The following is a 57,671-nucleotide window of genomic DNA, read 5'->3' as shown; positions in this document are numbered from 1 at the left end:
TCTGTCCCGAAAATCTCTTCGATCCGTTCAAAGAAGGCGTCCCGGGGACCTTCCGTCCATTTGCCGGAAAGCGCGTTCTCAGCATCAGCAGGAACCTCCCAGTAGCTTTCCAGTCCGCGGAAATGATCGATGCGGACAATGTCACTCATGGTAAGCTGCGTCTCAATACGTTTCATCCACCATGCAAAATCAGTTTTTTTGTGATACTTCCAGTCGTAAAGGGGATTTCCCCAGAGCTGTCCGGTGGAACTGAAATAATCCGGCGGTACTCCGGCCACCACAACTGGGAAACCGTCTTTATCCAGCTGGAACAGTTTTGGCTGCGACCAAACGTCGGCGCTGTCTCCCGCAACAAAAATCGGGATATCTCCGATGAAAAGAATACCCTGTTCATTGGCATATTCCTTCAGAGCTGTCCACTGCCGGAAAAAAAGCCACTGCAGAAACTTCTCATAGCAGATTTCTTCATACAATTCTCTTTCAATGACCGCCTTCTGGGATTTGGTCGGTTTCCGGTATTTTTTCTCCCAGTTCAGCCAGTGGGCTCCCTTCTTGCTTTTTTTGATGGCCATGAACATAGCATAATCAGGAAGCCAGTCTGTATGCAGGCAGAAGGCGTCAAATTCTTTTTTCAGTGTGAGAATTCGCTCCTGCGAAGACATTTGGAACTTTGTAAATGCTTTGCGAAACAACGTGTCCTTATATTCCTTTACCAGCTCGTAATCCACCTGTTCCTCCGGAAAATCCGGTTTATCCCGCAGATCCTCCCCGGTCAAAAGACCGTCCTCCATCAGAAGCTCCGGGCTGATCAACAGCGGCTGGCCGGCAAAAGATGAATAGCACTGATACGGGCAGTTCGTTTCGCCGGTAGGACCGAGAGGCAATGTCTGCCAGATATGCTGACCGGCGTCTCTGAGAAAATCTACAAAACGGTAAGCCTCCGGGCCAAGGTCCCCGATGCCGTATTCCCCGGGAAGAGAAGTGGGGTGAACCAGAATGCCCGAGAGGCGGTGCATGTGTTTTATCGTGTCTAATTGCTCACGCATACTTTCCTCCTTTTTTATTTTTCTGATATTTCGTGATATCTTCGGCTGCAAAGCTTTTGATGTTTATATCACATACTTCGTTTATTATACAGAATTTTCTGAAAAATCGCAATCAAAAGAGCGATATAAAAAGGCTACAAATTATTTTAATAAATGTAAATGCCCATTGAAAAGAGCCTTCAAAAAAATTATAATGACTTTACTATATGGAAAAGGTCGAATTGACGGGAGGATATACAATGGTTAAAAGAGTTATTACGGTGTTGTTTATGGCTGTGGCGGTATCGATATCGGGTTGCGGAAAGGCCGACAGGCAGAAGACTTCCACAGAAGAAGTAACGACGGCGGAAAAAGAAGAAAATTCGGCGGAGCAAGTGACGGAAGATATTTTAAATGATAATGCGGAGCAAAAGCTGTTATACTGCATTACATCGTCTCCTGATGACTCTGACGCAGTTGTTATGCAAAATGCGTGTATAGAGGAAGGAGAGAAGGCTGGCTATACGGTAAAATGCGTTTATCATAACGGCGATACAGCAAAACAGGCAAAATTATTTGATGAAGCTGTTTCTGAAAAGGCATCGGCTGTTATCTGTAACAGTGCGGATGCAGATTCTGCCATCACAGATGTACAGAATGCCAGAAATGCCGGAATCCCTACCTTTCTGGTAAATAGTGAGATAAATCAGGAAGGCACTGCTGTAGCTCAGATTTTGTCAGATGACAGCCAGGGGGTTGCAGAAGCGGCCGGGTATCTGGCGGAAACTACAGGAGGGGAGGGACTCTATGTAGAGCTGTTGGAAAAAGAAAACCGAAAGTCTCAACTACGTTCTGAGGCTTTTCACGCTGTTATTGACCGGACTAATATGGAAATGGCGGTTAGGGAAATAGCCGGAGAAACCCGAGAGGAAGGAATGAAGAAAACAGAGACTCTGTTGAAACAATATCCGGCGATTCGAGCCGTGGTCTGTGAAAATGATGAGCTGGCCTGCGGCGCTGCTGACGCAGTTGCATCGGAAAATTTGGATCATGAAGTCTATATTATCGGTTTTGGTGGGACGGATGATATGAGGAATTATATTAAGGATGGTAAATGTTTGGTAACAGTATTGCAGCAGATAGACAACATGACAAGGGACGCTGTCGGTCAGGCTGAAGAATATCTTAAAACGGGATCTACTGGACTTGAGGAGAAACAGTTGACGGATTGTGTATTGATTACGACAGATACAGCAGATAATCTGAATAATTTTGCTTATCAGAATAAGTAAATGAGACGGCGTTAATAAACTCTTTTAAAAACCAGAAAATAGTGCTATAATAACACAATATATTCGCAGGTCTATTGAAGTTTGGCTGACAAGCCATATGTAAAATGATTTATCTGGTGAAGGAAATGAAACAAAATAAAAAAGTCTCAACACAGATCAAGTTTAGTTTATGGCTGTCTATTATCATGGTAGCAGCCTTTCTTATGGTCGGATTTTCTGTCATGACCATTCGTCCGTTTTTTGGATATATGACCATAGCGGGGGCTTTTGTTTTTTTGATAGCTGCGGTGGTTCATTACGAATACTTTGAGAAGCTGGCGACAGCGGAGCTTCTTGCCGCAGGATTTGAGCAGGGGCAGATACAGAAGGATCTTCTGAAGGAGCTGCCCGTCCCCTATATTCTGACGGATGATGAAGGACTGGTCATCTGGTATAATAACAGCTTTGCTGAGATGGCCGGAGAAAAAACTGAGAAAAAGAATATCACGCAGATGTTCGCTTCCCTTTATAAGAAAGTGTTTCCGAAGCCCGGCAGTACGAAAGAGTTCTGTATTACGATGGAAGACAGAAAGTTCCGGGTGGAATGCAAAAGCGTATGTATGACGGAAGAAGAAAAAGAAAAAGGGGAGACAGATCCTGATAATGTGCTTCTCGCCTTCTATTTCTTTGACGAGACTCAGCTGATGGAATACCGGGAAGAGTCCAAGAGCAAGCGAATGGTCGCCGGTCTCATTTACATTGACAACTATGAAGAAGTTCTCGAGAACATGGAAGAAGTGCGGCAGTCTCTTCTCCTTGCGCTGGTAGAGAGAAAGGTCATACGGTACATGCAGGGACTGGACGCCATTGTCAAGAAGTTCGAGAAGGATAAGTTCCTCTTCGTTTTTGAGGAGAAGAACCTTCAGAAGCTCATGGAATCGAAGTTTTCTCTGCTGGATGAGGTACGGATGATCAACATCGGTAATGAACTGTCCATGACTTTGAGTATCAGTGTGGGAGTCAACGCGCCCACCTATGTGGACACCTACGAGAGCGCCCGGATCGCCATGGATCTGGCGCTGGGAAGAGGCGGCGATCAGGCCGTTGTAAAAGACGGGGATTCCATCTCCTATTATGGAGGAAAGACTCAGAAAGTAGAGAAAAGTACGAGAGTCAAGGCGAGAGTGAAGGCTCATGCATTGCGGGAGATCATCATGACCCATGACAAGATTTTTATTATGGGTCATAAGCTGCCGGACGCCGACGCAGTGGGAGCTGCGCTGGGAATTTACCGGCTGGCACGTACATTTGATAAGAAGACTTATATCGTCATGGATAAGGATTGCGCGGCCATACGGCCCATTGTAGAAGGGATGATTAATGACAGCGGAGCAGAAGATTTTCCGTTTATCACCAATGAGCAGGCGTTGTCTCTGAGAGACGCTTCTTCCATGCTGATCATAGTGGATGTAAACCTACCGGCCATGACGGAGTGTCCGGAGCTGATTAAACAGATAGAAACCATTGTGGTGCTGGATCACCATCGGCAGAATAATGATACCATCAAAAAGGCGGTGGTTTCCTATGTGGAGCCGTATGCTTCTTCATCCTGCGAGATGGTGGCAGAGATTCTGCAGTACATCCCGGATAAGCCGAAGCTGCGCCCTATTGAGGCGGACGCACTGTATTCGGGTATTCTGGTAGATACCGATAATTTTGTTGTAAAAGCGGGAGTCCGGACCTTTGAGGCAGCGGCATATCTCCGCCGTGCCGGAGCAGATGTAACGAGAGTACGGAAAATGTTCCGCGAAGATATGGAGAACTGCAAGATACGTGCGGATATCATAAACCGTGCGGAGCTGTTTTATGATGAATTTGCGATTTCAACTTTTGATGGAAGAAATGTGGATGGAGCGACAGTGATCGGCGCCAAAGCGGCGAATGCGCTGCTGGATGTGCAGGGTATCCGGGGAAGCTTTGTTATCACGGAAATTTCCAGCTGTATTTATGTGAGCGCCCGTTCCATCGATGACTTAAATGTACAGATTATAATGGAGAAATTTGGCGGCGGCGGTCATCTCACAGTGGCTGCGGCACAGCTTAAAGATAAAACCATGGATGAAGTGGTCAATGATTTGAAAAATCTTCTTGCTTCAATGAAAAAAGAAGGAGATATTTAAGGAGGATTAATTTTATGAAAGTAATTTTATTAGAAGATGTGAAAGCATTAGGCAAAAAAGGAGATCTGGTAGAGGTCAACAACGGCTACGCAAGGAACTTTATCCTTCCGAAGAAGCTGGGTGTGGAAGCCACCGGCAAGAATATCAACGATCTGAAGCTGCAGAAAGCACATCAGGATAAGGTGGCTGCAGAGCAGCTTGCCGCAGCGAAAGCACTGGCAGAAGATCTTGCCGAGAAGTCTGTGGAAGTAAAAATGAAGGTGGGCGAAGGCGGAAAGACCTTTGGAGCCATCTCCACCAAGGAAATCGCGGCGGCAGCCAAAGAGCAGCTTGATATGGAGCTGGATAAAAAGAAGATTTCCGTTGACGAGCCGATTAAGAGCCTGGGAGTACACAATGTCAAGATTAAGCTTCATCCGAAGGTGACAGCGACTCTCAAGGTAAAAGTATCAGAGATGTAGGTCAGTCAGGAAATGGTTTCCTGTGGATGCGTGCGTATCCTGTAAATATGACAGATGATGATAGAGATGTGATGATATGCCGACAGTAGACGAGAATTTTATTAAACGAATACAGCCTCACAGTGAGGAGGCGGAAAAATCTGTGCTGGGTTCCATGCTCATGGACAGAGACGCCATTGTGGAGGCGGAGGATATCCTTGTTAAAGAGGATTTCTACCAGCGGCAGTATGGAATACTGTTTGAAGCCATGGTGGAGCTTTATCAGGAGGGCAAACCAGTGGATCTGATCACTCTCCAGGATAAGCTGAAGGAGAAAGATGTTCCGGAAGCTCTTTCCAGCCTGGATTTTTTCCGGGAACTGGTGGATATTGTTCCCACATCCACCAACGTGCGGCAGTACGCGCAGATTGTCCACGATAAGGCGACGCTCCGGTCTCTCATCAAGGTGACCGAGGATATCGGCAATGCCTGCTATCTGGGCAAAGAGGAGACGCCGGCTATTCTGGAGAAAACGGAGAAAGAGATTTTCGGTCTGCTGCAGAACCGGAACAGAATGTCAGATTTTGTACCTATCCAGGATATCGTGCTGAATTCCTTAAATGCCATAGAAGATGCGGCGAAGACCAGAGGACGGGTCACAGGTATAGCTACCGGGTTCACAGAGCTCGATTATAAGCTTACGGGTCTCCATCCGGCAGAACTCATACTGGTGGCGGCAAGACCGGCCATGGGTAAGACGGCATTTGTCCTGAACATTGCCCAGTATGCGGCGTTTAAGGATAATCACGCTATTGCCATGTTCAGTCTGGAGATGTCCAAAGAACAGCTTGTTACGAGATTGATGGCGTCGGAGTCAATGGTGGATTCTCAGCAGATTCGTACCGGAGATCTGAGGGATTCTGACTGGGAGAAGCTTCTGGAGGGAGCCGCTCTCATCGGCAATTCCAGACTGATCATCGATGATACGGCGTCTTCTCTGGCGGAGATTCGTTCTAAATGCCGGAAGTACAAGCAGACTTATGATATAGAAATGGTTGTCATCGACTATCTGCAGCTTATGAGCGGCAGTAATACAAGAAGGAATGAATCAAGGCAGCAGGAGATTTCTGAGATTTCCCGTGCTCTCAAGGTGCTTGCCAGAGAGCTGAATATTCCGATCATCGCTCTGTCTCAGCTTTCCCGTGCGGTGGAGGCAAGGCAGGATCACCGGCCGATGTTGTCGGATCTCCGTGAATCCGGAGCCATCGAGCAGGATGCCGATGTGGTGATGTTCCTGTACAGAGACGAGTATTATAATCCGGATACAGAAAAAAAGAATATAGCGGAAGTCATTGTGGCGAAGCAGAGAAATGGTGCCACCGGCAGTATTGAACTTGTCTGGCTGGGACAATATACGAAATTTGCAAACAAGGAGCGGATTCAGTAGAAATCCGCTCCTTTTGTCTTTTTTTAGAAGACGAATATCATTGAGAATGCAGCCTGAACCTTGCTATACTATGAATATGCCGATATTAAAAATTATAGTATGACAGGAGCGAATAAGAATATGAAGGAAAAAAGATATTCCATCTCGGAGGCGTCCAGACTTCTGGAGGTGGAGAACCACGTTCTCCGGTATTGGGAGGAGGAGCTGGGGCTTACCATTCCAAGAAACGAGCTGGGACACCGCTATTACAGAGAAGAGGAAATACAGCTTTTAAACTGTATTAAAGAATTAAAGAATAAAGGCTTTCAGCTGAAGGCAGTGAAGGAAGTGCTGCCGGATCTGGAACAGAAAAAACTCATTGACGTACATAAGCTGCTGGCCACCCAAGTGGAGCTTGAGAACATGGGCGTTGAGGAGGACAGGCCGGAGGCAGACGGCTTATCGGAAGACGGGACAGGACAGCAAAGCGTGGAAGTGTCCGATGAAGAATCAGAGAGCGAAGAGTTCCGGATAGATACTTTTCAAAAAGAAGACTCAAAGAAAACCGGACACAACGGAAAGGTGGTGGCCATGAGAAAAGGGAATGATTATACGGAAAGTCATCCTGCAGCGAGGGAAGCAGCATCGGGTTCTCTCAGGAGCAACGAGGAAAAAATGCGGGAGTTTGAGTCGATCATGGGACGGATCATCGGAAAAGCGCTGCGGGAACAGGCGGAGATGATGGGGGATGTCATGAGCGACCGCATCAGCAATCGGGTGATCAGAGAGCTGGATGATGTGCTTGAGGAGCAGGAGGAGCGGGAAGAGGCCCGCTATAAAAAATTAGATGAGGCGATTCGAAGTCATCAGAAAGCGAGACAGGAAATCGCGGTGTCCAAAGATGAGGGCGGACGGAAGAAAAGTCGTTTTTTCAGAAAGAACAAGAGAAAAATATAACTATCTTTAATATAAAATAAAAAACAAAAAGAGTGCCTGCAAAACAGACACTCTTTTCTATGCCCGAAGGCAACTTAATATTCCAGATTATTCCTGGCTGATAGCACCAGATGGGCAAGCACCTGCGCATGTTCCGCAGTCGATGCAGGAATCAGCGTCGATTTCGTATTTGCCGTCGCCTGCGCTGATAGCGCCAACTGGACATTCACCCTCACAAGTTCCACAGTTGATACATTCATCAGAAATTACGTATGCCATTAGTATATCCTCCTTTAGGTTTAGATTATTACAAAACTGTCTTGTTCTGTATTCCCTATTTTATACTAGATTTCCGCCAATATCAAGCGGATTTCCAAGAAAAATACTGGTAAAATTGTATTATTTTCAAACCAAAAACGAGTTCACTGCGTTTATCTCAATGCCTGTAAAAGGGAGAGAATCTTGTTGAGAAAAATTATTAATTACGATTGTGTTAAATTACAGTGAATAATTACCATAAAGGGTTGATTGAACCAGTATTATCCATTATAATAAAAAACAAGAGAAAAAATGTGTTATTAGAGATTAAAACACATTTTTTTGTTTTGTAGAAAAGCTGAGAAGAGTTTAGGCGATCGAGACGGAAAATAAAAATGAAGGGGGGATTTGATGTGGAACCCTGGGGATGATAAAAAAACAGCGGGAATGATGATCAGTGCAGTGGTGATCGTATGTCTTGCGCTTATTGCCGTGATTTTTGCTTTCGTGATGCTTCAGAGGAGACATGAGAGCGAGATCTCTGCCGCGTCGGATACGGAGGGGCAGACGGAGATTACCATTGAAATAGGCAAGGCAAAAAAAGAAGAGGAAACTGCCGGAGAGGACGGAGACGAAGCAGAGGAAGATGCTGAGGACAGTACGGGAGAGAGCGAGAGTGTGTATCTGGTTAAAGGAAAAGATACCGGATCTAATCCTTACGAAAAGGCTGACCATCTGGCATATACGGACAGTGTCCGCTATACCTGGGAAGAATTGTCCTGGCTGGACTCCTATGGCCTGTGCATTACAAGAAATGAGATTTATGCCCGCCATGGCAGGATGTTCAATGATCAGGATATTCAGGACTATTTTAACCGGCAGGATTGGTATGTGGCGCAGACATCCTCCGCAGATTTCGACGAATCTGTCCTCAATGATGTGGAGCTGTATAATGTGGAATTGATTCATTCTTATGAGCTGAAGCAGGGATATTAGATATGAGTGGTGGAAATGTGCGTGGAAGTCGAATGACCAGCGTGCCGGAAGAGAGGGGAATCTTAGATGGAAGAGAAAAAGAAAAAAGCAGCGGTCATATTTCCGGGCGTCGGTTATCACACGGATAAGCCGCTTCTTTATTACAGCAAGAAGCTGGCGGTGGCCGGCGGATATGAGATTCTGGAAGTCAGTTACGGAGAGCTGCCGTCCGGCATCAAAGGCAATGCAGCAAAAATGATGGAAGCCTTTGAGATGGCCAGTGCCCGGGTGGAAGAGCAGCTTCGCGACGCGGCTCTTGACAGCTTCGAGGATGTGCTGTTCATTTCCAAGAGTATCGGCACCGCCGTTGCGGCGGCTTTCGCCCGGAAGCATCAGATACCTGCCGGACAGATCTACTACACGCCGGTGGAAGAATCCTTCCTTGCCATCGGTACAACGGGCATTGTGTTCCACGGCACCAGTGATCCGTGGGCAAGAACAGAAGTGATCGAAACGGAATGTGCGAAAAGAAACCTGCCCCTTTATGAGACGGCGGGAGCCAATCACTCTCTTGAGACAGGAAATGTACAGGAGGATCTGAAGAATCTGACAGAGATTATGAAGAAGACGGAAGAATATATAAAAGCACGCCAATGACATGCATTTTTAGCGCATATCATTGGCGTGCTTATTTTAAAATATTTCTGAACTGCGGCGGATTATTTGCGGGATACAAAGGCCGGAAGACCGTCTTCTCCCAGAGGGACATCTACCTTGCCCTGAATCAGAGGGCGGGCGTAGGAGATAAATTCTTCTGTCACATCAGTACCGTCAGCAGTGATCCATGAGAGAGGTACTGCTTTCTCTTTGTTGCACACTTCAGTCACGTCAACAAGACCGCATTCCATCTGATAGGAACCGTCGGCGGTATCCTGACGGTTGAAGGAAACCATTTTGCCAGTCTCTCCTCTCAGGGCAGCCTGCACGCCGAAAGTACCGGCAGCAGCGGCTTCCTGCTGATCGGTGGCGGAAAGCATGGAGGCAGAACAACGCTGGCTTACGTTAAACTCCACGGAACGTGCCTTTACGCCCAGACGGGAACGGACAAGATTCTCCAGATATTTTCCGCAGCCGGCAAGCATTTTATGGCCGAAAGTATCTGTGCCCACAGAACTGTCATATTCGCAGATAAATGTGCCGTCTTTGTCGTGGATACCTTCAGATACACATACAATGACGTTACAGTTCTTCTTGAGACACTGACGGACGCTGTTTAGAAACTCTTCGGTGTCAAAGGAAGTTTCCGGCAGGTAAATAAGCATCGGGTTGTCACCGGTATATTTCCGCGCCAGAGCAGCGGCGGCCGTGAGCCATCCCGCATGGCGGCCCATGATCTCCAGGATAGTAACGGATTCTTTTTCGTAAACATTAGCGTCCAGAACAATTTCACGAACGGTGGAAGCTACATATTTTGCGGCGCTGCCATATCCCGGAGTGTGATCTGTCTGCACCAGGTCGTTGTCTATGGTCTTTGGCTGACCGATAATGCGGATATCGCTTCCGGCGGATGCGGCGTAACGGGAAAGCTTGCTCACGGTATCCATGGAATCATTTCCGCCGATGTACTGAAAATAACCGATATTCATTTCTTTGAACTTCTCAAAAAGCTTCGGGTAAACCGGATCATCCAGAGATTCCGGAAGCTTATAGCGGCAGGAGCCCAGATAAGCGCCCGGCGTATATAAAAGGGCGTCAAGTTTGTCTCCTGGCAGAATCTCGTCGAAATCGAGAATCGTATCATTTAAAAAGCCTTCGATGCCATTGACCATGCCGTAAACATGGCTGATTGCTTCAGGATGACGGCGGGCTTCCGAGACAACGCCGTAAAGGCTGCTGTTGATAACTGCCGTAGGACCGCCGGATTGACCGACAATAAGGATTTTTCCTGACATAGTGTACCTCCTAATTATGAATCAAATGCCATATGATTCTTACATCAATAATAAGCATTGGTTAAAAAAGATAGTATTATTATACTATATGAAAAGGAGACTGTCTATTTAAAGGGAGAGAAAGAAAATATTTTATAAATATAATAAAAAATTACGATTTTTTTACGATTTGACCACAGACCGGACACAGTTTTTATGTAAAATAACTTACCTTTAAAATCAATTTCCGCTTCCGGGATTAATATTAAGGTGAAAAATACGAAAGAAAGGCGGGGGGACAGCCCCGGGCATAAACAAAGATGAAACCTGCATTTATTTGTATCGGATTCCAGAAATGTGGAACCACTTCTTTGTATGATATCCTGCGGCAGCATGAAGGTATCTGTCTGACGGAGGGGGTCAAGGAACCCATGTTTTACAGGGTTCCATTATTTCGTTTCTTCCTTGGAGAAAAATGGTATGAAAAAAGATATTTTGGGCATGTCCGGCCAGAGGACGGGAGGATGGCCGGAGAAGTGAATGCCGGACTGGGTTTTCAGGGCTGTGCAGCTAAGATCGGGAAGGATTTTCCGGAGGAGACCCGTTTGATTTTTCTCATGCGCGATCCGGCTGACCGGTGCTATTCTGCTTACAAATATTTTCTTGCTCTGGGATTTCTCCCGTGCCGGACGGTAAGGGATGACAAAAAAAGAGGGCATGCGGCAGCATTTGACCGATATGTGAATAGCATTCTACACAGCCGGTTTCACCGGAAAGGCATTATGATCCGGAGACTGAAATACCTCTGTTTTTCCCAGGGAAATTATGCCTGCTGTATTGAAGAATATCTTAAATATTTCCCGAAAGAAAATATGAAGTTCGTTTTCTTTGAGGAATTGATCGAGGATGAACAGAGAGTTGCGGAAGATATTCTGGATTTTATCCGGGTTGAGAAGAATTCCGGAATCAATTATAATATCAAGAGTAATGAGAGTGTGTTCTGTGCCGTTTCACCCCTGCGAAGCAAAGTCATATATCTTTTTCAGGGCGTCTATCATATTTTGATAGATTTCCTGCATCTGGGCAGATTCCCTAAGGTACGTCATGTCCTGCGCAAGTTCTTCCGGTGGATTCAAAATATGTGCATTCAACGGGACGCGGACCGTTCCAAAATGTTTCCGCAGACCCGGCGCATTCTTAACCGCTATTATCAGGACGAGATTGCCCGGCTGGAAGAGCTGATCGGACGCAAAGTGCCGGAAAGCTGGGGGAGAACGGCGTAGTGCGCGCCTGTATCACAAAAGATTTACTTGAAAACCCTCTGATAAAGAGTTATAATAACTAAAGAAATGAAAAACGGTCTTCAGGGCGGGGTGCAAGTCCCCACCGGCGGTAATCACAGAGAAGTGCGAGCCCGCGAGCCGAAAGGCAGGATTCCGGTGAGATTCCGGAGCCGACGGTATAGTCCGGATGGTAGAAGATGTTTATATTTGTATGCGTGTATTTTATTTACGTGTATTTATATGGCGGTGATAAGCCCTGAGATTAGTCGCAGTGTACGACTGGTTTCAGGGCTTTTTGTATTTAAAATATTTCTTTCTGGAATCTTTCCAGGATTCTTATCGTAAACGACCCTGCAGTCATCCGGCAGAATCTGCCAATATTCCTGTTCCTGAAGCTCCGATCATACATTTTCTGATATATATTGCGGAAAGGAGAAGAAGTCAATATGAACGGCATTGAGAAATCAGATGCGGCCGGGCCATATCCGGATGAGCAATATATGCGAAGAGCCATAGAGCTGGCGAAGCGCGGCAGCGGCCATGTGAATCCAAATCCGCTGGTGGGAGCGGTGATTGTCCGGGACGGAGAGATTCTCGGAGAAGGCTGGCACGAAGAATATGGAGAGCTCCATGCGGAGCGAAATGCCATTGCCCATGCCAGAGCGGCCGGGCACCGTCTGGAAAGCAGCACCATCTATGTGACCCTGGAGCCCTGCTGCCATTATGGAAAGACGCCGCCCTGCACGGAGGCGATTATCGAGGAAGGAATCACGACGGTGGTAGTCGGTTCGGATGATCCCAATCCCCTGGTGGCAGGCAGAGGATTTCGGATATTGAGGGAGCACGGCATTACGGTGATACCACATTTTCTGAAAGAAGAATGTGACGCTGTCAACGAGGTGTTCTTCCATTACATCAGCACTGGGCGCCCCTATGTGGCCATGAAATATGCCATGACACTGGATGGGAAGATTGCCTGCCGGACGGGAGATTCCCGATGGGTGACCGGAGAGGAAGCCAGAAATCATGTACACAGACTGCGCAATCATTTTAAAGGAATCATGGCTGGTATCGGAACGGTGCTGGCGGATGATCCTATGCTGAACTGCCGCATGAAAGGAGGCAGAGATCCGGTGAGGATTATCTGTGACAGTCATCTGCGGATTCCTCTGGAATCCAGACTGGTGCAGACCGCGCGGGAACAGCCTGTCATTGTGGCGTGTCTTCCCGGAGAGAACCGGACAAAAGCAAAGCAGCTTGAGAAAAAAGGGGTGACGGTCTGGGAGATACCTCCGGAAACGGAAGCAGAGCCGCACCGGAACATGATAGATTTGAGTTGTCTCATGCAGAAGCTGGGTGAAAATAAAATCGACGGTATTTTGCTGGAAGGCGGCGGCACGCTCAACGAGAGCGCTCTTCAGTCCGGGATTGTATCTAAGGTTTATTGTTATCTGGCGCCCAAAATATTTGGCGGTGCGGACGCGAAAACTCCGGTGGAAGGCCGCGGCGCGGCGCTGGCAAAGGACGCCTGGATGCTTGAACGGTGCGGGCAGCGACAGTTTGGAGAGGATATTCTGCTGGAATACAGGGTAGTGCGCTAGAAAAACGGGAAAGGAGATAATACAGAGATGTTTACAGGTATTATCGAGGAAATAGGAGTGATAAGAAGTATCAGGATGGGGGCTCATTCCGCCGTCATCACCATTCAGGCAGATAAGGTGATGGAAGATATCCATGTGGGCGACAGTATTGCAGCCAATGGAGTATGTCTGACAGTCACATCGTTTGACAGGAACAGCTATGATGTGGATGTGATGCATGAGACACTGCGGAGGACCAGCCTGGGGAAAATGAAAAGCGGAAGCCGGGTGAATCTGGAGAGGGCTATGGCGGCGGATGGAAGGTTTGGAGGCCATATGGTGGCGGGCCATGTGGATGCTCCGGGTACTATTGCATCCATGGAAAAAGATGATAATGCTATATGGATAACGGTTCGGACGCCGCCGGACATCCTGAAATATATCGTAGAAAAAGGCTCCATTGCGATTGACGGTATCAGTCTCACAGTGGCGCGGGTGGATGATAAGAGCTTTGCAGTGTCAGTGATTCCTCACACGGGAGCCAATACTACTCTTCTTGAAAAGAAACCCGGGGATATGGTTAATCTGGAAACGGACATGATAGGCAAATATGTGGAAAAGCTTCTGGGTTTGAATAGGGAAGAGGAAAAGCCGCAGTCGGGTATCACGGAGGAGTTTTTGAGAAACCATGGATTCTGACGGTAAAGCATAACTCAAATGATCATACATCACAAAAAGACGAGGAGAATGAAAAATGAATGAATTTCGATGCAATACTATAGAGGAGGCTCTGGAAGATTTTAAACAGGGCAAAATGGTCATCGTTGTGGATGACGGTGATGTGGAAAATGACGGTGCGCTTGTGGTGGCAGGCCAGTTTGCCACGCCAGAGGCAGTGAATTTTATGTTAAGTCATGGAAAAGGAATCATGACCATGCCGGTTTCTGAAGATGTGGCAAGGAAAATCGGTGTGGAGGAACAGATTTGGGAGAACCGGGAGTTATCCCGTTCTGTTTCTACAGTGACCATTGACAGTGTACATGCGGCGAGCGGCGCTTCGGCGGCGGATCGTTCTCTGACTGTGATGACCGCAGCGGCGGAGACGGCGGGACCGGAGGAGTTCAGACGGCCGGGGACCATAGTGCCTAAGGTGGCGCTGCAGGGAGGCGTGCTGAAACGTACAGGTTTTACAGAAGCGGCGGTGGATCTGGCACAGATGGCAGGATTGAGGCCGGTGGGATTGCGCTGTGGAATCCTTGATGAAGAAGGGGCGGTGGCAAAAGTACCAAAGCTGCTGAAGTTTGCGGAGAAATATGACCTCAAAATCATAACCATAGCGGATATGATTCAGTATCGCCGGCGGACTGAAAGTTTTGTAAGCTGTGAGGCTGAGGCGGATTTTCCGACTCATTACGGTCATTTTCGGATTTTTGGTTATGTGAACAAATTAAACGGGGAACATCATGTGGCCATCGTGAAAGGAAATGTGGACGACGGCGGGCCGGTGCTCTGCCGGGTACACTCAGAATGTCTGACCGGGGACGCGCTCGGTTCGAGACGCTGCGACTGCGGTCAGCAGTACGCGGCTGCTATGAGGATGATCGAGAAAGAAGGACGCGGAGTACTTCTTTATATGAGACAGGAAGGCCGGGGTATTGGATTGATAAACAAGCTAAAAGCTTATGAGCTGCAGGATCAGGGTATGGATACAGTGGAGGCCAATATTGCTCTGGGATTTCCGGAGGACCTGCGGGACTATGGCATCGGTGCACAGATTCTCGCAGACCTGGGCGTTAAGAAACTTCGTCTCATGACCAATAATCCGGCAAAGGTAGTGGGACTGTCTGGGTACGGCATAGAAATCGTGGAGCGGGTGCCAATCATCATTGAGGCAAATGAAGATGACTTCTTCTACCTGAAAACCAAGCAGGAGAAGATGGGACATTACACAAAATATTAAAAAACATTTTATGGATAAGAACAGGAGGAAATATCATGAGAGTAAACGTATTTGAAGGAAAAGTAGTAGGCGGAGAAGAGAGAGTGGGAATCGTGTGCGCGAGATTCAATGAGTTTATCGTTTCCAAGCTTTTGAGCGGCGCCATTGACGGCCTTGTCCGCCACGGTATGAAAGAAGAAAATATTGATGTGGCGTGGGTACCGGGAGCATTCGAGATTCCGCTGATCTGTGAAAAGATGGCGAATTCAGGAAAATATGACGCGGTCATCGCTCTCGGTACGGTTATCCGCGGCGCCACCAGCCACTATGATTATGTGTGCAGCGAGGTTTCCAAAGGCGTGGCGCAGGTGGGACTTCAGTCCGGCATTCCGGTATTATTCGGTATCGTCACCACGGAAAACATCGAGCAGGCCATTGAGCGCGCCGGCACAAAGGCGGGCAACAAGGGGTATGATTGCGCGCTTGGCGCTATTGAAATGATCAACCTCATCAAGGAGATTGAAAAATAATAACTATTGAATTTTTTGATTCCGTGTATTATACTGAGTAAAGTACCCGATAAACAAACAGGATTTTTGAAGTAATACAGGAGGAATAGATCATGGCAGCTCAGGTTGTTACAAAGAATACATTAATCGGAGAGATGCTCCAGATGGATATGGGGATTGCCGCTATTTTAATGGCAGCAGGAATGCACTGTGTTGGATGCCCGTCTTCCGCTATGGAGAGTCTGGAAGAAGCATGCATGGTGCACGGTATGGACGCAGACCAGGTGCTTGGCCGCATTAATGACTATCTGGCAAATAAAAATAAATAAAAAGCAGATACAGCAATGAACGGTGCAGCCGGAAAGATGTCACGATGCTTCAGATATCGCCCGGCTGCGCCTTCTTTTTATGTCAGAAATACCGTTTTAACGTCGTAAATACCAGAAAAGCACAGCTTCGAAAAAAACAAAGCTGTGCTTTTTGTATCGTAATATTTATTTGGCCGATGTATATTTAATTAAGCTGGTTCAGTGTTTCCAGGGCATTTTCCCGGAATACAGACTGAAAATGTTCCTCAAAATAGGAAAGTGTAGAGTATGACGTGTTCAGAACAGTACCATAATCAGAAGCAATGGTACAGGCTCTTTTGAAAATGTCATGTTCACACTGGTTTTTTATCAGAAACAGGTAGTAGGTCTGGCTGGCGGCGTCTTTGTACAGACGACTTTCACCGGTGTAAAATGGGGTGAGGAACGCGCTCAGATGTGTGATGGTATCCAGATCAGAAAAAGTGTAGATCTGAAGATTATGTTTCTTCCTGGATGCCTCCTGTTTCTTTCTCAGAACTTCCTTTTTTGCCTGGGCAATAGCCTGAGTGAACGGAGCGATCAAATCGAGCGCATCATCGGCGGCCTGCCTTCCATCGTCTTTATCGGATGAAGTTTTGAAAGGAAGATCTTCGTCCGAACTGCTGCTGAAAGAAACAGATTCCTCTTCGTAGGAATCAGTGTCAGCAAGATCTTCATCAAAAACATCGGAAGAATAATCTTCGTCAAAATCATCTTCATCAAATGGACTGGAAAATCTGGAGAAACGGGTATCCAGTTCATCCGGATCCTCCACTTTGGTGACCACAAGTACCAGGCATTCATTGGAAATCGGAATGGCCTCAATCATGAGAGGAATATTATCCGCTTCAAAGCCAAGCTCAATGGAAGCCTGCTGAATCATATCACGAAACAGTGCTCTGGCTTTGGCAGAACCGTAAGCCAGTTCGGAAAGCCGCAGCTCCCGTTTATCTAAGTCAGATTTATTTAATGTACATCGTATCTGATTATCATTCAATTTTTCTAATTTCATGAATTCACTTCCTTTTTGATAAAGTCATATCAGGATATTATATATGGAGAGTTCTGTCCCATGGAAAATATGGGACAAGAATATGTGGTGTGTATAGTATAAACATTATTCTGAAAACTGTAAAGTGTTAAAATCACCCACATATCTGTAAACGGGCATGTTTTCACAAGGAATTCACAAAATTTATTGTAAAACAATAAAAAATATAGTAATATGATATACGAAGCCGGTTATCATAAGCCAGAAGCAGACATGAACTGATCTCGAGATGCATCAGGAATACAAATATTGCATAATCCCCATGGCAATAGCGAAAGCAGCCTTTTCTTGCATGTTCTCATCCGCAATCATCTCGGCTTCAGAGGGATTGGAGAGAAAGCAGATCTCTGCGATTACTGTGGGAACAGTGTTGTCCCGCAGCAGGTAGTAATCGGAATTGGATTTGATTTCTCTCTTATTTTCCTCTCCTGTCAGATACAGAGTCTGTGCCTGTATAAGAGAGGCGAGACGCTGACTTTCTTCGCTGGAAGTCTGGTAGAAGACCTGCGCGCCGTGCTGAGTACTGTCAGGAAAACTGTTCTGATGGATACTCACCGCACAATTGGGGGAGGATTCCGTGATGATGGATTTTCGGTTTTTCAGATCGCTGGCTTTTTTATTGGAGACGGCGTCATCCTCAAGGCTGCAGTCCGTTTCTCTTGTCATGACCACGTGAATGCCGTTTTGTTCCAGAATGGTTCGGCATTTGAGGGCAATGGACAGATTAATGTCCTTTTCCTGAATGCCGGAAGCACTGACCTTTCCCGGGTCTTCCCCGCCGTGGGGCGGGTGCCGGAAGCGCGGATGATCATCCGGAATATGCCTTGCCCTGACGCGTCAACATATAAAAGGGGGAGGCTGAATCGCCTCCCATCCCTGAAGTAGTTATTCTGATTCCTGAATAGCGTCGTAACCGGTTTCCTTCGTACGGATTTTTAATGCGGAGCGGATTTCATAGGTGAAGATTTTGCCATCTCCGATCTCTCCGGTGTAGGCTGCTTTCTGGATAGCGTCCACGGTTTTTTCCGCCCATTCCTCCGAGGAAACAGCAATCTCGAATTTTACCTTTGGCTGCATCTGCATATCCACTTCCATGCCCCGCACGATTTCCTGATATCCTCTCTGGATGCCGCATCCCATGACCTGATATACGGTCAGTCCGTTGACATTGAGGTCATCCAGCGCTTTTTTTACATCTTCAAATTTTTCTTCTCTTATATATGCTTCAATTTTAAACATCATTTTTCTTCCCACCTTACTGATCTAATCCGTTAAAGCTTGGATATGCGCTTTCTCCATGCTGCGTGATATCCAGTCCAATCTGTTCCTCTTTTACTGTGACGCGGAGAGGAGTAAATATTTTTACAACAGCCACGCAGATGAGCGTTCCAACAATAGCCACAGCGATGGTGACGACGATACCGATGAGCTGGGCGGCAAAGAGATGAAAATCACCGAATACCAGACCGTCCCACTGGGCGACGCTGTTGATGGAGGACTGACCGAACAGACCTGTCGCGATGCCGCCCCAGATACCGCCGATGCCGTGACATCCAAAGGCGTCGAGCGCGTCATCAATTTTCAGTTTCTTTTTCACAAGAGCTACGCCAAAGTAGCAGATCGGACTTACCAGAAGACCGATGATAAATGAAGCCCAGATTGGAACAAATCCGGCTCCCGGCGTGATGGCGACGAGACCGACGACAAGGCCGGTGGAAGCGCCGACCAGCGTAGGTTTGCCGGTCTTGATGACATCAATGGCCATCCAGGCAAGAAGCGCGGCAGCTGCGGAGATGGCGGAGGTCATAAATGCGTGTGCAGCCAATCCGTCTGCTTTTAACGCGCTTCCTGCGTTGAAGCCGAACCATCCGAACCAGAGGAGAGAAGCGCCAAGGGCTACAAATGGAATATTGTGAATACGGTAGGTGGTGTGTTCGTACCCTCTTCTTCTGCCAAGAATAATAGCGAGGACAAGGGCGCTGACACCGGAGCTGATATGTACAACATTACCGCCCGCAAAGTCTACAGAACCGATGGATGCCAGAAATCCGCCGGAGCCCCATACCATGTGAGCCATTGGATAATAAACAATGATGGACCAGAGGGCGATAAAGAAAAATAACGCTTTAAATTTCATACGTCCCACCAGAGATCCCGTAATGAGGGCCGGGGTAATCATGGCGAACATCATCTGGAACATACAAAAAACCAGATGCGGCAGAGAATCGGAATATGGACCCACATCCATTCCAACGCCATTTAATCCGAACCATCGCAGATCACCGATGATTCCGCCGTGATTTCCGCCAAAGGCCAGGGAATAGCCAAATAAAGCCCACATCACAACGGAAAGTCCCATAATAGCAACGCAGGCCATCATGGTATTTACAACATTTTTTCTCCGTACCAGACCGCCGTAGAAAAACGCCAGTCCCGGAGTCATTAAAAATACAAAAGCTGCACAGATCATTACAAAAGCTGTATCTCCTGAATTCATATCTTATCTCATCCTTTCCTTCTTCAAAATGCCGGCTTAAATGATTGTTTCAGACTGTTTTCATGAAAAAAAGGCGTCTGCAGTATGATCAATACTGTAAACGCCTTTGTCTTGTAATGCAGTCTAGCACAGTTCCAATTTTTGCACAAGTAAAAAAAATATAGTATTTTTTTAAAAAATTCTGCAATAATAAACAATATTATGGTGGTGAGAAAAAATACACTTAATTTGTTATTGTAATTCGGACGATTTACTTAAGATATGTATGTCATCAGTCCGTTTTACAAAATACTGCCCGGGGAAAAAAGAAGCGCCTCCCGGGAAATTGTAACAGATATGAATGCGGCGGTTTTCGTAAACAGTAATTTTAGCAATCAACGCTGACAGCAATGCCCGGTCCAGGTAGGAGACTGGTCTGGCTGCCGGTTTTTCATTTAATAAAGGAGATTGCCGGACTTTTTTCCAAAAATCAGCACGTCGGTTTGTGAGTTCTTCCTGTTTAGAACGGCAGAATTGTTCCTTCCGGCGGTATTTTTCCCGGCAGACCAGAAATTCTTCCCGGGAGAGTAGTCCTGATTTGTAATCTTCATAAGAAGTAAGAAAAATGTCCCGCGCCGCTTTCCGTTCATTTTCCATGAGCTGTAGCTCGGATTCGATGCCCGGCTGGTCAAAAAACTGTTCCGCCTGTTGCCATACCAGCCCGGACAGCTTTTCGCAGCGGGACAGAAGAAGGTTCAGATCGTTAAGGACCGCCTGTTCCAACGCCCGGGCGGGAATGGTATGCGGGGTGCAGAAATGTCTCCCATGCCGCTTGCAGGTACCGCAGGTGAAAGAATATTCCGGACTGCCGTCGGCGTGCCGCCAGATTGTTTTTACCATGGGACGCCCGCAGCCGCCGCAAAAGAGGAGACCTGCAAAGAGATGACGTGCCGGAACGTACGCTCCGGCCGGGGAGCGGACGTTGCTTTTCAGGAGTTTCTGAGTTCGCCGCCACGTTTCTTCATCGATGATGGCCTCGTGAGTTCCCCTGACTACGATCCAGCGTTCCCGCCCGAGCATGTGTTGTCTGCTCCGCAGCTTTTGTTCTCTCGTGCCCTGTACCATATTTCCCACATATATTTCTTTATGTAAGATGTGATTAATGGTAGAATAAGACCAGAGGGAACCGCAGCCGACTCCGGGATTGGCATAGCGGAGTCCTGACGCCCGTTTATAGGCGGAAGGACAAAGGACGCCCTCGCTATTTAAAAGCCGGGCAATCTGCTGCTTGCCGAAACCCTGCAGATAGAGAGAGAAGATCCGCCGGACGACGGAGGCGGCGTACTCGTCGATGATCAGCTTGTTTTTATCTGTGGGCGATTTCCGGTAGCCATAGCTGGCAAAGGCTCCGATAAACTCTCCGCACTGCCGTTTGGTCTGCAGGGCGGAATGAACCTTGCCGGATATATCGCGCGCGTATTGCTCGTTAAAAATATTTTTAATGGGAAGAAGCATATCATAGGGCTGCCGCAGGCTGTCTATATGGTCGGAGACGGAGATGAAACGAATTCCTTTCTCTGGAAAATATCGTTCAAGATACCGCCCGCTCTCGATGTAGTCTCTGCCAAAACGAGATAAATCTTTGACAATGACACAGGTGATTTTTTTGTTTTCAATGTCTGCGAGCATCCTCCGAAAGGCGGGACGCTGAAAAGTGACGCCCGAATATCCGTCGTCGATATACATATTATATAGAAGAAGCTCCTCTTTTTTCTCAATAAAACCGGTGAGAAGCTTTTTCTGATTGGCGACGCTGTCGCTTTCTTCCCGGTCGCCGTCCTCACGGGAAAGGCGGATATAAGCGGCGGTATAAAAAAGATCCGGCATATTTTTACCTTCTTTTTCTTTTATAGTGTTAAAGGGTACAAGTGGTATAAGCTTACAGCAGATGCAGGGATTTTTATGGAGGAGCGGCGGATAACTGCCGCAGATGCGCCCGGATAATCTGGATAAGCGCTTCATCTTCTGTGATGGAGGAGAGAAAATCCCTCTCCACAGTGATGAAGGGAGACTGTTTTATCCTGCCGGGCAATGAGTCTTTTTCTGACCTTTCGGATGGCAGATTGAATGAAGCATTGTATGGAGAAATGTTTCGGGGGGTGTTTTGTGGCATAAAGGGCCCTCCTGATCGAGCGATATTTCTGTTTCTGTAACAAATATACGCGGAGTGCCTGTCTTATATGAACAGGGCGCCGGGAACGTGTCCCGCGCGCTTCATCCGCACATCTGACACCCGCCGTGCCCCGGGTCCAGGACGACGGTGAAAATGCCGGAGGTTTTAAAAATCGGGGAAGTTCTGGCCATGTCAGCAAAAACAAGGGCGGACAAAAACAGAAAAAGAAAGAAAAGAGAGAGATTTCGGGGAGAAAGTTTGTGAAAATAGAAATTTATCATAAAAACAATCCTGAAATGAGGTACGATTATTAGTATGCTTCTACAAAGCAAAGAAGAAGCAGCAATACAAAAACGTTAATAATATGACAACTGTAACAAAAAATAAGACATGTTTTTTGACTTTCTGCATAAAGCATGTTACACTAGCAAAAGCCAAAGACGGGCTGAATGACAGAGGTGACTGCAATGAAAACAAAATTGGTGAAGATGGATGCTTTGAAGGAGGCGGGTGAGATTATTCGTGCCGGGGGGCTGGTGGCGTTTCCTACCGAGACGGTATACGGTCTTGGTGCGGACGCCATGAACAGTGAAGCGGCAGCAAAGATTTATGCGGCGAAAGGACGGCCTTCTGATAATCCGCTCATTGTTCACATAGCGGACATGGAGCAGGTAGATCTGGTGGCGGAAAATGTGCCGGATCAGGCAAGGAAGATTATGGAGGCTTTCTGGCCCGGCCCGCTGACCGTGATTCTCAATAAAAAAGAAACGGTTCCGGACGGTACCACAGGGGGGCTTAAGACGGTGGCAGTGCGCATGCCTTCTCATCCCGGCGCAAGAGCATTGATTCGGGAGAGCCGGCGCGTGATCGCTGCTCCAAGTGCCAATACTTCCGGGCGGCCGAGCCCGACGACAGCAGGTCACGTGATGGAGGACATGAATGGCAAGATTCCGATGATTTTAGACGGAGGGCCGGTGGGAATCGGTATCGAATCTACAATTGTGGATATGACAGGAGAGGTTCCTATGATACTTCGTCCCGGATATATTACAAAGGCCATGCTTGAGTCAGTGATCGGTACTGTACAGATAGATCCGGCGGTATCCGGCAGAACAATGCCGGAGCATGTGGTGGCAAAAGCGCCAGGCATGAAGTATCGCCATTATGCACCGAAAGGAAAACTTATTCTGGTGGAAGGAGAACCGGATAAAGTGATAGCGGAGATTAACCGCCGGGCGCAGGAAAAAGAGCAGGAGGGCTTCCGGGTGGGCATTATCGGAACCGATGAGTCCATCGGACAGTATTGCACCGGAATCCGCAGGAGCATTGGAAGCCGGGAACATCCGGATTCGGTTGCGGCTAATTTATACAGTATACTCAGGGAATGCGATACGCTGGCACTGGATTATATTTATTCGGAAAGTTTTTTTGAGAAGGGTCTTGGGAATGCTATTATGAACCGGATGCTCAAAGCAGCCGGATATCATCTGATCACAGTATAGGAGGTGGAGGTTTGGGATATCGTAAGATTGTTATAATCGGAGAGAATAATCTTTGCCGGAGTTTTATGGCGGAAGTGACGCTGAAGGGACTCATAAAAAAGAAAAATATTACGGATATTGAAGTGATTTCCAGAGGTCTGGTCGTTCTGTTTTCCGAGCCGGTTTCGCCTATGGCGGTTGAGATTCTCGGGCGGCATGGCTATGAGATCGATCAGTTCCGTTCCGCGCAGCTTACGGAAGAAGATCTGGAATCTTCGGATTTGGCGCTGACCATGACGGAAGCACAGGCAGAGCAGGTGCGAAACGGTTTCCAGGCGCAGACAACCTGTATGTCCGTGGGTACTTTTATCGATATAGAGGAGGAAGTGCCGGAGGTCACAGAAGATACGCCGGAAGCATTTGAGAAATGCTTTCAGTCCATCGAATCGCTCATGGAGGCGGTGGCAGACCGGGTGATCGGAGAGCTGCTCCCATGAAAAGGAGGAAGAACCGCAATATATTCCGCATGCTGCCGCTTATCAGCCAGCTCGGGATCTGTATGCTCACCTGCATTTTCATCTGTGTTTTTCTGGGTAGTTTTCTGGCCCGGGAATTACATCAGGAGCTGCTTTTTCCACTGATGCTGGTGCTTGGTATTCTGGCTGGGATGCGTTCCTGTTACAAAATGATACAAGTATTTTATAAAGAAAAGGAATCAGATCATCATGAAACGGATAAAATGGATAAGGGAAACCAATGAGACGCTGCTTGATTTAATCTTTGGCTGCCTGATCTGGAGTCTGCTGGCGGAGATCGTGGGACTGTTTATTGTCAGTGACAAGCTCAGTTACACCATCGGTATAGTGCTGGGAACGGCAGTTGCCGTGAGTATGAGCGTCAGCATGGAAAAAGGACTGGAAAAATGTCTTCATATGAGCCAGACAAAGGGACAGTGGAGTATGACGATACGGAGCATTCTCCGGTGGCTTATTATGCTGGCAGTCGTTTATGCAGGCCTGCGTTTTGAGGCCATCAGCTTTCCGGGAGTGATTCTCGGTATTATTGGATTAAAGATCGCAGCCCTTCTGCATATGTACACGAACACATACGTCACAAAAAAACTAAGAGGGGAAGGAAGGTGAATCAATGGGAGGAATATCTGTCGGCACCTCTGCGGGAGCCATGCTTTTGAGCAGCGGCGCCGATGTGGATTTTTTCATCCACAGCTACTATGAGTTTGAGCTTTTTGGACAGACTCTGTCTATCAATACAACTATGATCTCCACGGTCATTGTTTGTCTGATCTTATTGGGGCTGATTCTTTTTGCCAGACATGAGATCATGAAAGATTATGATGAACCGAATGCCGTACAAAATGCGGTGGAGATGCTGGTAGAGACCATGGACGCCATGGTGGAATCCAGTATGGGCGCCCATGCGCCAAAATACAGGAATTATGTCATTACCCTGATGGCATTCATTTTTCTGTCAAATATTTCAGGGGTATTCGGGCTCCGGGCGCCTACGGCGGACTTTGGGACAACCTTTGCTCTGGCGCTTATCACTTTTGTGATGATCGAGTATGCATGGATCAAGAGTAACGGCATCCGGTTTGTCAAAGATTTGTTCGAGCCGTTCCCGATCTTTTTCCCGGTTAACGTCATCAGCGAGTTTGCCACGCCGGTGTCCATGTCCCTGCGTCTTTTTGGAAATGTACTGGCGGGAACAATCATGATCAGTCTCTGGTATACGTTGCTGCCATGGTTTATGAAGCTGGGGATTCCATCATTTCTGCATGTTTACTTCGATCTGTTCTCCGGAGCGATTCAGACATACGTGTTCGGAATGCTGACCATGACGTTTATTACAGATAAGTACGCGGATTAATTATTTTTTGTGGATGAAAAGTTTAATATTTAGAAGGAGGATTTTACTATGATGTCACAGATTACAAACGAAGGTTTAGTATTAGCATGTTCCGCTATCGGAGCGGGTCTTGCCCTGATCGCAGGTATCGGGCCTGGTATCGGCCAGGGAATCGCCGCCGGATACGGAGCATCCGCCGTGGGACGTAATCCGGGCGCAAAGGGAGATATTATGTCCACCATGCTTCTGGGACAGGCTGTTGCCGAGACGACAGGTCTTTATGGTCTCGTTATCGGTCTCATCCTGCTGTATGCGAACCCGCTGATTGGAAGATTATAATCGTATGATGATGAGACAGCGGAAAGGAGGCATGAGGTGCTATTATCACTGGATGACCGTATATTCGGTCTGGATGCGCAGCTTATTTTCCAGCTCATTTTTATGGGAATCGCCATCTTTCTTTTATTCCTGGCTGCCAGCTATCTGCTGCTGGACCCGGTGAGGAAGAAGTTAAATGACCGGAAAGAACGGGTGATGCAGGAACAGCGGGAGGCTCTGGAGAACAGGGAGGCCGCCGTGCGCATGCGGGAAGAATATGACGGTAAGTTAAAAGAGATTGATAAAGTTGCGGAACAGATTCTGAGCGACTCAAGAAAAAAAGCGATGCAGAGAGAGAACGAGATCATCGTGAACGCCAAGGAGGAAGCGGGGCGGATCATCGCCGGCGCCCGTCAGGAGGCGGAGCTTGAACAAAAGCGGGTCAACGATGAGGTAAAGCAGGAGATTATCTCTGTGGCGTCCCTGCTTTCGGAAAAGCTCGTGGCGTCGTCGCTGGATGAAAAGAAACAAAATGAGCTCATAGAGCAGACGCTGAAAGAGATAGGTGATGACACATGGCGAAAAGGGTGAGCAGTATTTATGGTGACGCGCTGTTTACTCTGGCGCTGGAGGAAAATACCGTGGACCAGTTCGCGGAGGAGATTGCGGCGGCACGGGATGTTTTTCTGGCAAATGGAGAGCTCATGCGTCTTTTGAATCATCCTGAAATTGTGAAGGAAGAGAAAATTACCCTGGTGGAGAATGCTTTTCAGGGACATGTATCTGAGGAAGTAATGGGGTTTTTGCATATCATCATACAAAAAGACCGTCACAATGATATTTTGTCTATTTTTGAGGATTTTCTTCAAAGGGTAAAACGTCACAGAAAAATTGGAACAGCCAGCGTGACCTCCGCCGTAGAGCTTAGCGGCGAGCAGAAGAAGGCGGTGGAGAAGCGTCTTCTGGAGGTGACCGATTACATTTCTTTTGAGATTGCATATATTGTGAAGCCGGAGATTATCGGTGGGCTTATCATCCGTCTGGACGACCGGGTGGTGGACAGCAGCCTGAAAACACAGATTGACACGCTGAGCCGGCAGCTTTCCCGGATTCAGTTATCATAAAACAAAGAAGAAAGAAGGTGCAGGGAGTTTTGATAAAAATCAGACCGGAGGAAATCAGTTCCGTTATCCGGGAGCAGATAAAAAATTATGTGACTAAGCTGGAAACCGCTGATGTGGGAACGGTTATCCAGGTGGCTGACGGTGTGGCCCGGATTTATGGCCTTGAAAAAGCCATGCAGGGTGAGCTTCTGGAATTTCCCGGAGAAGTATACGGCATGGTGATGAATCTGGAAGAAGATAATGTGGGAGCCGTGCTTCTTGGGGATCACAGAAATGTCAATGAAGGAGATACCGTCAAGACTACGGGGCGCGTCATAGAGGTTCCTGTAGGAGACGCTCTGACCGGCAGGGTGGTTAATGCTCTTGGACAGCCGATCGATGGGAAAGGTCCGGTGGAGACGAAACAGTTCCGCCCGGTGGAACGGGTGGCTCACGGCGTCATTGACCGTCAGCCGGTGGATACGCCGGTGCAGACCGGAATTAAGGCTATTGATTCCATGGTGCCTATTGGAAGAGGGCAGAGAGAGCTGATTATCGGAGACCGTCAGACGGGAAAAACGGCCATTGCCATTGATACGATCATCAATCAGAAAGGGCAGAACATGCACTGTATCTATGTGGCTATCGGCCAGAAAGCGTCCACAGTGGCGGGTATTGTGAAAACTCTGGAAGAGTACGGCGCCATGGATTACACTACCATAGTGGCTTCCACAGCCAGTGAGCTGGCGCCGCTTCAGTATATTGCCCCTTATGCCGGATGTGCCATAGGAGAAGAATGGATGGAACGGGGAGAAGACGTGCTGGTAATTTATGACGATCTGAGCAAGCACGCGACGGCCTATCGTACATTATCTTTGCTGCTTCGCCGGCCTCCGGGAAGAGAGGCTTATCCGGGAGACGTGTTCTATCTTCATTCGAGACTCCTGGAGCGGGCGTCCCGGCTGTCGGAAGAGCTTGGAGGCGGTTCCCTCACGGCGATTCCGATCATTGAGACCCAGGCGGGAGACGTATCCGCCTACATTCCGACCAACGTGATCTCCATCACGGACGGACAGATCTATCTTGAGACAGAGATGTTCAACGCCGGCTTCCGTCCGGCCATCAACGCCGGCTTGTCCGTATCCCGCGTGGGTGGTGCGGCGCAGATCAAGGCAATGAAAAAAATCGCCGGGCCGATCCGTACGGAGCTGGCCCAGTATCGGGAGCTGGCGTCCTTCGCCCAGTTCGGTTCCGAACTTGACGATGATACCAGAGAGCGCCTGGCTCAGGGAGAGCGTATCAGAGAGAGTTTAAAGCAGCCGCAGTATAAGACTCTTCCAGTGGAGAAGCAGGTGCTTATCATTTATGCGGTGACAAAAAAATATCTGTTGGATATTCCGGTTGAGAGAGTATTGGAATTTGAAGAAAAATTTCTGGAATATGTTGATACGAAGTTCCCGGAGATTTATTCTGCCATCCGGAATACAAAAGATCTCAGTCCGGAGACGGAAGCGCTTATCCGGAAAGCAATCACGGAATTCAAGGAGACATTTTAATGGGATGCGCATGGAAGCCGGAACCATGGACACTATGGCGGCAGAACCATGCCGCGCGATATGATGCGGCGCAAATAAGGTGGTGATACAAAATGGCGTCCATGAGAGATATTAAGAGACGCAAGGACAGCATACAGAGTACGCAGCAGATAACGAAAGCCATGAAGCTGGTTTCCACCGTAAAGCTGCAGAGAGCAAGATCCAGGGCGGAAAATGCCCGGCCGTATTTTGATAAAATGTACGAGACCATTCAGTCCATTTTAGCGAAATCGGAACGGCTGGATCACCCGTTCCTGACAGGAAGCGGTTCAGAGAGGAAGGCGGTCATCGTGGTGACTTCCAACCGGGGGCTGGCCGGAGGCTATAACAATAATGTGACCCGCCTGATCGTGGACAGCGGATGGCGGAAAGAAGATGTGGATATTTATGGCGTCGGAAGAAAAGGCGTGGAGACCCTGGCCCGCAGGGATTATCATATCGTGTCGGACGATTCCGAGGTCATGAACGCCCCGTCCTTTGCCGATGCGGCTGCCATCGGGGAGCAGGTGCTTGACGCCTTTGCGGCGGGAGAGATCGGAGAGATTTACCTGGCTTACACAAAGTTTAAAAATACGGTGGTGCATGTGCCGACGCTCATAAAGCTGCTGCCGGTGGACGTGGAAGAGAAAACGGAGACCGAAAAGCAGGTAAAAAGCGAGACGCTCATGAACTATGAGCCGGGGCCGGAGGAAGCTTTGGATCTGCTTATTCCGAAATATATCAACAGCACGATTTTTGGAGCGTTCATTGAGTCTGCAGCCAGCGAAAACGGAGCAAGAATGCAGGCCATGGATGCGGCGACCAGCAATGCTGACGAGATGATTTCCACACTGTCTCTGGTTTATAACCGGGCAAGGCAGGGGGCGATCACACAGGAACTGACGGAGATTATTTCAGGAGCGGAAGCTCTGAATGGATAGAAAAAGGAGTAGAATAGATGACAGCACAGAATACAGGTACAATTACCCAGGTTATCGGCGCTGTCCTGGATATCAGATTCAGCGGGGGCGTACTGCCGGAAATGAACGATGCTGTCTGGATTGAGAAAAAGGACGGCGGCAGACTGACGGCAGAAGTGGCTCAGCATCTTGGGGACGATATCGTGAGATGTATCGCCATGGGCCCAACAGACGGACTGGTCCGCGGAATGGAGGCGGTGGCCTCCGGGGGACCGATTACCGTACCGGTGGGAGAAGTAACTCTCGGGCGGATCTTCAATGTACTGGGAGAGCCTATAGATAATAAACCATTGCCGGAAAATGTACGGCGCAGTCCGATTCACAGAAAGGCTCCGGCCTTTTCCGAACAGTCCACCAAGACAGAGGTGCTGGAGACCGGCATCAAGGTGGTAGATCTGCTCTGTCCATATCAGAAGGGTGGAAAGATCGGTCTTTTCGGCGGCGCCGGCGTAGGTAAGACAGTGCTCATCCAGGAGCTGATCCGCAACATTGCCACGGAGCACGGCGGTTATTCCGTGTTTACCGGTGTGGGCGAGCGGACCCGTGAAGGCAACGACCTTTACCGGGAGATGAGCGAGTCCGGCGTTATCGATAAGACAGCCATGGTATTCGGACAGATGAACGAGCCGCCGGGAGCCCGTATGCGGGTGGGCCTGAGCGGTCTGACCATTGCGGAAGATTTCAGAGACCAGGGAGGAAAAGACGTCCTGCTGTTCATTGATAACATTTTCCGTTTCACCCAGGCAGGATCCGAGGTGTCCGCCCTCCTGGGCCGTGTGCCTAGCGCCGTTGGTTACCAGCCGACGCTGCAGACAGAGATGGGCGCGCTGCAGGAGCGTATCACCTCCACGAGAAACGGCTCTATCACATCGGTGCAGGCGGTTTACGTGCCGGCGGACGATTTGACGGACCCGGCTCCCGCAACTACATTTGCTCATCTGGACGCAACCACGGTACTTTCCCGTGCCATTGTGGAGCAGGGCATCTATCCTGCCGTGGATCCTCTGGAGTCCACCTCCAGAATCCTAGACCCGCGTATCGTGGGAGAGGAACACTATCAGGTGGCCAGAGGTGTGCAGGAGATTCTGCAGAGATATAAGGAATTGCAGGATATCATTGCCATCCTCGGTATGGACGAGCTTTCCGAGGACGACAAACTGCTGGTATCCCGTGCCAGAAAGGTACAGAGATTCCTGTCCCAGCCATTCTTCGTGGCAGAGCAGTTTACGGGAACCAGTGGACGCTACGTGCCGCTTTCCGATACGATTCAGGGATTCAAAGAGCTGCTGGCAGGAAAATATGACGATATTCCGGAAGGAATGTTCTTAAATGCGGGCAGCATCGACGATGTTTTAGCAAGAGCAGATAAGTAGGTGATGGGATGGCAGAAAAGACCTTCAGACTGGAAATCATCTCACCGGACCGCATTTTCTACACCAACGATGTGCTGATGGTGGAATATAACACCGTAGAAGGGGAAGTGGGCGTCTATGCGGAGCATATCCCCATGACCCAGATTATCGCGCCGGGCCGCCTGATCATAACTGAGGAAAACGGACAAAGGACGGCTGCGCTCCTCTCGGGGTTTGTGGAGATTACTCCGGACAAGGTGACCATCCTTGCCGAAGCTGTAGAATGGCCGCAGAACATCGACATAGCCCGCGCCGAGAGGGCCCGCGACCGGGCGCAGCAGATACTCAGCGCCGAGGAGGACGAACAGACCCTTCTCCTGGCCGAAGCCGCCCTCAAGCGGGCGCTGGTGCGGCTGGATATCGCAGGGATGGAATAAAATAAACCAGGCGACGCGCGGCGCGCTACAATAAAATAATTATTATGGGAAAACGGCAGAAACCTTCGGGGTTGAGCCGTTTTCTTTTTTTAGGTACAATGCAGGCGTAAAACCTTTCTGAATTTTCGGAATATTTCTGGACAAAGCTGCCAGAATCCTTATAATTAGATATATGGGCGCACGGCAGCAGCCGGCCGCCGCAAACGTTAAAAAAGGGGGAGCCAGAATGAAAGCACAGGAATTACTGACATACGTGGAGGAACTGGTTTTTAAAACATCCATGTTCGGTTATGATAAGGATGAAGTAGATATCCAGCTTGATAAGATCTGCGATGAGATCGAGGCCATTGTAAAGGCAAAGGATAAAGAGATCGAAGCTCTGAAAAAGGGGCAGACCATCATCATTTCCGATGAATCTGTGCGGTTGAAAAAGGATGAGGAAGAATCCGATGCACCGCAGCCGGAGCCGGATGAAGAAACGGAAGTGGATGAACTGAAGAAGCAGATGGAAGTGCTGAAGAAGAAGCTGCAGGAAGCGCAGGCACAGGCGGAAGAGGCTGAGAAACAGGCGGAAGAGGCAGAGGAACGCGCTGCCACAGCAGAGAAGAAAGCTGCCGCAGCGGAAGGCCGCGCAGCCGTTGCCAGAACAAAGGCAATGGCAGAAGCAGCCGCAAAGGCAGAGTCCGCAGCGCAGACTGCGGCGCAGGCAGAAGCAAATGCAGTGGAAAGCACCAAAGCTTCTCAGGCCGGCGCGGAGGCGACAGCGCAGGCTGGCCCGCAGACCCGCGATGAAGCCTACGAACAGTACATAAGAAATGCAGACCTGCTCTGCAAACAGCTTTCTGATATCCAGAGCAAACAGGATTCTATCATCAGAGAAGCGGAAGAGAAAGCGGCCAGCAGTGTGAAGGAAGCCGAGGAAAAGGCAGCGGCCAGCGTGAAGGAAGCGGAAGAGAAGGCGGCAGCCAGCGTAAAAGAAGCTGAAGAAAAGGCAGCGAAGATCCTGGAAGACGCGCAGGTGCAGGCCAATGAGATTCTGGCAGGCATACAGGAGCGCCGTGCAGAAGAGCAGAAGAAATATGACGAGCTTCTGGCGCAGAAACAGAAGATGATCGCATCTTTGAGCGATATGGCAAAAGAGGTAAACAGCCTGATGGAAAAGGTACAGGGATAACAGACCCTATTCTTAAGCCGGCGGAAGATAAAAGTGATCACAAAAGAGAAGCAGGAAAAGGGGCGTATCGTTCCAGAGAGGGGCGGTACGCTTTCTTCGACATGGGACCGGCGGCCGGTTTCGGACGATCGCATGAAAATAAAACAGAGAAAATAGAGGAGAAACGATGATAAAGTTAGTAATTTTTGACATGGACGGTTTAATGTTTGACACAGAGCGGGCAACGTACCGCGCATACATGGAGAAGGCAGCAGAGTGGGGATATGAGCCGACCAAGGAGCAGTATCTGCAGTTCCTCGGACTGAACGCCCAGGCGATTCAGGCAAAATACTATGATTTCTTTGATAAGGACATCGACGCGCCGGAGCTGTACCGTCAGGTGGGCGAGCGCAAGGTGGAGATTCTGCGTACAGAAGGTATGCCGATAAAGAAAGGTCTGTTTGAGATTCTCGATGTGCTGGATAAAAAAGGCATCAGGAAAGCGGTGGCCAGCGGCTGCGAATTCGAGGGCATCGAGCGGAATCTGGCAGACGCAGGGCTCACCGGCCGGTTTGACCTGCTGATGACCACGGAATGGGTGGAAAGAGGCAAGCCGTATCCGGATGTTTTCCTGGCCATCTGTGAGAAACTTAATGTGGATACTTCCGAGGCACTGGTGCTGGAAGACGCCCAGAGCGGCGTCCGCGCGGCTCTCGCGGCCGGTATCCGGGTCATCAATGTGCCGGATATGCTGCCGATACCGGAAGATCTGGCGGCCCAGTGTGTTTCGGTGAAGGAATCTCTGCTTGATGTGATCCCATATATTGAGACAGAAACAGAATAAAAAATCACAGTGGGACAAACACATATGTTTACCCGGCGCATAAAGTAAATAGAAGTCATAGGAAAGCAGGTTATGCTGTGAATCGATTGGATGACAGATATGATTTTGACTGGCTGCCGGGATTTAAAGAGATGATGGCGTGTCAGGAAGAGAAGCCGGAGATGGAGGAAGATCAGCAGATGCTTCCTCCGGAAGAGCTGCAGCAGGAAGAGCAGATGAACTGGAACGACTTTGAGTACATGATCCGGATGCTGCCGGCAGCGGCCAGAGAGGTGTGGGCAGTGGTTGACGCTCTTCTTGACAGGTTTGAGTTCGAGGGAAGTTCCATGTATGCGGAGTACCCGGATAAAAATGCAGTACTGAAAATCGTCGATATGATTTACGACAAACTGAAATATTATGAAACGGAGCAGATGGAAAATAAGGTGGACGGAACCCAGGGGAAAAACTGTTATTATATGCCTCCGGAAGAGCGGGGCGTGCAGACGCCGTTTAAACATCTCATTCTTATTATTATCTGCTGGAATATGGCATACCGCAGACAGCGGTACCGCCGGAGAAAAAAGATATTTCCACATTCTTAACAAAATATAAAGATTTGGTGACGGTTGTGACCGGTTTGACGCGCTTATATTGCGCAGAGTGTGGAAACATGCTAAAATCGGTCACAGAACTGTGGGTACCGCTTCTTCTGACGGAAACGGCGGACTATGAATAATACCACAGAAATTTTTATTATAAAGAAGGATTATCTATGGATGATTTGATGAACAAACTGGAAGAGAGTCTGAATGAGAATCTTTTGAAAATAACAGTCAGTAATCCCCGGAGGTCGGAAGAGATAAAAAAATACAGTATCCGTCCGGTACTCATAAAAAATTGCCTGACGTTTCAGATGGAACGGCACACAAAGACGCAGGTATTTCATGAGAATTTAGATAAGAGGCAGACTGTGGAGAAACTGACGGACATACTGCCTCTGTATAAGCAGGTACAGATACAGACCGTGACAGAGGAAGTGACAGCGCTCATCAGCAAAAAAGGCAGAGCTTCCATCCGGACCGCTGCGAAAAAGCAGACAGGAGATGCCTGCCGCCTGATGCATAACCGCCCGAAGCATTATATTTTGGAGGAAGGGAAGAAGGTTCCGTTTCTGCAGGATCTGGGAGTTATGACCGCAGAGGGAAAGATCGTCCGGACCAGATACGATAAGTTCCGGCAGATCAACCGCTTTCTTGAATTTATCGAGGATGTGCTGCCTCATCTCAAGAGAGAAAAAGAAATCACCATTCTGGATTTCGGATGCGGGAAGTCCTATCTGACCTTCGCGGTCTATTATTATCTGAGAGAACTGCAGGGATATGATGTGCGTATCATTGGCCTGGATTTAAAGAAGGATGTCATCAGGAAATGCAGCCGGCTGGCGGAGAAATACGGTTACGGGAAGCTGAAGTTTTACGAGGGCTCTATTGAAGAGTTTGAAGGTGTGGATCATGTGGATATGGTCATCACCCTTCATGCCTGTGATACGGCTACGGATTATGCGCTTTATAAAGCGGTGCGCTGGGGAGCGGATGTGATTTTGTCAGTTCCGTGCTGCCAGCACGAGCTCAATAAGCAGCTTTCCGGGGACAGGCTGCGGCCGGTGACCGATTACGGGATTCTTAAAGAGAGGTTTGCCGCCATGGCTACGGATGCGATTCGGGGCGGCCTCCTGGAAGGTGTGGGCTATGAGACGCAGATTCTGGAGTTTATTGACATGGAGCACACGCCTAAAAATCTGCTGATCCGTGCAGTTAAAGGGAAGCACGCTTCGGCGGAAAAATGGAACAAGACACTGGAATTTTGTGAATCTTTTGGATTTAAACCAACGTTGAAAACACTTCTGGAAGAAGAAAGAGGTCGGTGAAAATGAAAGAAACCATGCGAATTGCAGTTGCTCATGCCCTGGTCGGCGTTCTGGTATTTATTGCGGCACTGGTATTTTTTAATTACAGGATATCGGCGGAGAAGGGCAATCCGGTGACGGAACTGCAGAATTCCACTTACCCGGTGATGGAAATAGGGAACAGTGTTTCGGATTATAATGTGATGTCCGCTTACCGGGGAGATATTGATCTGTCGCTGGTACGAGATCAGATCACGGTGGTGGATCATTCAAAAACTCTGGAACTTAAACTGCATAATTATGATTACGATATCACCGCCATTCAGTATGTTTTATTTGAAAATAATCCGGACGAACCTCTGGAGGAAGGAACTGTCAATAAGCTCACGGATAATCCGGAAGAAAATGTACGGACAGGAACGCTGACCTTTGAGACGGATCTGACTCAGGGGAAGAATTACTATCTGCAGCTTGCTGTCCGGCTGGACAACAGCACAAGAGTTTATTTCTATACAAAGGTGCAGAATGGAGCAGGCTACAATCTTGACGAGTATTTTACATATGCTCTGAATTTTCACAATAATTTGTTTGACAAAACTAAAATGGAAGAAAACGCCGCATATCTGGAACCGACGGCCGGAGTCACTGATACCTCGCTGGAAAATGTAAACATTAATTCCAGTACTGATGCCGTATTTTTTGGAAGCATGGAGGTAAAACAGGTATCAGAACCGCGAATCAAAGTGAGAGAACTTAATGATACTTATGCGGTCCTTGAGCTTGACACCGTGCTGTCCAGCGAGATCAGCGACGGCGTTGTGCAGTATTATGACGTCAGTGAGACTTACCGTATGCGATATACAGCCGAGAGGATGTATCTTCTGGATTACCAGCGGACCATGGACGCTTACTATAACGAGGCTGTCATTGATGCCTCCAACAGCTATCTGGGACTTGGTATCCAGAATGAGGAAAATGTGGAATATTTGTCTGCTGATAAAGGGCACAAGCTCGCCTTCAGCGTGCAGGGGCAGCTCTGGTATTATAACTATGATGATTCCGATGTGACAAAGGTCTACAGCTTTGCCTCGGAGAACCTGGCGGATATCCGCAACGATCAGGACGAGCATGGTATTAAAATACTGGACTTTGATGATGACGGAAATATCCTTTATTTAGTGTATGGGTACATCAGCCGGGGACGTCACGAAGGGGATAATGGCATACAGATCATGCGCTACGATGCGGCCACAAGCTGCAATGAAGAGCTGGCTTTTCTGGCGTCTTCCATACCGTACAGCAGTATGCGGGAGGATATTGAGAAACTGGCTTACCTGAATTCTTCGAACGTATTTTACTGTGTACTGGACGGCGACCTGCATCAGGTGAATCTGGATGACAGGAGCGATGAGATTCTGGTTTCCGGTATGATCAATGAGAGTCTGACGGCATCTGCCGACAAGAGTATCATTGCCATTGAGAGTGATTCCTCAGTCTGGAACAATACGGAGATTCAGATGATCGATCTGGAGAGCGGCAAGACCCAGACCTTTAGCTGCGGCGACAATGAGCGAATCCGTTCCGTGGGATTTTTGTCCAACGATTTTATTTACGGTGTTGCGGATGCGGCGGATGTGTCCAGGGAAGACAGCGGCGCCGTTACATTTCCTATGAAGGAGATCCGGATCATGGATATTGATGGAAATGAAGTAAGAAATTACAGCCAGAATAACCGGTATATTCTGGAAACCAGCATCAGCGGCAGCGTGCTTGAGATGAATCTTGGAAAAAGAGCCAACGGAAAAGTACGTTCTACGGGAGATAAAGATTATATTCGTTACAAAGAGGAAAATAAAGAAGACGGCGTTTCTCTGGTAAGTAAATATTCAGGAACTTTCGGAGAACAACTTTACTTCAAATTTCCGGAGTATATTTATATACAGGTGGAGCCGGATTTGATTCTGGCAAAGATATTGTCCAGTGAGGATGACGCGTCCCTGACCCTTTCCCGGAGTGGAAATGCTGTGGAACAGTACTTTGTCTACGCAGACGGAAAGACCCTGGCGTCCTATACCAACTTGCCGGAAGCTGTGCAGGCTGCGGCGGAAGCCAGAGGAAATGTTATTGACAGTGAAGAGCAAGTGCTCTGGGAATGTGTTTTTGATGACTACGCCATTGTGGCGGGCATGGATGATGTGACAAAGGTGTCCGGAGATGGAAAGTCTCTGGCAGGCTGTCTGTCAATGATCGCCCGGGTCAACGGACAGAGCGTTTCCGCGAACAGCATTGATACGCAGTCGGCATCGGTGATGGAGCTTCTGTCTGAATACAGCGGACAAAATGCCCTGAATCTCATCGGCTGTTCTCTGGATGACGTCCTCTATTACATCAGCAAGGGAAGTCCGGTGCTTGCTCAGTATACGGGCGGAAGATATGTGATCGTAATGAGTTACAATTCCACAAAGATCCGGTATCTGGATCCTGTGACCGGTATTTCCACTGTTGGAGACCGGGATCAGATTACGGAGAATTTCCGGAAAGCGGGAAATGTTTTCTACAGTTATCTGGCGCAGTAGCATGTGCATGTATAAATTTTTATGCTCAGGCAGATACTGGAAAAGGTGAAGTACAGAAAGCATCATGGAGGTAGATATGAGCAGGAATCAACAGGGGGGCGGCAATCCTCGGCCCCGAAGTAGAAAAAGAAAAACGAACAGCATGGGATGGAGAGTTATTAAAACCATTGCCATCTGCCTGCTGGTAGCTTTTGCCGCGCTGGCGGCACTTGCCGTTGTGCGGGTGGGAATCCCTGTCGTATCCATGTACAGAAATGCCATGGAAGTCGTAGATCAGAGCACGGAGGATACTTTTAAGGCCGAGCAGACTTCCCTTGTCTATGACGTGGATGGAAATGAGATAAAGAAGCTGAAGGGAGAGAAAGATGTCCATTATCTGGAATACGAGGACATTCCTGATGCGGCAAAGCTGGCGATTATTGCCATAGAGGATAAGAATTTTACTTCTCACAGAGGAATCGATATCGAAGGTATTGCCCGGGCGGCGATCGCGCTTATCCAAAATCACGGAGAGATTACTCAGGGAGGAAGTACTATCACACAGCAGCTTGCCCGGAATGTTTTCCTGAATTTTGAAACGACTTACAGCCGGAAGATTCAGGAGATGTTTATCGCTGTTGCCCTGGAACAGAAGTATACGAAAGAGCAGATCCTGGAATTTTATCTCAATAATGTATATTTCTCCAATGGGTATTATGGCATTGAAGCGGCTTCGGAAGCGTATTTTAATAAGAGCGCAAATGAACTGACCATCTCGCAGATCGCATTTCTTTGCGCTATCCCAAACAGTCCGACCAGATATGATCCGTATGAGAACCCGGACGCCACTCTGGAGAGAAGGGACCGGATTCTGAAGAATATGTATGAAGAAGGCTATATCAGTCAGGATCAGTATGAGAAATCTCTGTCGGAGGAGATTACTGTGGAGCCGAGAAAGGAGACGCAGTCCAATGACTATGCGGAGACATACATTTTGAAGTGCGCCACAGAGAGCCTGATGAAAGAAAGAGGATTTGAATTCAAGTATACTTTCGATGATGCTGAGGAAGAGGAGGCATACAATGAAGAATACGACCAGCTTTATAATGTATGCCGTCAGAGTCTTTATACAGCGGGATATCGTATCTATACTTCCATTGACATGGATATGCAGAGTCAGCTTCAGGAATCTGTTTCCTCACAGCTTTCCATGTTTACGGAGAAGACGGATGATGGAATATATGAAGTGCAGGGTGCGGCGGTCTGTATAGATAACAGCACCGGACGGGTAGCCGCCATTGTGGGCGGACGCGAGGAGGATCAGGAAGGATACGGTCTCAACCGTGCCTACCAGAGTTACCGTCAGCCGGGAAGCGCCATCAAACCGCTTCTGGTGTATACGCCTGCCCTTGAACAGGGATATACAGCTTACAGCACCGTTGACGACAGCAGAATGACAGGAGAAGATGCGGTGTCCAATTCCGGATATTCCTATCTTGGACCGATTTCCCTTCGCCGGGCGGTACAGAAGTCCAGCAATGTGGCAACATATCGTCTGTATCAGGAACTGGGACCGGAAGAATGTCTGAAATATCTGGAAAATCTGAATTTTGCAGGTCTTGAACCGGAAGATTATGAATACGACACCACCTGTCTGGGCGGTTTCACAAAAGGTACCACAGCTGTGGAGATGGCAGCGGGATACGCAACCCTCGCCAACGACGGAAAGTACCGCACGCCGACCTGCATCGTGCGTATCACCGATGCGGACGGCAATGTGATCGTGCCGAATGAGGAGGAGAGCAAAGAGGTTTATTCCAGCAGCGCAGCCCGCAGTATGACGGATATTCTGGAAAGCTGCGTGACGGACAGCTCTGCCACAGCTTCCGGCTGTGCCCTTGATGTGGACACGGCGGTGGCCTGCAAAACGGGAACCACCTCTAACTATGTGGATGGATGGCTTTGCGGATATTCTCCGTATTACACTACCGCCGTCTGGGTGGGACGAGACGTCTATGAGCCGGTGGACGGACTGACAGGAAGCTCCTATCCGGAGGATATCTGGAAGAACTTCATGGATAAGGTGCATCAGACCCTTCCGGAGAAGGGATTTGATTCTACCATCGGAGAGAGCGACGAGACAGACAGTACACGGTCTACCCGCGCGACGACGGAGGAGGAAGCGGAGCAGGATATCAGTATGGATCAGGGCAGCCAGGGACTGGATGAAGAGAAGCAGAAGGACAGAAATAATAATAATTCATCCGACAGCAATGATCAGATTTCTAACGGCAATGCCGGTAATAATAACGGCACATCCGGCGGAAGCAACTCCGGCAGCGCCGGAAATAATGGCTCCGGAAGTGGAAGCTCCGGCGGCAGCAGTTCAGGAAATACCAGCAGTGATTCCGGAAGCGGCAGCTCCGGCAGCGGAAATAACTCCGGCAGCACAGGAGGTTCCGGAAGCGGCAGCAGCGGAAACACAGGAAGCAGCGGTGGTGAAACTTCCGGCGGAGGCAGCAGCGATAACGGCGGTTCATCCGGCGGTGACTCCGGCAGTGATAGCGGCGGCAGTGGAAACGGCTCAGACTCCGGAAGCGGAGACAGCGGAAGTTCTGGAAGCGGCTCGGGCAGCGGCAATTCCGGCAGTTCATCCGGCGGAAGCGGCGGCAGCTCCGGAGGAGCGTCAGCTCAGGGAGAATAGCCTGTGAGAAAAATTTAGAAAAAGAAAGGGGCTGCGGCAGATGAAAAGCCGCAGCCCTTTTGCAATGTGTGTCGATATTTATTAATATCTTCCCATGCCTGTTTCAGGTAGTTATCTTTAAATATAGTTCTTAGTTGTTATCCTCTTTGATAGTGTGTGTCACTGCGTACTCAGCAAGACGGTTCTTAATTCGGTCATGCGGATCAAGAAGTGCGCTGATGGAAGCCTCGTGGTTCAGAGAATCAATGAGAAGCGCGATATATTTGGATACATCACAGCTTACATACCATGGACGCTCCAGAAGCTCCGGTGTCTGATAGGTGCAGTTTGTGGTGATAACCTTGTAGATAAGGCCTTCCTCGTACGCTTTGTCAAAGGAGTCCAGACCATTGGTGAACATTCCGAAGGTGGAGATACAGAATACTCTTCTTGCATTTCTTCGCTTCAGCTCTCTTGCCACATCAAGCATACTCTCGCCGGAGGAAATCATATCATCAATAATCATCACGTCTTTACCTTCTACGGATTCGCCCAGGTATTCATGCGCCACAATCGGATTACGGCCGTCGATGACTACAGAATAGTCGCGGCGTTTGTAGAACATACCGATATTTACTTCCAGCACGTTGGCAAAATACATGGCTCTCTGCATAGCTCCCTCGTCCGGGCTGATGATCATCATATGGTCAGCGTCGATCTCGAGATCGTTGGTGGAACGGAGCAGCGCCTTGATAAACTGATAAGTCGGCATGATGTTGTCAAAGCCTTTTAATGGGATGGCGTTCTGTACACGAGGGTCATGAGCATCAAAAGTCAGAACGTTGTCTACTCCCATGCTCGCCAGTTCCTGCAGCGCGAAAGCGCAGTCCAGAGACTCTCTGGAGCTTCTCTTGTGCTGACGGCTCTCGTAAAGGAACGGCATGATGACAGTGATACTCTTCGGCTTGCCGGAAGCAGCAGCGATCAGGCGCTTTACATCGGCATAAATGTCATCCGGGGACATATGATTCTTATGTCCGCAAACGGTATATTCCAGACTGTAATTCAACACGTCGGCAATAATATACAAATCTGCTCCTCTGACAGAATCGGAAATCAGAGCCTTCGCCTCGCCTGTTCCGAATCGGGCGCAGGTAGACGGGATGATGAAGGAATCCTTCTCATAATCCTTGAAGACGACATTGCTCTTATGGTTATGGTTACGCTCTTTGCGCCAATTTACAATATACTGGTCAATCTTATCGCAGAGATCCTTGCAGCTTGGATGTACGATAATTCCGAGTCTTCCTACAGGGACAGTTGAAAACTTGCTATCATCTGGCTTCATAAATAGTCTCCTTTTTATCTTATCTTGGTGAATGGAATCAAATCCTGCTCCCGCGCTTTGGCGGAAAGCATCTGCATGATGGGCATCTGCCTGTTAAATGGATTCCTGCCCATCGAATCAACAGCCATAACGTTTATAACATTATCCCGGCTGATTAGTCAAGAGAAGAAACAGCCTTTTTGATACGAATATCTTCTCCGTAGATATGGAAATATTCATAAGATTCAATAAAACGGGAAGAAATTCTCTCCGTGTAAGCCTGACTGAGCTGTTTCAGAGATAAATTTGTACTGATAATGGTTGATTTCTTGTGGAGAATGCGTTCGTTAATACACAGAAAAAGCTGTGAATTAATAAAACCGTTATTTAGCTCCGTACCTAAATCATCAATGATCAGCAGGTCACAGTTTAATAGAAAAGTCAGTGTGTCGGAATTGCCCTGATTCCGTCGGAAAGTGTAGTCGGCCAGTTCAGAAAAGAACTGATGGGCGGTCATGTAGATGACGCTGTGTCCTTTTTCTAAAAGCTCTGCTGCGATGCAGTTGGCAAGAAATGTCTTCCCGACGCCGGTGTTGCCCGAGATGAGAAGATTATCTCCGGGTACCGCCTCAAAGGTATCAATGAAACGGCGGCAGCGGGCGAGAATTTCCCGCATGTTCTCCCGGGGCGACGGACAGCCCTCCCGTTCCGGACGCTCCGAATAGTAATCCAGCCGGAAATGCCGGAAGTTCTCCGTGCGCACCAGTTCCCGGAGATTGGACTGGTCGTACAGGACATCCAGAATATGCTGCTGGAAACAGTGACATTTCTCCTGTCCGATATAACCGGTATCCCGACAGTCCGGACACTGGTAGATGTCGTCCAGATAATCGGTCGGATAATGGTGGACAGCCAGCAGATTCACTTTCTCCATGGACAGCTCATAAATCTCAGATCTGAGAGCGGATCTGCCGTCCGTATCCGGATGAAAAAGCTGATATTTTGCAGCTTCTATGGAAATATGAGCGATCTTTTCATCAATGGCCCGAATCTCCGGGATGGCGTCATAGATCTCTTCCTTGCGCCGCTGATGCTCCATCTGATTGGTATGACGGATTCGTGCGTAGGAATCCATAATCGCCTGAAACTGTGTTTGTGAAAGTGCCATAGCCTACCTCCTGTTTTTCTCCAGCAGGCGGGATTCAAGGTCATCGTAATCATAGCTGCGCTGCTCGAAATTGTGAAAAGCATTTGTGGTATTTTTATTAAAGTTCTGGTTCTGGCGGTTCTGTCTGGCGGAAGACTTATCCTGAGAACCGTCGGCCTGCGCCGCCGCATGGAACCGCTGATCCAGAGAGCGTATATCCGCCACGCTGCGGACTCCGGACTTCTTCCAGTCATTTAAAATACGGTTGGCATAAGGAAAACTTGCCTGATGAGTCGCCAGAAGCGTCCGGTTGCAGGCTTCAATGATAATATCCGTTTCAAAGCCCAGCGAATTCCACTTCTTAATATAATCAAGCTCCGCCGGGCCAGGATTCCGGTTGATTCCAAAAGCCTTCATGACAGGAAAAACGTTCTGAGAGTACTGGCTGGATTCCGCCTTAGCCTTCTTTATGGTGTCAATGCCCTGCTGAAACCAATTGATGGCCACGCTTTCCATATAGCGGACGCTCTTCTTTCCTCTGCCCACGCAATACTCGATGAGATACTCCAGAAGTTCTGAGGAGAAATGCAGAGAATCCGTAATATAACAGAAACTGTTGAGCTCCGAAGCCGACAGGGGCCGTCCCAGATACGTCTCAGCCATATAAAGCGTCTGTTCCAGATCCGTGCCCTTGATAGACTTCTCCATCTCAGACATATTGCGGCTCTTCTTTTCCGGAACCTGCGGCAGCGTGGGATAGGAATCGCTGTCGCCGGCCGTCTGTGACGCCGGAGCTGTGGAAATCGTCCGGTCTGTCTGTACCATGTCCGGTGCGGAACTGTTTTCCGTATCTTCCATAGCCAGGAGTCCTTCTTTTTCCCAGTACTTTAACGCTCGGAGAATATCTTTTTGAGTAAGCTCCAGCGTATCTGCCAGCTGCTCGATCTCAACCGGAAGATTCTGATTCATCAGCCGTAGAATCAACAGATATATTTTCACATATTCACCGTCAGCTTTTATCATATAGTGATCTATAAATTCGTTGGGAAGTATGGTTGTCGTATGATGCAGTGTATTCTTCAGAGTAATTTTATCCATCGTCTTCACCCTCTTTTATATGGTTGCGCATTTTCCTGCTGCATATGCATACTCCTGCGGCGTGCGCATCATGGTTTGCAGACTTGTTATGGATTATTATGATAGCATATTTTTGAGGGAAAATACAGGTGTTTGAGAAGGAAATGAGGATTTGTCGAGGTGAGAAGGAATGATACACAGACGACGGCGGAACGGACATAAAAATTCAGCCGCCGACGCCCTCAGTTCAGACATTAGAGAGAAATCGACAAGCAGGGAGGAACCGCAATAAGCGGTTCACGGCTCCCGCCTTCCGTCATTGGAAAACGCCTGCTCCTTCGTGCAAGCACGGGAGCCAGACCTTTTCCAATTCCGCTCCCTGCTTCTCCCATAGTCTGTGCCATGTCTTCCTTCACAGGCCGGACGGCTCGAATTTTATGTCCGCAGGGGCCGTCTGTGCTATGGGGCCATGAAGTACAATACCGTCATTCTCTGTCTGACTGTTTACTCAGATTGCAAAAAAGCTCGTTCCAATCGAGGCATTTGTACCCTTGCAGCCGGCTCTCCGGGATAAAGAAACAAAAATTACGGTTGAAATCGTTATAACTTATGAAATAACCGTTATATTTTGACTGAAATTACGGTTAAGAATAAAAAAACAGAAATATAACCGCAACAACAGGAATCAGCCACGATGGTACAGATGCCGTCGAGTTGGAACGGAAGTTTTGCCATAATCTCAGTGATGCAATAGGACAGAGATTTGCGGCATGCTATCTCAATAGGAAAACACAGCGGGAAAGGTCGCGACGACTGTGAGCGCAGGCGTCATGGGAATGTTATCATAGATGTTTCCATAATCAGCCTGCCGAGGTGGAGGAGAAGAGCTTCCCGCCTGCGTTTTTCTATAGTGTATACAGCGTCGCAAATCTCGTCTGCTCCTACATCCTCAGATTTTATCAAAACCGCAGTTCCACCTCAACAAATCCCCATTTTTGTGGATAAAATTGTGGATAACCCGGGGATATCCTGTGAGTAAGTGTTGTGGTAGGAAATTGTGGATAATGTGGATAACTTTGTGGATAAATTGGGGCTTGACCTGCATTTAGGGGTGTTTGCCAGAAAAAAACGGGTAAAAATTGCAAGATATAGGGGTAAAACACAAAATATTCAATGTGGACAAAATGTATATAGGGTGGGGATATGTTGAAAAACGGCGAAAATTGTAAAATACTTCCTGTGGATATTGTGGATAACTTTTTGATAAAAATGAGGGGAAAAGCGCAGTCCTGCCGGCGGCTCTTTTCCCCATTGTGCTTAAAAGTAACTCATTAATTTTTAATCCCCATTTAAAATCCCAGACTCCCAAATTCTCCTTCCGGTACAGTCAAAGACATATCGAAGCCGGTATCCTCCCCGGCGACGACCTTGATGCGGTTCTCGCCCGGCTGCAAGGTAAAGGAGACGGTGCCTGCCGCGCTTTTCCCGGAATCCAGCTCCACCAGTGTGGTCACTTCTTCGTCCGGCGAGATGAGCGCCAGTTTAACCTTGCCGCTGTACAGCGTGATATCATAAGACAGCTCTGTCTCAAGGGTAGTGTCCGCACTGCAGTCCCAGATGGTATCCATCCCCTCCATCTTTTCCACCTGCGCGGAAAATGTATCCCCTTCATTGGACTGAGTGACATTGTTGAGGTTATAGGAATTGACATCGCTGGCGATGCTTTTGTCGTTATTGTAAGCTCCTGCGCCCAGGCCGCTGCATCCGGCCAGAAGGAGCGTGGACGATAATACGGCCGTCAGGATAAAATGTTTTTGTTTCATGAAAAATCACTCCTGTTTTTCTCCGCCGTCTTCTTAAGCAGCTCTTCCCCGATGGTCACCACATCTCCGGCGCCCATGGTGATGAGCAGGTCATGTCCTTTCACGTGGGAGAGGAGGTATTCCTCGATCTCGCCGAAGGTCGGGAAGTAATGTACGTCGCAGCCGGTGTCTTTCATGAGGTTTACGATATCCATGGAAGATACCATGCCGGTGTCCGGCTCTCTGGCCGCGAATATATCTGCCAGAATGACGTGGTCAGCTTTGGAGAGCACTTCGGCAAACTGCGGAAGGAAAGCCTTGGTTCTCGTGTAAGTGTGCGGCTGGAAGACTACCCACAGCTTGTCGTGCGGGTATTCTCGGGCGGCGTTTAAGGTCGCCTGAATCTCTGTCGGGTGATGTGCGTAGTCGTCGATGACGATGACGTCGCCGATATTCCCCTTGTATTCAAACCGGCGGTGGGTTCCCGTGAAGGAGAGCAGGCCGGCAAGAATCTGCTCCATGGACAGGCCGATGGCGCGGGAGCAGGCGATGGCGGACAGGGAGTTCATGATGTTGTGGGAGCCCTTCACCTTGAGGGTGATGCGTCCGATTTCCTCGCCGCGCACCACGAGAGTATAGGAACCATTTCCTTCGTTGTCATAGGAAATGTCTTTCGCTGTGTAGTCATTGTCCGCACCCAGTCCGAAGGTGATGACTTTCTGGGACAGTCCGGCGAGAATATCCGCCGTGTGAGACATATCGCCGTTGATGATGATTTGTCCGTCCGGTGCGGTCTGGGAAGCGAAAATGTGGAAGGAATGTTTGATATCATCAATATCCTTGAAGAAGTCCATGTGGTCTTCCTCCACATTTAATATGATGGAATACAGTGGATGGAATGCCAGAAAACTGTTGGTGTACTCGCAGGCTTCCGTCAGGAAAACATCGGACTGTCCTACGCGGATATTGCCGCCGATGCGGTCCAGCATACCGCCGACGCTGACCGTCGGGTCCATCTGACCCTGCAGAAGAATGTGAGTCAGCATGGAAGTGGTCGTTGTCTTGCCGTGAGTTCCGGCCACGGCGATGGAGCGGGCATAGTTATCCATAATCTGTCCGAGGAGTTCCGCGCGGCTCATCATCGGGATGCCCTTCGTCTTTGCAGCGGCAAATTCCTCATTGTCTTCGTGGATAGCGGCAGTGTACACTACCAGATCGATATCGTCGGTGATATTTTCCGCCCGCTGTCCGATGGCAATGCGGGCGCCGATATTTGTGAGATGACCGGTGATGTCGGAAGCCTTCATGTCCGAGCCGGAGATCGGGAAACTTCTGTCAATGAGAATCTCAGCCAGGCCGCTCATGCTGATGCCGCCGATGCCGATAAAGTGAATGTGGATTGGTTTCTGGAAGTCTATCTTATACATTTCTCTACCTCTGTTTCTGTCTATAACTACTATTTTAATGTGTGAACCTTTATTTTCTACGTTAGTATACCGCAGCAAAAAGGCAGATTCAAGTCTTTCTTCTTTAAGGAGATTCGAGGAATTTCCTATGGCGGCGGAATAATTTACAGGCTGAATCCAGCTTCCAAAACTCTGTTCCGAGTCATATATCAACAAAAAACCAAAATATAGAAGAAAAAAATCCAAAAAATGCATACAAAAGCGACAATTCGTCTATAAAAAATAAAATACGAAAGGAAATATGGTACAAATTATATAAAAAAATTTAAGAAATGATTAGTTTTTTGTGCTAAAATACTTTTAATTTAGAAGGTTGAGTGTTATAATAGGCATATATGTGACAAAGGGGTGATTCTTTATGATAAAAAAAGAAATGATAGCTATGTTACTGGCTGGCGGACAGGGCAGCCGTCTCGGTGTTTTAACATCTAAACTGGCAAAGCCGGCGGTTGCTTTCGGCGGCAAATACAAGATTATCGACTTTCCGCTGAGCAATTGTATCAATTCCGGTATTGATACAGTCGGTGTCCTGACCCAGTATCAGCCACTCAGATTGAATCAGCACATAGGGATCGGTATTCCGTGGGATCTGGACCGTAATATCGGCGGTGTGACCATTCTTCCGCCGTATGAGAGAAGTGAGAATACGGACTGGTATACAGGAACGGCCAACGCCATATATCAGAATATGGAGTTCATGGAATATTATCATCCGGATTACGTGATTATCCTTGGCGGCGACCACATTTATAAGATGGATTATGAACTTATGCTCGAGTTCCATAAGAAGAACGACGCCAAGATCACTCTGGCTACCTATGAAGTCCCGTGGGAAGACGCCAGCCGTTTCGGCCTTGTTATCACCGACGAGAATAATCAGGTTCTGGAGTTTGAAGAGAAGCCGGCGGAACCAAGAAGCAACAAGGCATCCATGGGCATCTATATTTTCAACTGGGATGTTCTGAAAGATGCGCTGGAACGCCTGAAAAATCAGTCTGGCTGTGATTTTGGTATGCATGTCATCCCTTATTGTCATGAGCGGGGCGATAAGATTATGGCCTACAATTATCAGGGATACTGGAAAGACGTAGGTACTCTTTCCGCATACTGGGAAGCTAATATGGAGCTGATCGATATTATACCGGAATTTAATCTGTATGAAGAGTTCTGGAGAATTTATACCAAGAGTGAAGTGCTTCCTCCGCAGTATTTCTCAGAAAACGCAAAGGTGAGCGGATGCATTGTCGGCGAAGGTACGGAGATTTACGGAGAGATTTATAATTCCGTGATAGGTTCCGGCGTCACAGTGGAGGAAGGTGCATTTATCACCAACTCTATTATCATGAACGGCACCGTAGTGAAAGCCGGCGCGCGAATTGAGAAGTCGATTATCGCTGAGGATTCGGAGATTGGAGAAAACGCGGAGCTGGGAGCATTTGAAGAGGCGCCGAATAAGTTTAAACCGAACATTTACAGCGGCGGGCTGGTAACTGTCGGCGAAGGATCCGTTATTCCGGCAAATGTAAAGATTGGAAAAAATGTAGCCATCGTGGGCAAGACCACCGCCGAAGATTATCCGAACGGCATTCTGGCAAGCGGTGAATCCATTATCAGACAATAGAGGGCAGGTGACATAGATGAAGGCGATAGGTATTATTTTAGCAGGCGGCAATAGTAAAAGGGTTGGTAAGTTATCAGATAAGCGGGCCATCGCGGCTCTGCCGATTGCGGGCAGCTACCGTGCCATTGACTTTGCGTTGAGCAATATGACGAATTCCAAAGTAAATAAGGTGGCGGTATTTCCGCAGTTTAACGCCCGTTCTTTAAATGAGCATTTGAGCTCCAGCAAATGGTGGGACTTCGGAAGAAAACAGGGAGGACTGTACGTTTTCACGCCGACAGTCACCAAGAGCAATAATTCCTGGTATCTGGGTACGGCAGATGCGCTGTATCAGAATCTGGATTATCTGAAAAAAAGCCATGAACCGTATGTGATCATTGCAGCCGGCGATGGCGTATATAAGCTTGATTATGGTAAGGTGCTGGACAGACATATTGAAAAGAATGCGGATATTACGGTGGTTTATACGACCATGTCTGATAAAGATGATGACCTGACCCGTTTTGGAATCCTGAAACTGGACGAGAACGAGAGAATCGTTGATTTTGAAGAGAAGCCGCTGGTGGCAGAGTCCAACAACGTATCCATCGGCGTATATGTAATCCGCAGAAGACATCTCATTGAGGTGCTGGAACGCTGCGCAAAAGAAGACCGGCACGATTTCGTAAAGGATGTCCTTGTCCGCTATAAAAATGTCCGTAAGATTTATGGATATAAGCTGGATACATACTGGAGAAATATTGCGACGGTAGAATCCTACTATAGGACCAACATGGACTTTCTCAAGAAGGATGTTCGGGATTACTTCTTTAAGCAGTATCCGGACGTATATTCCAAGGTGGATGATCTGCCGCCTGCCAAATACAACGCCGGTTCTGAAATCAAAAACAGTATCATCTCTTCCGGCTGTATCATAAACGGTAAAGTAGAGAATTCGGTTCTGTTTAAAGATGTTTATATCGGAAACAACTGTACGATCAAGAATTCTATCATCTTGAATGATGTGTACATTGGAGATGATTCTTATATTGAAAACTGTATCGTAGAGAGCCGCGATACCCTTCGTCCGGGTACGAACTATATAGGAACTGATGGGGAGATTAAAATAGTAGTAGAAAAGAATGTTCGATACATTTTATAATTTCAGAACGTTCTTCAGGAGGATTACACATGCAGATTACAGACATACGCATTCGCAGAATATCAAAAGAGGGCAAAATGAAAGCGGTCGTATCCATCACATTTGACAACGCATTTGTGGTACACGACATCAAGATCATTGAGGGGGAAAAGGGATTATTCATTGCCATGCCGAGCCGCAAGGCAGCCGACGGTGAATACCGTGACATCGCTCATCCAATCAACTCCGAGACCCGCGATACCGTCCAGAGCATGGTGCTGCGCCGGTATGAGGAGCTCATGGAAGAGGTGGAAGATGAAGGCGGAGAACCAGCCATGGAACCTGCTATGGAAGCGGTGATCTAAGTTTATATCAGATAAGTAATAAAATGACCTTCCGTACGGTCCCTTTGCAGGGGTATGGGAGGTCATTTTCTTAAGGCTGAAATAAGAAGTTTCACAACTTTTTTGTGAGCTCTGTGGTATAATCACATTAATTGAAAGAAAATATTCTTAAAAGATATCCATGGCAGCCGGGGAAGATACGGATAGATCCAGGGCGTGGACCGGGCAGGAGGAACTATGAGCGGATATGTCGAGTTAAAAAATGTAAAGAAAATATACCACATGGGTGAGGTGGACATCGAGGCTGCCGCCGGCATCGACTTTGAGATTCAAAAAGGCGAATTTGCGGTCATCGTCGGTCCCAGCGGCGCGGGCAAGACCACGGTGCTCAATATCCTCGGCGGCATGGATACGGCCACGGAAGGGCAGGTGCTGGTGGACGGACAGGATATCGCCGGGTATTCCCAGAAGAAGCTGACGGCATACCGGAGAGACGATATCGGTTTCGTTTTTCAGTTCTATAATCTGATTCCCAATCTGACCGCCCTGGAAAATGTGGAGCTGGCGCTGCAGATATGCAAGGACCCTATGGATGCGGGAGAGGTGCTCCGGGAAGTGGGGCTGGGTGACCGGATGGATAATTTTCCGGCACAGCTTTCCGGCGGCGAGCAGCAGAGAGTGTCCATCGCCAGGGCGCTTGCCAAGAATCCGAAACTTCTGCTCTGCGATGAACCGACAGGTGCGCTGGATTACAATACCGGCAAGTCCATTCTCAAATTATTGCAGGATACCTGCCGGGAAAAAGGCATGACGGTGGTTCTCATCACCCACAACTCGGCCATCGCCCCTATGGCGGACCGGGTCATAAAAATAAAGAACGGAAGAGTTTCCGATATGAGCGTCAACGCGCATCCGGTTTCTGTGGAGACCATAGAGTGGTAGACAGGAGCGGCCTATGAAGAAAAAAGCAATGTGGAAAGATTTTTATATGGAAATCAGGAAGAGTCCGGGGCGTTTTCTGTCCATTTTGTTTATCGTGGCGCTGGGCGTCGCTTTTTTTTCCGGTATCCGCGCCTCGGAGCCGGATATGCGTATCACTGGCGACGCCTATTTTGATTCTGAAAATCTCATGGACATCAAGGCGCTGAGCACCTATGGTGTGACGGAAGATGATGTGGCGGCCTTCAGCCAGATTGAGGGTGTGGAAGCGGCGGAGGGCGGCTACAGCGCTGATTTTCTACATAATACGGAAGACGACCAGCGGGTGCTTCACGTGATGGGGGAGCAGAAGGAAATGAACCGGATCACCGTCTCGGAAGGAAGGATGCCGGAGACAGTGGGCGAATGTCTGGTGGACGACGCCTCTGATTATCAGATCGGCGACGAGATCATTCTGACCTCCGGAACGGAGGATCCGGTATCCGATACCCTCGCGACAGACACTCTGACAGTGGTCGGGAGGGGCAATACTTCTGCCTACGTCTCCTTTGGAAGAGGCAGCGCCGCCATCGGAACAGGAAGCATTTACGCCTTTGCGGTGGTGCCGGAAGACACCTTTGTTCTTGATACATTTACAGAAGTATACCTCAAGGTGGAGGGGGCGCAGGCACTCACATCCTTTACCGACGCCTACGATGACAAGATTGCGGAGGTGCAGACTCTGGTGGAAGACAGCACCGAAGAACGGGGCGTCATCCGCAAGAACGAGATTGTGCAGGAGGCCGAGGACGAGATTGCTGACGCCGAGCAGGAACTGGAAGACGGCAGAAAGAAGGCGGAAAAGAAGCTGAAAAAGGCCAAAGATAAGATAAAGGACGGCAAACAGCAGCTTAAAGACGCCAAAAAAGAGATTGCCGACGGCAAAGAGCAGATTGCTCAGGCGAAAGAGACACTGAATGCACAGCAGAAAAAACTTGATAAATCAAAAAAAGAATATAAAGACGGAAAAAAAGCATTAAAAAAAGGTTGGAAGAAGTACAAAAAAGGAAAGAAAAAGTTTGAGAAGAAAAAGCCGGAGGCAGAGAAGCAGCTGCAGAGCGGAAAAGAACAACTGGATGAACTGGCGGATCAGATATCTGAGGATGAGCAGACGTATCAGAGTCTCCAGCTACAGATAGATACACTGGAAAAGGCGATAAAGAGCGGGCAGGGTACTGCTGAGATGGAAAAACAGCTGACGCAGCTGAAGACGGCAGCCAGTGGCATGAATCAGAAAATCACCGCGGAGAAAAGCGCTTATTCGACGGCAGAAAAACAGTTGTCCGCGGCGGAGAAAGAACTCAGTGACGGAGAAAATGAGCTTGCTTCTACAGAGAAGACACTGACTGCGCAAGAGAAGAAATTGGCTTCTGCTAAAGAACAGCTGAATTCCGGACAAAAGCAGATTGATGATGCCTGGGATGAACTGGAGAAACAGGAACAGGAGCTTATCGATGGCGAGGAAGAAATCAAAAAAAATGAAGAAAAGCTTGCCGACGCCAGAAAAGAATATAAAGAAGGCAAAAAAGATGCAAAGCAGGAGATTGCCGACGGGGAAAAAGAGATTGAAGACGCCAGACAGGAACTTGCTGATCTGGAAGATCCGAAATGGTACGTGTACGACCGGACTACACTGATCGAGCACAGCAGTTTTGGTGAGAATGCAGAGCGGCTGGGAGCTATCGGAAGAGTCTTTCCGGTGCTGTTCTTCCTGGTGGCGGCGCTGATCAGTCTGACCAGCATGACTCGTATGGTGGAGGAACAGAGGATCTCCATCGGCACTATGAAGGCGCTTGGATACGGGAAGCTCTCCATCGCTTCCAAGTACCTGGGTTATGCGCTGCTGGCCACCCTGGGCGGAAGCGTCATCGGCGTTCTGATCGGGGAGAAAATACTGCCATATATCATCATCTATGCCTACAGTATCCTGTACCCAAATCTGCCGCAGATTCTCGTTCCTTATGACTGGGGCTACGGACTGATGGCGTCCGGCATCGCCATTTTCTGTACCATGTTTGCCACATTTTTCTCCTGCTGGAGGGAACTGGGCTCGCAGCCTTCTGTACTTATGCGTCCTCCGGCGCCGAAGAACGGTCGCCGGGTACTGCTGGAGCGTATCCGCATTGTGTGGAATCACATGAACTTTACATGGAAATCTACGATACGGAATCTGATGCGGTATAAGAAACGCTTTTTCATGACGATTTTCGGTATCGGCGGTTGTATGGCGCTGATGCTCGTGGGCTTCGGCCTCAAGGACTCTTGTTATGAGATTGCCGAGCTTCAATACAAGGAGATTCAGTTCTACGATGCCAGCATCTATCTGGACGAGGACATCACCGACGAAGAGCGGACCCGCCTGCATGAGATTCTCAGCGAGGAAAGCAATGTGGAGCGGTATATGGATGTGAATATGCAAAGCCTGACGCTGGTAAATGAAGAGGGAACCGAGCGGGAAGTTTACGAGTGCGTCTTCCCATCCGACAAAGAAGAGGTCGCACGATTCGTGGATTTCCATGACCGGAAAACAGGAGAAAAATACACTTTATCTGACAACGGTGTCATCATCAATGAAAAAACTGCAAAACTGCTGGATGCGAAAGTGGGAGATACCATTTATATCAAAGATGAGGACGAGGGAAATAAACCTGTGCGCATCGAACACATCTGCGAGAACTATCTCGGGCATTACATGTACATGACGCCGGAATATTATCAGAGCGTATACGGGGAGGAATCCGACAATAATACCATCTTGTTTATCATGGGCGAGACCAGCACAGACTCGTCAGCCGCCTCACAGGGAGCTTCGCCGGAAGACCAGCTGGAGGCAGTGGGTAAAAATCTTTTAAAAGAAGACGGCGTCCTGAATGTCAGCTACATGAGCGACATGGAACAGCAGCTGGACGATATGCTGCGAAGCCTTAATCTGGTTATCGTTGTTCTCATCATTTCTGCCGGTATGCTTGCCTTCGTGGTGCTTTATAATCTAAATACTGTCAACATTGCCGAGCGGAAACGGGAACTGGCAACGCTGAAAGTTCTAGGCTTCTATGATAAAGAGGTGGCCGAATACGTATACCGTGAGAACATCCTCCTGACTTTTATAGGAGCTGCTCTGGGCTGTATTCTTGGCAAGGTACTGCACCTGTTCATCATCGAGACGGTGGAAGTGGACACCGTCATGTTCGGGAGAATTATCCATGGTACCAGTTATCTTTACAGTCTGGTGTTTACAGTGCTGTTTTCGCTGATCATCAATGGAATCATGTATTTTAAGTTGCGTAGGATTGATATGGTGGAATCGCTGAAGAGCGTGGAATAAGCTGGCTTTCCCCTGACTCTATGGCGGGAAATGCAGCAAGACGATTACATCAGCAAATGCTTCGGAAATACTTCGGGGGCAGAACCGCTTTGGCGGTTCTGCCCCCCGTCTGTTCCCTGTAATTTTTTTTATCGCACCCTTACGGTAATCTGTTTAGACCGTCCATTGAGGGCCTGCACATAGATGGTGCATTTACCCTTGTTTTTCGCGGTGATTTTTCCGTTTTTGGATACTGTCGCAATTGTTTTATCACTGCTTATGTAAGAAAGCTGTGGGCCATGACCTGCCGGAAGCAGTCGTTTGTTCCTGCCCTGCTTGATGACAGATGCCTGGATTTTTGCTGTTTTTCCAACCTTTATGGAATACTTCTTCTTGCTGACCTGCACTTTCTTTGCGTTAGTATATACAGGGTTCTTGTCAGATACCACATGTAAGGTCCTTCCATCGGCGATGTATTCCTTTTGGTCACCGTTTATGCGGTAAGCCCGTATCCGGATTTTATAAGTTTTGTTTTTCTTAAATTTCTTTCCGGCCACTTTTTTGATCGTTGCCCGCATCACAGACCTGTTTTGATTTCCGGTCACAGATGCGGTTACGCCTTTAAATTTCTTTCCGCAGACTGACACATAGATATCATAGCCGTCGGCTCCCTTGATTTTTGGCCAGGTCACTTTCAGGTTTTTGTTTTTAAATGCAGTGTTTGTTTTCCGGTTAAGCGTTATGGCGTTTCTTTCTTTTTCCGCTGCTGAGATAGCAGTATCCGCTGGTGCGGAATCCGGCGTTTTATCTTCCAGAGGTCTGATTGCCTGGCTGTCCTTTGTGGCGTCGCAATATTTGCAGTGGATGGACTGCCTTCCCTCTTCCGTGTAGGTAGGCTCCTTATCCACGGTAAAATGGTCCTCCCAAACATGGTTGTCAGGATCAACATCGCCGTATGCCCGGCCGCAGTCAGAACAAATCGCTTTATCGTGGCAGGTGGCGGTTCCGCCTGCATGGATATGTTGTCCAATGTGAACGTAACGGTAGGCGGTAAGCTGGTTCATTTCATTCTCATTGAAAGTGACAGCGGCGTCGTAAGGAGATGCTGCACCTTCTGTGAAATGTACAGCGGCGGAACCGTCCCAGTTGGAGTCGTCCACTTTGAATTCTGCCAGTGTTCCGTCATCAGGAGTGATGGTGAAAGATCTTTCTATTGCTGCGACGCCGGACAAATCCCGTAATTGTACGCCGCCTTTGGCAGTCATATCGGAAGCGGTAATATTCAGACAGTTTGTAATGATAGCAGGTGTTTGACCATCAGGTTTGCCGGAAGCCGTCAGGTTGGAATGGTCGACAGTCAAAGATTCCACTGCCACCAGTCCTTCATAAGTGGTGCCGGTCGCCATTATGGTGCTGCCGCTCACGGTCATGCTGCCATCAGTAAAAATGCCCCGCATACCAGAACTTTCTGCTGTGACAGTGCTGTTATTTTCAACAGTGATACCCTCCCAGGCATAAACAGCAGGATAAGCCAGTTCAGAGGTTCCGATGGCCCTGACGGTGGAATTACGGATTGTTATGTTGCCGGAATTGCTGTTTATGGTGTTGCATTCCTCTCCGCTGGCGACGGCGTCTGCGGTACTGTCGGTAATGGTAATACCATTCTCGCCAACGAGGGAGAGTTCATAGCTGTTCACAGTAATATCAGCGCCATTTTGTATGGACAGAGTACCTCCCCACGCCTGAATGCCGCCCCAATTGTGTGAGGTTACATTGATGGTACAGCCGTCAATGGTGAGATTGTTTTGATCTACTTGCAAGCTGTCTCCATCACTTTCCAGAGTAAGGGAATCTTCTTTCGTTCCCTGAATTGTAACATCGGACACTGAGCCGTAAATACATCTGTAATTCTTACCGTGAGCAGTTAACGTATTGTCGCCAATCAGCCGGATAGTAAGATTGTCCCCCTTGAAAAAACGAATTGCAATGATGGCACCGTATTCTTCAGAACATTCGATGGTGGCGTTATCCAGGGTCAGTGTTTCCGTGACCGGGTCATAGGATACCCGGCCTTCTTTGATGAATTCGTTTGTAATGTTGCTGCAGTTTTCATCGGTGATTTCCGTTCCGGCTATGAAAATGCCGTAATAAGTTGGATTTGCCGCGAGGACTGTTGCCGGCAGCAGCGTGAGCAGCATGCATATGCATACACATGCGGTCAATAGTCGTTTCGTCATACTTTTCCCTCCTTTTTTTGCATTTTTTGACAAAAAGACCTTCTACTTATACAGGTACAAAATTTACGAAAAACTCTCACCTGAAAAATGGGATTTTTCAAAAAATTTGCAGAAGAAAGAATCATGCAAAAAAAGAGCTGCCTTACGACAGCTCAGTAGGAAATCAGTATTTGTCTGAATGCAGATGGGGAAGTAACATTTTTCCGGTCGAAACGCTCAGTATAATGATGACCATGGGCAGAAGATAGGCGATGTACTGTATTCTGCCGCCGTAGGCGATGAGCAGATTATAGATTCCGTGGAAAACGATACACACCCCGAGCAGACCGAATGTTCCGGCCAGTTTCAGCCAGGTTCTCCGCCATACATAGATAAGCCCGTATCCGATGACAGCGCCGCAGAGAATATGCATGGCTCCGGTGCCAAAGCCGCGGATTAAAAGAAAACCAAAATTCGTCGCACCGTTTTGTACCAGATAACAGATATTTTCAAAGGTGGCAAAACCGGCGGCGATGCTCAGTATGGAAGGCTTAATATGCTCTGGTTCCGGTTCAAAGATTAAAAGATAAAAGAGCAGCGGCAGAAGCTTCATCACTTCCTCAATGACCGGAGAGATTTCTGTGGCGGCGTGAAAGGCAGTGGTCTGGTAAAGGGCGGCGATAAAAGTATTGATATAGGCCGAAAGAAGGCACACGCCCATTCCTGTGAGCATAAAAAAAACAGGATGAAAATATTTTTTTCCCAGACAGAAAGAAGCTGCCAGCAAAGGTGCGGCAATGCAGACAAAAACATTATTAATATCGATCATGGATTCACCGCCTTTTTTACAGAAATTAAGAAAGAAAAAAGAGTGGCAGTAACGGCAAAATCAATCCAGAAGTAAGGGTTTGTCCACCCGTCACCCAGCCATGGATAACTGGAGAGCCACAGACAGTTTTCCAGAATCACAAAAATAATGGCGGTAAGATGAAAAAAGATTTGTTTTCGGTTCTGCCCCGGCTGCTGTTTCCAAAAGATAAATCCGCGCAGAGAGCGTCTCAGAAATAGCAGCATCATACAGCCGGTAACCAGATTATAAACGGCATTTCCAATACTCATATAATAAATGGTCAGCGGTACGACGGTCAGTGGGGCAAGCCACATGCTCCAGCATTGAAAAGATCGCTCTTCCGTTAGAGTAAGGGAATCCTGGAGAAGGAGCAAAAAGAGAAATC

At 48.2% G+C, this 57,671-nt stretch carries 53 protein-coding genes and 1 riboswitch (2 of these 54 cut by a window edge); of the genes, 36 read left to right on the top strand and 17 right to left on the bottom strand.

The window, feature by feature from the left end:
- Positions 1–1,046, bottom strand: partial view of a 4-alpha-glucanotransferase gene (gene malQ / locus B5F87_RS04825; protein WP_204246047.1) — the 5' portion only. It extends 472 nt beyond the left edge of the window; only the first 1,046 of its 1,518 coding nucleotides appear in the window; the start codon lies at positions 1,044–1,046; its stop codon lies beyond the left edge, outside the window.
- A gap of 239 nt (positions 1,047–1,285) precedes the next feature.
- Between malQ and B5F87_RS04820 the strand changes: the two genes are divergently transcribed.
- The 5 genes from B5F87_RS04820 to B5F87_RS04800 all read left to right on the top strand — a co-directional run bounded on the left by B5F87_RS04820 (position 1,286) and on the right by B5F87_RS04800 (position 7,299).
- Positions 1,286–2,317 (top strand): D-ribose ABC transporter substrate-binding protein, encoded by a 1,032-nt coding sequence (locus tag B5F87_RS04820; RefSeq protein ID WP_158096957.1) that lies wholly within the window; start codon positions 1,286–1,288, stop codon positions 2,315–2,317.
- Between the two features lie 125 nt (positions 2,318–2,442).
- The gene (locus tag B5F87_RS04815; RefSeq protein ID WP_087277995.1) at positions 2,443–4,476 is read left to right on the top strand and encodes a DHH family phosphoesterase; all 2,034 of its coding nucleotides are present in this window, start codon (positions 2,443–2,445) and stop codon (positions 4,474–4,476) included.
- A gap of 14 nt (positions 4,477–4,490) precedes the next feature.
- On the top strand, positions 4,491–4,937 hold the full coding sequence (rplI, locus tag B5F87_RS04810) for a 50S ribosomal protein L9 (RefSeq protein ID WP_087277626.1): 447 nt from the start codon (positions 4,491–4,493) through the stop codon (positions 4,935–4,937).
- 76 nt (positions 4,938–5,013) lie between these two features.
- Positions 5,014–6,363 (top strand): replicative DNA helicase, encoded by a 1,350-nt coding sequence (dnaB, locus tag B5F87_RS04805; RefSeq protein ID WP_087277624.1) that lies wholly within the window; start codon positions 5,014–5,016, stop codon positions 6,361–6,363.
- A 120-nt stretch (positions 6,364–6,483) separates the two neighbouring features.
- Positions 6,484–7,299, top strand: a complete 816-nt coding sequence (locus B5F87_RS04800; RefSeq protein WP_087277621.1) for a MerR family transcriptional regulator — start codon at positions 6,484–6,486, stop codon at positions 7,297–7,299.
- An 87-nt stretch (positions 7,300–7,386) separates the two neighbouring features.
- Here the strand turns inward: B5F87_RS04800 and B5F87_RS04795 are convergent, their stop codons facing one another.
- The gene (locus tag B5F87_RS04795) at positions 7,387–7,557 is read right to left on the bottom strand and encodes a 4Fe-4S binding protein (RefSeq protein WP_087277618.1); all 171 of its coding nucleotides are present in this window, start codon (positions 7,555–7,557) and stop codon (positions 7,387–7,389) included.
- Positions 7,558–7,947: 390 nt separating this feature from the next.
- Here B5F87_RS04795 and B5F87_RS04790 point away from each other — a divergent pair, with 390 nt between their 5' ends.
- Both B5F87_RS04790 and B5F87_RS04785 read left to right on the top strand, forming a co-directional pair.
- The gene (locus B5F87_RS04790; protein ID WP_087277614.1) at positions 7,948–8,532 is read left to right on the top strand and encodes a YARHG domain-containing protein; all 585 of its coding nucleotides are present in this window, start codon (positions 7,948–7,950) and stop codon (positions 8,530–8,532) included.
- Positions 8,533–8,598: 66 nt separating this feature from the next.
- The gene (locus B5F87_RS04785; protein ID WP_087277611.1) at positions 8,599–9,168 is read left to right on the top strand and encodes a hypothetical protein; all 570 of its coding nucleotides are present in this window, start codon (positions 8,599–8,601) and stop codon (positions 9,166–9,168) included.
- 62 nt (positions 9,169–9,230) lie between these two features.
- Here B5F87_RS04785 and B5F87_RS04780 read toward each other — a convergent pair whose 3' ends face one another.
- Complete coding sequence (locus tag B5F87_RS04780) at positions 9,231–10,463, bottom strand: 6-phosphofructokinase (protein WP_087277606.1); 1,233 nt, start codon at positions 10,461–10,463, stop codon at positions 9,231–9,233.
- Between the two features lie 299 nt (positions 10,464–10,762).
- On the opposite strand from B5F87_RS04780, the gene B5F87_RS04775 reads away from it, so the two are divergent.
- From B5F87_RS04775 to B5F87_RS04745, 6 genes are all read left to right on the top strand, one after another.
- Entirely contained in the window at positions 10,763–11,725 is a 963-nt protein-coding gene (locus B5F87_RS04775; RefSeq protein WP_087277604.1) for a sulfotransferase domain-containing protein, read from the top strand.
- Positions 11,726–11,797: 72 nt separating this feature from the next.
- Positions 11,798–11,928, top strand: a riboswitch (FMN riboswitch).
- 243 nt (positions 11,929–12,171) lie between these two features.
- Complete coding sequence (gene ribD / locus B5F87_RS04765) at positions 12,172–13,326, top strand: bifunctional diaminohydroxyphosphoribosylaminopyrimidine deaminase/5-amino-6-(5-phosphoribosylamino)uracil reductase RibD (RefSeq protein ID WP_087277597.1); 1,155 nt, start codon at positions 12,172–12,174, stop codon at positions 13,324–13,326.
- Between the two features lie 27 nt (positions 13,327–13,353).
- Positions 13,354–14,004, top strand: coding sequence for a riboflavin synthase (ribE, locus tag B5F87_RS04760; protein ID WP_087277594.1), 651 nt, complete (start codon positions 13,354–13,356; stop codon positions 14,002–14,004).
- A 55-nt stretch (positions 14,005–14,059) separates the two neighbouring features.
- Positions 14,060–15,265: a GTP cyclohydrolase II gene (ribA, locus tag B5F87_RS04755; protein ID WP_087277591.1), complete on the top strand. Its 1,206-nt coding sequence runs from the start codon at positions 14,060–14,062 to the stop codon at positions 15,263–15,265.
- Between the two features lie 35 nt (positions 15,266–15,300).
- Positions 15,301–15,774, top strand: coding sequence for a 6,7-dimethyl-8-ribityllumazine synthase (gene ribE / locus B5F87_RS04750; protein ID WP_087277588.1), 474 nt, complete (start codon positions 15,301–15,303; stop codon positions 15,772–15,774).
- Between the two features lie 92 nt (positions 15,775–15,866).
- A complete protein-coding gene (locus tag B5F87_RS04745; protein WP_087277586.1) occupies positions 15,867–16,082 on the top strand; it encodes a DUF1858 domain-containing protein in 216 nt (71 codons plus the stop codon).
- Between the two features lie 184 nt (positions 16,083–16,266).
- Here the strand turns inward: B5F87_RS04745 and B5F87_RS04740 are convergent, their stop codons facing one another.
- The 6 genes from B5F87_RS04740 to B5F87_RS20930 all read right to left on the bottom strand — a co-directional run bounded on the left by B5F87_RS04740 (position 16,267) and on the right by B5F87_RS20930 (position 21,800).
- Positions 16,267–17,112 carry an adaptor protein MecA gene (locus tag B5F87_RS04740; RefSeq protein ID WP_087277583.1) on the bottom strand — a complete coding sequence of 282 codons (846 nt, stop codon included), beginning with the start codon at positions 17,110–17,112 and terminating at the stop codon, positions 16,267–16,269.
- A gap of 273 nt (positions 17,113–17,385) precedes the next feature.
- Positions 17,386–17,970, bottom strand: coding sequence for an N-acetylmuramoyl-L-alanine amidase (locus B5F87_RS04735; RefSeq protein ID WP_087277580.1), 585 nt, complete (start codon positions 17,968–17,970; stop codon positions 17,386–17,388).
- Positions 17,971–18,036: 66 nt separating this feature from the next.
- Entirely contained in the window at positions 18,037–18,393 is a 357-nt protein-coding gene (locus tag B5F87_RS04730; RefSeq protein WP_087277577.1) for a P-II family nitrogen regulator, read from the bottom strand.
- 13 nt (positions 18,394–18,406) lie between these two features.
- Complete coding sequence (locus tag B5F87_RS04725; protein WP_087277574.1) at positions 18,407–19,648, bottom strand: ammonium transporter; 1,242 nt, start codon at positions 19,646–19,648, stop codon at positions 18,407–18,409.
- 231 nt (positions 19,649–19,879) lie between these two features.
- Positions 19,880–21,514 (bottom strand): recombinase family protein, encoded by a 1,635-nt coding sequence (locus tag B5F87_RS04720; RefSeq protein ID WP_158096956.1) that lies wholly within the window; start codon positions 21,512–21,514, stop codon positions 19,880–19,882.
- 73 nt (positions 21,515–21,587) lie between these two features.
- The gene (locus tag B5F87_RS20930; RefSeq protein WP_158096955.1) at positions 21,588–21,800 is read right to left on the bottom strand and encodes a hypothetical protein; all 213 of its coding nucleotides are present in this window, start codon (positions 21,798–21,800) and stop codon (positions 21,588–21,590) included.
- A gap of 467 nt (positions 21,801–22,267) precedes the next feature.
- Here B5F87_RS20930 and B5F87_RS04715 point away from each other — a divergent pair, with 467 nt between their 5' ends.
- From B5F87_RS04715 to B5F87_RS04630, 18 genes are all read left to right on the top strand, one after another.
- Positions 22,268–23,302, top strand: coding sequence for an L-threonylcarbamoyladenylate synthase (locus B5F87_RS04715; RefSeq protein WP_087277568.1), 1,035 nt, complete (start codon positions 22,268–22,270; stop codon positions 23,300–23,302).
- Between the two features lie 11 nt (positions 23,303–23,313).
- Complete coding sequence (locus B5F87_RS04710; protein ID WP_087277565.1) at positions 23,314–23,778, top strand: hypothetical protein; 465 nt, start codon at positions 23,314–23,316, stop codon at positions 23,776–23,778.
- On the top strand, positions 23,775–24,041 hold the full coding sequence (locus B5F87_RS04705) for an AtpZ/AtpI family protein (RefSeq protein ID WP_158096954.1): 267 nt from the start codon (positions 23,775–23,777) through the stop codon (positions 24,039–24,041). The genes B5F87_RS04710 and B5F87_RS04705 overlap by 4 nt, the downstream gene beginning before the upstream one ends.
- Positions 24,007–24,423, top strand: a complete 417-nt coding sequence (locus B5F87_RS04700; protein WP_087277560.1) for an ATP synthase subunit I — start codon at positions 24,007–24,009, stop codon at positions 24,421–24,423. Before B5F87_RS04705 ends, B5F87_RS04700 begins: the two co-directional genes overlap by 35 nt.
- 4 nt (positions 24,424–24,427) lie before the next feature.
- Entirely contained in the window at positions 24,428–25,168 is a 741-nt protein-coding gene (gene atpB, locus B5F87_RS04695; RefSeq protein WP_242964266.1) for a F0F1 ATP synthase subunit A, read from the top strand.
- Positions 25,169–25,219: 51 nt separating this feature from the next.
- Complete coding sequence (atpE, locus tag B5F87_RS04690) at positions 25,220–25,486, top strand: ATP synthase F0 subunit C (RefSeq protein WP_087277990.1); 267 nt, start codon at positions 25,220–25,222, stop codon at positions 25,484–25,486.
- A 36-nt stretch (positions 25,487–25,522) separates the two neighbouring features.
- Entirely contained in the window at positions 25,523–26,056 is a 534-nt protein-coding gene (atpF, locus tag B5F87_RS04685) for a F0F1 ATP synthase subunit B (RefSeq protein ID WP_242964265.1), read from the top strand.
- Positions 26,041–26,589 carry an ATP synthase F1 subunit delta gene (gene atpH / locus B5F87_RS04680; protein ID WP_087277557.1) on the top strand — a complete coding sequence of 183 codons (549 nt, stop codon included), beginning with the start codon at positions 26,041–26,043 and terminating at the stop codon, positions 26,587–26,589. Before atpF ends, atpH begins: the two co-directional genes overlap by 16 nt.
- Positions 26,590–26,621: 32 nt before the next feature.
- Positions 26,622–28,124 (top strand): F0F1 ATP synthase subunit alpha, encoded by a 1,503-nt coding sequence (gene atpA, locus B5F87_RS04675; protein ID WP_087277983.1) that lies wholly within the window; start codon positions 26,622–26,624, stop codon positions 28,122–28,124.
- A gap of 92 nt (positions 28,125–28,216) precedes the next feature.
- Complete coding sequence (gene atpG / locus B5F87_RS04670) at positions 28,217–29,083, top strand: ATP synthase F1 subunit gamma (protein ID WP_087277555.1); 867 nt, start codon at positions 28,217–28,219, stop codon at positions 29,081–29,083.
- Positions 29,084–29,100: 17 nt separating this feature from the next.
- The gene (gene atpD, locus B5F87_RS04665; protein ID WP_087277551.1) at positions 29,101–30,495 is read left to right on the top strand and encodes a F0F1 ATP synthase subunit beta; all 1,395 of its coding nucleotides are present in this window, start codon (positions 29,101–29,103) and stop codon (positions 30,493–30,495) included.
- Between the two features lie 8 nt (positions 30,496–30,503).
- Complete coding sequence (gene atpC / locus B5F87_RS04660; protein ID WP_087277548.1) at positions 30,504–30,911, top strand: ATP synthase F1 subunit epsilon; 408 nt, start codon at positions 30,504–30,506, stop codon at positions 30,909–30,911.
- Positions 30,912–31,137: 226 nt separating this feature from the next.
- Complete coding sequence (locus tag B5F87_RS04655; RefSeq protein WP_158096953.1) at positions 31,138–32,085, top strand: DivIVA domain-containing protein; 948 nt, start codon at positions 31,138–31,140, stop codon at positions 32,083–32,085.
- Between the two features lie 166 nt (positions 32,086–32,251).
- Positions 32,252–32,908, top strand: coding sequence for an HAD family phosphatase (locus B5F87_RS04650; RefSeq protein WP_087277541.1), 657 nt, complete (start codon positions 32,252–32,254; stop codon positions 32,906–32,908).
- A 77-nt stretch (positions 32,909–32,985) separates the two neighbouring features.
- Positions 32,986–33,492 carry a hypothetical protein gene (locus B5F87_RS04645; protein WP_087277538.1) on the top strand — a complete coding sequence of 169 codons (507 nt, stop codon included), beginning with the start codon at positions 32,986–32,988 and terminating at the stop codon, positions 33,490–33,492.
- A gap of 170 nt (positions 33,493–33,662) precedes the next feature.
- On the top strand, positions 33,663–34,817 hold the full coding sequence (locus B5F87_RS04640) for an SAM-dependent methyltransferase (RefSeq protein WP_087277535.1): 1,155 nt from the start codon (positions 33,663–33,665) through the stop codon (positions 34,815–34,817).
- 2 nt (positions 34,818–34,819) lie between these two features.
- Positions 34,820–37,372, top strand: coding sequence for a hypothetical protein (locus B5F87_RS04635; protein WP_087277532.1), 2,553 nt, complete (start codon positions 34,820–34,822; stop codon positions 37,370–37,372).
- Positions 37,373–37,448: 76 nt separating this feature from the next.
- Positions 37,449–40,055 carry a transglycosylase domain-containing protein gene (locus tag B5F87_RS04630; RefSeq protein WP_087277529.1) on the top strand — a complete coding sequence of 869 codons (2,607 nt, stop codon included), beginning with the start codon at positions 37,449–37,451 and terminating at the stop codon, positions 40,053–40,055.
- A 130-nt stretch (positions 40,056–40,185) separates the two neighbouring features.
- Here B5F87_RS04630 and B5F87_RS04625 read toward each other — a convergent pair whose 3' ends face one another.
- The 5 genes from B5F87_RS04625 to murC form a co-directional block, all read right to left on the bottom strand.
- The gene (locus B5F87_RS04625; protein WP_087277526.1) at positions 40,186–41,382 is read right to left on the bottom strand and encodes a ribose-phosphate pyrophosphokinase; all 1,197 of its coding nucleotides are present in this window, start codon (positions 41,380–41,382) and stop codon (positions 40,186–40,188) included.
- A 154-nt stretch (positions 41,383–41,536) separates the two neighbouring features.
- On the bottom strand, positions 41,537–42,529 hold the full coding sequence (locus tag B5F87_RS04620; protein WP_087277524.1) for an ATP-binding protein: 993 nt from the start codon (positions 42,527–42,529) through the stop codon (positions 41,537–41,539).
- Between the two features lie 3 nt (positions 42,530–42,532).
- Positions 42,533–43,606 carry a DnaD domain protein gene (locus tag B5F87_RS04615; protein ID WP_087277521.1) on the bottom strand — a complete coding sequence of 358 codons (1,074 nt, stop codon included), beginning with the start codon at positions 43,604–43,606 and terminating at the stop codon, positions 42,533–42,535.
- 1,328 nt (positions 43,607–44,934) lie between these two features.
- Positions 44,935–45,408, bottom strand: coding sequence for a hypothetical protein (locus tag B5F87_RS04610; RefSeq protein WP_087277518.1), 474 nt, complete (start codon positions 45,406–45,408; stop codon positions 44,935–44,937).
- The gene (gene murC / locus B5F87_RS04605; protein ID WP_087277515.1) at positions 45,405–46,814 is read right to left on the bottom strand and encodes a UDP-N-acetylmuramate--L-alanine ligase; all 1,410 of its coding nucleotides are present in this window, start codon (positions 46,812–46,814) and stop codon (positions 45,405–45,407) included. The genes B5F87_RS04610 and murC overlap by 4 nt, the downstream gene beginning before the upstream one ends.
- A gap of 397 nt (positions 46,815–47,211) precedes the next feature.
- Here murC and B5F87_RS04600 point away from each other — a divergent pair, with 397 nt between their 5' ends.
- The 5 genes from B5F87_RS04600 (at position 47,212) to B5F87_RS04580 (ending at position 54,241) form a co-directional block, all read left to right on the top strand.
- Positions 47,212–48,474, top strand: a complete 1,263-nt coding sequence (locus tag B5F87_RS04600; protein ID WP_087277512.1) for a glucose-1-phosphate adenylyltransferase — start codon at positions 47,212–47,214, stop codon at positions 48,472–48,474.
- A 16-nt stretch (positions 48,475–48,490) separates the two neighbouring features.
- Positions 48,491–49,615, top strand: coding sequence for a glucose-1-phosphate adenylyltransferase subunit GlgD (gene glgD / locus B5F87_RS04595; RefSeq protein WP_087277509.1), 1,125 nt, complete (start codon positions 48,491–48,493; stop codon positions 49,613–49,615).
- A 29-nt stretch (positions 49,616–49,644) separates the two neighbouring features.
- Positions 49,645–49,959 (top strand): septation regulator SpoVG, encoded by a 315-nt coding sequence (gene spoVG, locus B5F87_RS04590; RefSeq protein WP_087277506.1) that lies wholly within the window; start codon positions 49,645–49,647, stop codon positions 49,957–49,959.
- A 216-nt stretch (positions 49,960–50,175) separates the two neighbouring features.
- Positions 50,176–50,880 carry an ABC transporter ATP-binding protein gene (locus B5F87_RS04585; protein WP_087277503.1) on the top strand — a complete coding sequence of 235 codons (705 nt, stop codon included), beginning with the start codon at positions 50,176–50,178 and terminating at the stop codon, positions 50,878–50,880.
- Between the two features lie 13 nt (positions 50,881–50,893).
- Entirely contained in the window at positions 50,894–54,241 is a 3,348-nt protein-coding gene (locus tag B5F87_RS04580) for an FtsX-like permease family protein (protein WP_087277500.1), read from the top strand.
- 128 nt (positions 54,242–54,369) lie between these two features.
- Here the strand turns inward: B5F87_RS04580 and B5F87_RS04575 are convergent, their stop codons facing one another.
- The 3 genes from B5F87_RS04575 to B5F87_RS04565 form a co-directional block, all read right to left on the bottom strand.
- Positions 54,370–56,457 carry an Ig-like domain-containing protein gene (locus B5F87_RS04575; protein ID WP_087277497.1) on the bottom strand — a complete coding sequence of 696 codons (2,088 nt, stop codon included), beginning with the start codon at positions 56,455–56,457 and terminating at the stop codon, positions 54,370–54,372.
- A 163-nt stretch (positions 56,458–56,620) separates the two neighbouring features.
- Positions 56,621–57,265 (bottom strand): PrsW family glutamic-type intramembrane protease, encoded by a 645-nt coding sequence (locus tag B5F87_RS04570; protein WP_087277494.1) that lies wholly within the window; start codon positions 57,263–57,265, stop codon positions 56,621–56,623.
- Positions 57,262–57,671, bottom strand: the 3' portion of a protein-coding gene (locus B5F87_RS04565) for a hypothetical protein (protein ID WP_087277491.1). It continues 220 nt past the right edge of the window; 410 of the gene's 630 nt are visible here — the last part of the coding sequence; the start codon falls outside the window, past its right edge; the stop codon is at positions 57,262–57,264. Before B5F87_RS04565 ends, B5F87_RS04570 begins: the two co-directional genes overlap by 4 nt.

It is taken from the genome of Eubacterium sp. An3 (assembly GCF_002159465.1).
Taxonomy (GTDB): Bacteria; Bacillota; Clostridia; order Lachnospirales; family Lachnospiraceae; genus Anaerobutyricum; species Anaerobutyricum stercoris.
The sequence above is the reverse complement of the archived record's forward strand: the minus strand, read 5'-3'. Positions and strand labels throughout refer to the sequence as shown.

Excerpts from the sequence above, each read along its gene's own strand:
- B5F87_RS04570 (WP_087277494.1), bottom strand. The coding sequence starts at position 57,265 with ATGATCGATATTAATAATGTTTTTGTCTGCATTGCCGCACCTTTGCTG.
- B5F87_RS04650 (WP_087277541.1), top strand. The coding sequence starts at position 32,252 with ATGATAAAGTTAGTAATTTTTGACATGGACGGTTTAATGTTTGACACA.
- B5F87_RS04745 (WP_087277586.1), top strand. The coding sequence starts at position 15,867 with ATGGCAGCTCAGGTTGTTACAAAGAATACATTAATCGGAGAGATGCTC.
- B5F87_RS04790 (WP_087277614.1), top strand. The coding sequence starts at position 7,948 with ATGTGGAACCCTGGGGATGATAAAAAAACAGCGGGAATGATGATCAGT.
- ribA (WP_087277591.1), top strand. The coding sequence starts at position 14,060 with ATGAATGAATTTCGATGCAATACTATAGAGGAGGCTCTGGAAGATTTT.
- B5F87_RS04800 (WP_087277621.1), top strand. The coding sequence starts at position 6,484 with ATGAAGGAAAAAAGATATTCCATCTCGGAGGCGTCCAGACTTCTGGAG.
- B5F87_RS04620 (WP_087277524.1), bottom strand. The coding sequence starts at position 42,529 with ATGGCACTTTCACAAACACAGTTTCAGGCGATTATGGATTCCTACGCA.
- murC (WP_087277515.1), bottom strand. The coding sequence starts at position 46,814 with ATGTATAAGATAGACTTCCAGAAACCAATCCACATTCACTTTATCGGC.
- B5F87_RS04740 (WP_087277583.1), bottom strand. The coding sequence starts at position 17,112 with ATGAAATTAGAAAAATTGAATGATAATCAGATACGATGTACATTAAAT.
- B5F87_RS04775 (WP_087277604.1), top strand. The coding sequence starts at position 10,763 with ATGAAACCTGCATTTATTTGTATCGGATTCCAGAAATGTGGAACCACT.
- B5F87_RS04720 (WP_158096956.1), bottom strand. The coding sequence starts at position 21,514 with ATGCCGGATCTTTTTTATACCGCCGCTTATATCCGCCTTTCCCGTGAG.
- B5F87_RS04820 (WP_158096957.1), top strand. The coding sequence starts at position 1,286 with ATGGTTAAAAGAGTTATTACGGTGTTGTTTATGGCTGTGGCGGTATCG.
- atpB (WP_242964266.1), top strand. The coding sequence starts at position 24,428 with ATGGGAGGAATATCTGTCGGCACCTCTGCGGGAGCCATGCTTTTGAGC.
- B5F87_RS04630 (WP_087277529.1), top strand. The coding sequence starts at position 37,449 with ATGAGCAGGAATCAACAGGGGGGCGGCAATCCTCGGCCCCGAAGTAGA.
- B5F87_RS20930 (WP_158096955.1), bottom strand. The coding sequence starts at position 21,800 with ATGCCACAAAACACCCCCCGAAACATTTCTCCATACAATGCTTCATTC.
- rplI (WP_087277626.1), top strand. The coding sequence starts at position 4,491 with ATGAAAGTAATTTTATTAGAAGATGTGAAAGCATTAGGCAAAAAAGGA.
- ribD (WP_087277597.1), top strand. The coding sequence starts at position 12,172 with ATGAACGGCATTGAGAAATCAGATGCGGCCGGGCCATATCCGGATGAG.
- B5F87_RS04795 (WP_087277618.1), bottom strand. The coding sequence starts at position 7,557 with ATGGCATACGTAATTTCTGATGAATGTATCAACTGTGGAACTTGTGAG.
- glgD (WP_087277509.1), top strand. The coding sequence starts at position 48,491 with ATGAAGGCGATAGGTATTATTTTAGCAGGCGGCAATAGTAAAAGGGTT.
- B5F87_RS04585 (WP_087277503.1), top strand. The coding sequence starts at position 50,176 with ATGAGCGGATATGTCGAGTTAAAAAATGTAAAGAAAATATACCACATG.
- B5F87_RS04700 (WP_087277560.1), top strand. The coding sequence starts at position 24,007 with ATGAAACGGATAAAATGGATAAGGGAAACCAATGAGACGCTGCTTGAT.
- B5F87_RS04705 (WP_158096954.1), top strand. The coding sequence starts at position 23,775 with ATGAAAAGGAGGAAGAACCGCAATATATTCCGCATGCTGCCGCTTATC.
- B5F87_RS04655 (WP_158096953.1), top strand. The coding sequence starts at position 31,138 with ATGAAAGCACAGGAATTACTGACATACGTGGAGGAACTGGTTTTTAAA.
- B5F87_RS04635 (WP_087277532.1), top strand. The coding sequence starts at position 34,820 with ATGAAAGAAACCATGCGAATTGCAGTTGCTCATGCCCTGGTCGGCGTT.
- B5F87_RS04615 (WP_087277521.1), bottom strand. The coding sequence starts at position 43,606 with ATGGATAAAATTACTCTGAAGAATACACTGCATCATACGACAACCATA.
- atpE (WP_087277990.1), top strand. The coding sequence starts at position 25,220 with ATGTCACAGATTACAAACGAAGGTTTAGTATTAGCATGTTCCGCTATC.
- B5F87_RS04780 (WP_087277606.1), bottom strand. The coding sequence starts at position 10,463 with ATGTCAGGAAAAATCCTTATTGTCGGTCAATCCGGCGGTCCTACGGCA.
- atpD (WP_087277551.1), top strand. The coding sequence starts at position 29,101 with ATGACAGCACAGAATACAGGTACAATTACCCAGGTTATCGGCGCTGTC.
- atpH (WP_087277557.1), top strand. The coding sequence starts at position 26,041 with ATGGCGAAAAGGGTGAGCAGTATTTATGGTGACGCGCTGTTTACTCTG.
- dnaB (WP_087277624.1), top strand. The coding sequence starts at position 5,014 with ATGCCGACAGTAGACGAGAATTTTATTAAACGAATACAGCCTCACAGT.
- ribE (WP_087277594.1), top strand. The coding sequence starts at position 13,354 with ATGTTTACAGGTATTATCGAGGAAATAGGAGTGATAAGAAGTATCAGG.
- B5F87_RS04785 (WP_087277611.1), top strand. The coding sequence starts at position 8,599 with ATGGAAGAGAAAAAGAAAAAAGCAGCGGTCATATTTCCGGGCGTCGGT.
- B5F87_RS04575 (WP_087277497.1), bottom strand. The coding sequence starts at position 56,457 with ATGACGAAACGACTATTGACCGCATGTGTATGCATATGCATGCTGCTC.
- B5F87_RS04625 (WP_087277526.1), bottom strand. The coding sequence starts at position 41,382 with ATGAAGCCAGATGATAGCAAGTTTTCAACTGTCCCTGTAGGAAGACTC.
- B5F87_RS04640 (WP_087277535.1), top strand. The coding sequence starts at position 33,663 with ATGGATGATTTGATGAACAAACTGGAAGAGAGTCTGAATGAGAATCTT.
- ribE (WP_087277588.1), top strand. The coding sequence starts at position 15,301 with ATGAGAGTAAACGTATTTGAAGGAAAAGTAGTAGGCGGAGAAGAGAGA.
- B5F87_RS04725 (WP_087277574.1), bottom strand. The coding sequence starts at position 19,648 with ATGAATTCAGGAGATACAGCTTTTGTAATGATCTGTGCAGCTTTTGTA.
- B5F87_RS04715 (WP_087277568.1), top strand. The coding sequence starts at position 22,268 with ATGAAAACAAAATTGGTGAAGATGGATGCTTTGAAGGAGGCGGGTGAG.
- atpC (WP_087277548.1), top strand. The coding sequence starts at position 30,504 with ATGGCAGAAAAGACCTTCAGACTGGAAATCATCTCACCGGACCGCATT.
- B5F87_RS04610 (WP_087277518.1), bottom strand. The coding sequence starts at position 45,408 with ATGAAACAAAAACATTTTATCCTGACGGCCGTATTATCGTCCACGCTC.
- B5F87_RS04730 (WP_087277577.1), bottom strand. The coding sequence starts at position 18,393 with ATGATGTTTAAAATTGAAGCATATATAAGAGAAGAAAAATTTGAAGAT.
- B5F87_RS04580 (WP_087277500.1), top strand. The coding sequence starts at position 50,894 with ATGAAGAAAAAAGCAATGTGGAAAGATTTTTATATGGAAATCAGGAAG.
- B5F87_RS04600 (WP_087277512.1), top strand. The coding sequence starts at position 47,212 with ATGATAAAAAAAGAAATGATAGCTATGTTACTGGCTGGCGGACAGGGC.
- spoVG (WP_087277506.1), top strand. The coding sequence starts at position 49,645 with ATGCAGATTACAGACATACGCATTCGCAGAATATCAAAAGAGGGCAAA.
- atpG (WP_087277555.1), top strand. The coding sequence starts at position 28,217 with ATGGCGTCCATGAGAGATATTAAGAGACGCAAGGACAGCATACAGAGT.
- B5F87_RS04815 (WP_087277995.1), top strand. The coding sequence starts at position 2,443 with ATGAAACAAAATAAAAAAGTCTCAACACAGATCAAGTTTAGTTTATGG.